We start from the raw sequence: 56,677 nt of genomic DNA on the forward strand, positions 1-56,677 counted from the left end.
CCCGTCGGCCCCGTCGGCCCCGTCGGCCCCGTCGGCCCCGTCGGCCCCGTCGGCCGATTCGAGGACGCCGACTCCGACGGTGTACGCGGCGGCGCGGGCGGCCTCCTCGATGCCCTGGAGGATCGAGGCGTAGCCGTAGTGCGTGGTGTTGGAGGTGAACACGGTCACGGTGCGGCTGCGTCCGCTGGCGAGGGCGAGCGCGGTGGAGTTGCGCCGGAACCCCAGTTCGTCGATGGCGGCGAGTACCCGGTCACGGGTGGACGGCTTGACGCTGGGGTGGTTGTTGATCACCCGGGAGACGGTCTGGTAGGAGACTCCGGCCGCTGTCGCGACATCCCGGATGCTCACTGAGCGTCTTGTGTGACCGGTCACATTCATGCCAGGATTGTGACCGGTCACATGGTGGTCGTCAAGAGACCGTAACCGTCGATTCACGCGGCAGAAGCAGACCGTCGGCCCAGCCGGCAGCGGGAGGGGAAGACGTTGACCGGTACGTCGGATTCGGCGGGCACGGCCCCCGGCACCACCCAGCACGAGTTCGTCTGGGGCCACCGAGCCCTGGAGGCCGAGTTCGCAACCGGTACCGACGGAGCCCTGCGGCTGGTCAGGCTGACCCGCCCCCACTCGCGACCCCTTTCGGGCGGGACGCCCCCCATCGGCGACCCGGCGCCCGAACCCGGCCCGGACGCCCCCCTCCACCTCGTGGAACTCACCGCCCTGGGCCACGGCAGCGGCTGGTCGGGCCCCCGGTTCACCGGAACGGCACTCGGCGCCCGGCTGCGGCACCGGGGCCACACCACCCGGGAAGCCGACGGCTGGACATGTCTGACCGTCGAACTCCACGATCCCCGGACCGGGGTGACCGCCTTCGTCGAGCTGTCCTCGCCCGTCGGAGTGCCCGTGCTGCGCTCCCGCGTCCGCCTCCGCAACGAGGGAGAGGAACCCTTCGTCCTCCAGTCCGTCAGCAGCCTGCTGCTCGGCGCCCTTCCTGCTCCCGGCGGTCTCGACATCCACCGCGCCCGCAACGACTGGCTGGCGGAGTGCCGCTGGCACGCCGAACCGCTGCGCGACACCGTCGCCGACATCCATGTCGACGTCCATCAGCACGACAGCCGGGCGGCGCTGACCCTGACCGGACGCGGCAGCTGGCCCACCGACGGGCACCTTCCGATGGGCGCCCTCACCGAACGCGGCGGCGACCGGGCATGGCTGTGGCAGATCGAATCTCCGGCGGGCTGGCGCTGGGATCTGGGCGAGCGCGACCACGGTGCGTGTCTGGCGCTGAACGGGCCCATGGACGCGGAGCACCAGTGGCGGGTCCGCCTCGCGCCCGGCTCCGAGTTCACCACCGTGCCGGGCGTCCTGGCCCTCGGGTCCGGCCTGGACGACGCCTTCGCCGCCCTGACCTCGTACCGCCGTGCCGTACGCCGCCCGCACCCGGACCACACCGCACTGCCGGTCGTCTTCAACGACTACATGAACACCCTGATGGGCGACCCGACGACGGAGAAACTGCTGCCGCTGATCGACGCCGCCGCCCGGGCCGGGGCGGAGTACTTCTGCATCGACTCCGGCTGGTACGACGACAGCACCGAGGGCTGGTGGGACAGCGTCGGTGAGTGGCTGCCCTCGCCGCGCCGCTTCCCCGACGGCGGAATCCACGCGGTCCTGGACCGGATCAGGGAGCGCGGCATGGTGCCCGGCCTGTGGCTGGAGCCGGAGGTCGTGGGAGTACGCAGCCCGGTCGCGTCCCGACTTCCGCCGGAGGCCTTCTTCCAGCGGGACGGCGTGCGCCTGAGCGAACAGGGCCGCCACCAGCTGGACCTGCGTCATCCGGCCGCCCGGGCGCACCTCGACAAGACGGTGGACCGGATCGTCGGTGACTGGGGGGTCGGTTATCTCAAGCTGGACTACAACATCGTGGTCGATCCCGGGACCTGTGCTCCCGGGGACATCGCGCCGGGAGCCGGGCTGCTCGGCCATGCCCAGGCCTACCTGGACTGGCTCGGCGAGGTGCTGGACCGCCACCCGGCCCTGGTGATCGAGAACTGTGCCTCGGGCGGGATGCGGATGGACGGGGCGACCCTGGCCGTCACCCAGCTCCAGTCCACCAGCGACCAGCAGGACCCGTTGAACTGCCCGCCGATCGCCGCCGCCGCGCCGACGGCGGTCCCGCCCGAGCAGGGCGCCGTCTGGGCCTACCCGCAGCCCGGCTTCGACGACGACCTGATCACCTTCACCCTGGGCGGGGCGCTGCTCGGCCGGATCCATCTGTCGGGCCATCTGGACCGGATGCCGGAGCAGCAGCTCGCGCTCGTACGGGACGCGGTGACCGTGTACAAGACGCTCCGCGGCGATCTCTCGGAGGCCGTCCCGTTCTGGCCGCTCGGTCTGCCGGGGTGGACGGACGAGTGGCTGGCCCTGGGCATGCGGGTGCCCGGTGGCCGCACGTCCTACCTCTCGGTCTGGCGCCGCGGCGGGGAGACGGAACTCCGCTTGCCGGTGGGGCACCTGAAGGGCCGGGAGGTCTCTGCGGAGGTCCTGTATCCGGCCGCTCCGGCCGGCGGCTCGGCGGTGTGGGACGGGGAGGGGCTGCGGGTGTCGCTGCCGCGCACGCCCGCTGTGCTGCTGATCCGTCTGACGTCGGGCGCGTAGGCAGACGGGGGCCCGGTGGGGGCCGGCGGCATCGCGGGTCGTGAAAGGGGGGACTGCGTCCTCGCCGGCCGGTTGTGGGTCACATCCCCCCGACTGCGCCTGATCCCGCGCGTTCGTCGAGGCCCTGCAGTACAGCAGCTCCTGCAAGCCAGGTGGCGTGAGCCGATCTACGCTGATGTGAACCGCTTCGTTCGTCGAGGAGAACCGCAGGTGGTGGCGGTCGGCGCGAGGCAAGCGGGGACACCGTCGCGTCCGGAGTGCATCCGAAGCAGGCTCGGACCCGGAAGTGATCACCAGGGGGCACCGTCGAACGATGGGCCAGGCAGAGATGAAGCATTACGAGCGCCGGACCGCCGGACGCCCGACGAACGGGACCCGGACGCCCGCACCCGGTACCGCCGGCGTGCCCCCTTCCGTCCCGTCACGTTCGGCGTCCCTGCCCGCACCGTCGCGCGGGCAGGGGCGGACGCGGACCGATCACCTGTCAGTTCCTCTCCCTGCTCCCCGGAGTGCGCACCATGAACGTCTCGGTCGTCCTGTTCACCGCCGATCTGCGTCTGCACGACCATCCGCCGTTGCGGGCCGCCCTGGACCACGGCCGCCAGGCCGTCCCGCTGTTCGTGCGCGACCCGGCGGTGGACGGTGCCGGGTTCGCCGTACCCAACCGGCTGGCGTTTCTCGCCGACTGTCTGCGCGACCTCGACACCGGCCTGCGTGAACGGGGCGGCCGGCTGGTCGTACGCAACGGTGACCTCGCCGGCGAGGTGTGCCGGGTCGCCGCCCAGGCGGGCGCCGACGAGGTGCACATGGCCGCCGACGTCAGCGGCCACGCGCGCCGGCGCGAGGAACGGCTGCGCCGTGCCCTGGAGGCGGACGGCGTACGGCTGCACGTGCATGACACGGTGACCGTCGCCGTCGCCCCGGGTGCCGTGGTCCCGACCGCCTCGGACCACTTCGCCGTCTTCACGCCGTACTTCCGGCACTGGTCGCGGCAGCCGCTGCGGGAGCCGCTCGGGGCGCCCCGGACGGTGCGGGTCCCGGACGGTGTCGGATCCGAGCCCCTGCCCTCGCGGAGCGGCCTGCCGGGCCTGTCGGAGGGGCTCGCCACCGGCGGCGAGATCGAGGGCCGCGCGCGGCTCACCGCCTGGCTGCGTGGCGGGCCGGCATCGTACGAGGACCGCCATGACGACCTGGCCGGCGATGCCACCTCCCGGCTCTCCCCGCATCTGCACTTCGGCACCCTCTCCGCCGTCGAACTCGTCCACCGGGCCCGCCGGGCGGGCGGACCGGGCGCCGACGCCTTCGTACGGCAGCTCGCCTGGCGCGACTTCCACCGCCAGGTGCTCGCGGCCCGCCCGGCCGCGGCCGCCTCCGACTACCGCACCCGGCAGGACCGTTGGCGGTCCGGGCCGCAGGCGCGGGAGGACGTCGAGGCGTGGAAGGAGGGCCGTACCGGCTATCCGATCGTCGACGCGGCGATGCGTCAGCTGCGGCACGAGGGCTGGATGCACAATCGGGGGCGCCTGCTGACCGCGAGTTTCCTCACCAAGACGCTGTACGTCGACTGGCGGGTCGGCGCCCGGCACTTCCTGGACCTGCTGGTGGACGGAGACGTGGCCAACAACCAGCTCAACTGGCAGTGGACGGCCGGCACCGGGACGGACACCCGCCCCAACCGGGTTCTCAACCCCGTCACCCAGGCCAAGCGGTACGACCCCGACGGCGTGTACGTGCGACGCTGGGTCCCCGAACTTCGGCCGCTGGCGGGAACGGCGGTGCACGAGCCGTGGAAACTGCGCGGCCTGGACCGCGCCGCCGTCGACTACCCGGACCCCATCGTCGACCTGTCCGACGGGCTCGCCCGGTTCAAGCGGGCGCGCGGCCTCGACTGAGTCACCTCACACACCACCCCGGGCGCGTCCGGTGGCTCCTTCGCTGGAGCGGACGATCTCATCGGCGTACAGCGCCGCAAGGTGTCCATGGCGTCCTTGCAGGGGAGCCGGGGCGTCCCGCGGCGCGATCGGCCGGACCGGCTGTGGTGGCTGCCTTGTGGGAGTGGCGGTCTCACTGGTGCTCCGTGAACGCGTCGCCTTCGTACCGGGCCTCCAGGGTGTCCAGGGCGTCGGTCAGTGACGTGGGCCGGGGCATCGCAGGGTCCGATCGGCCGAGCCAGCCGGGGCCGCTCGGTATCACCAGGGGACTGCGGCGGGCGCCCCTCACACCCCACCGGGCGCGGGCGACGCGCCGGGCCAGCGACAGGCTCGCCGTGGAGCGGGACTGCGCCCACAGGACGACGGCCACCGGTCCGAGCCGGTCCACCGCTGCCGTCAGCGCCTCCGCGGGGACGGCGGCCCCGAACATCCGGGTGGGCAGGCCCCGTTCGCCCAGTCCGGCATGGAGCGCCTCCAGCGGCAGCGTGTGCTGTTCACCGGGCATACAGGCCAGAACCACCGGCCCGGGTGCCGAGGTGCCGCCGGAGCCGGCCACCGCCGGGCGGGCGAAGCGGCGCAGCGTGGTGGAGCACCTGCCAGGACAGCAGGTGCTCCACCTCGACGTAGCGATCCCCGGACGAGGCCCATTTGCGGCCCACGGAGTGCAGCGTCGGCACCATCACCTCCTGCCAGGCGACCACGAGACCGTGGGTGTCGACCGCCGTGGCCAGCTGCTGCTCCACCGCGGGCGCGTCGAGCCGTACGGCGGCGCGGGCGAGCCCCCGGCACTCCTGGCGCACATCGCCCAGGGGAAGCGCGCCCGCCGCGCGAGAGCTGTTGCGGGACGCCGGTTTCGCCGCGGTCGCCGACGCCCGGCCTCCGCCGGAGACCCAGGCCGCCGTCTCCCGCGCGGCGCGGGCCGCCTCCGCGGGCGGCACACCGGTGGACGTGAGCCGGCAGCAGAGGGTGCTGCGGCTCGCCTTCTACGAGGACCTGAGCCAGAGCCAGATCGCCGAGCGCACGGGCTGGCCCCTGGGGACGGGCAAGAGCCACACACGGCGCGGGCTGTACCGGCTGAAGCGCGAGCTCGAAGTCGTCTTCGACGCGGACGCGGTGTGACTGTGCGCGCGGCATCCGCGCGATGACGCTCGACTCGAACATGGACCGCAGTCTCGGCAGCTGGGCCTGTCAGAAGACCGGGACGGTCGCGAGGGAGGATCGTACGGTCGGTTCGCGGACTGGTGCGCCCGCACTCCGTTTTGCGCACTCCACGACCGGAGTCCGCTTCCTGTTCGATTCCCTCTACCGGCGCGCCGACGCCGGAAGGCTGGTTCTGCCGGGGGATCCGCCCCTACACCTTCATCACTCTGGACGCCGGCCGAAGCGGGCGACGGCCGGCATCGCCCAGTCCTTCACCGGCAACGGTGCCCCCGTGGTCCAGCGGAACGACCTGAATGTCGACGACCAACTCTGGAAGATCGTCCGCGCCAGCTGAGCGGAGGCCGCCCGGCTGCGTCATCGGGCTCACCAGGAGGCCCCGGCGCCGCCCTCATGGCCTGAGCCACCTTGTGATCGACGCCGGGTGGGGTGTGCCGAACCGACCCCCCACCAACTCATGGGCAGTGCTTGGGTTTCGGCCAAGGACTTCTCTCGTGGCTGCCAAGAACGGTTCAACACCTGATCATGATTCACCCACGCTCGTCCATGATTCAGCAACCCGAACGGAGGAGCGTCGAGGTGGACGTATGTTCCCCTTCGTGATCTCTGACCCAACACCCCACAGGGCCGTCCGCGCGCAGCGGACGACATCCGTCGCCTCGATCTCCGGCGCGACGTCCCCCGCCCGGCGCTCCCTCCTCCGCGCCGCGCTCACCGGGACCGCGGTCCTCGGCGCCGGCCTGGCCATCGGCGCCGAACCCGCGGCCGCCACACCCCCCACCGCAGCTCGGCGAAAGCGGCCCACCAACGCCAAGGAGGCCCTGCGGGAGCTGAACGAGGGGAACCGCCGCTGGCGAACCTTCCGCCAGCAGCATCCCGACGAGTCTCCCGCCGTCCGGCAGGCGCTGACGACCGGTCAGCACCCCTTCGCCCTCGTGCTCGGCTGCATCGACTCCCGGGTGCCTCCGGAGGTCGTCTTCGACCAGGGACTCGGCGACCTGATGACCATCCGCAGCGCCGGGCAGGTCCTTGACGAGGCCGTGCTCGGCAGCCTCGCGTTCGGCGTGCTCGAACTGGGGATCCCCCTGCTCATGGTGCTCGGCCACCAGTCGTGCGGGGCCGTGAAGGCCACCGTCGAGGCGGACGCGTCGGGCGAGGAACTGCCCGCCCACATCCAGTACCTGGCCGACCAGATCAGCCCGGCCATCGATCGCAGCAAGCAGGGCGACGCGCGCATCGACGCGACGATCGATGCCAACGTACGGCGCATCCGGGCACGGCTCGCGGCGGAACCTGATCTCGCGGCCAAGGTGGATTCGGGTGCCCTGTCCATCGTCGGCGCCCGCTACGAACTGACCACCCAGCGAGTGCACCGCATCAGCTGACCGTCGTACTCCCAGGAGGTGGCCGCGGTGGACAGCCACCGCGGCCACCTCCTCTCCGAATGCCGGCCCCCGACAGACTTGAGGGATGTGCAGGAGAGCCAGGAGTCGGTGCTGTGGTCGCTGTGGAGAAGCAGCGCCGAGAGGTCGTGGTCGGTCCGTCTCCCCGTCTCCTTTTTCAGTACACGAAGAAGCGCAGCTGGTGCCGCTGCCGGCCAGGTCCAGGCAAAGGTGAGCTCGTCGTCGAGGTCCCGCCCGAGGTGCAGGACGGTCACCCGGTCGCCCGCCGAGGCGATCAGCTCGTCCTGCGCCGAGAGCATCTCCTCGTAGGTGTGCTGGTAGCGGCCGTACGTGGGAAGGCTGAGCAGGTCCAGCACTCCGTGCGCCAACTGCGTCAGCACGTTTTCGCGCGACCTCTCGTCGCCGAGCGCCCTCGTCACACACCGCATCCAGAACTCTTCGGTGTCCGGCACGTTCGCCGGGAAGCCGAGGAAGCAGGAGTTGTGCCGGACGTGATCGCCCACCATCTCGCTCACCGTTCGCAGCGTCCGCTTCGCGGTGTGCAACACAGCGGCCTCGGAGAGTCCCGACAGCCGCTGCAGCAACTGCGCCGAGAGCTTGAAGCCCACGGATGTCAGCGCCACGTCGAACTGCCGCGCGGCGGCGTTCCCTCCCCGGCGGAGCCCTTGGGCCAGGGGAGGCGGTGGGTGTGCCGGATGACCAGAGATTCGAGACTGTGCGCCATCCGGGGACGGTCGCAGAGGTGTACGAGTCAGCGCACAGGACTTTTCTCCACGGGCCCGGGCGCACGGCCCGTCACTCCAGCCGTCCTGGAGCCCCCTGGGCGTGCGGCCGGCGCCCGCAGCTGACGCGGACATGAGGCGCGCGTGAAAAACTGGGTATGAGCTTGTCCGGACCGGACGAGAGGCGGAGGACGAAGTGGACTGGGGACGGTTCGCGCAGCAGATGGCGTCGATGGCGCGAGATCTCCTGGCGCAGGACACGGTCGGATCCACACTCGAGCGGATCACGGCATCGGCCATCGAGCTGGTGGAGGGCTGTGACGCGGCCGGCATCCTGGTGCTGCAGGGCAACGAGATGGAGACACTCGCCCCCACCGACCAGCTGGTCATCGACAGCGACGAACTTCAGGTGCGGTTGAGTGAAGGACCGTGCTTCGAGGCAGCCCGCACCGCACAGGGAGAGCGGGTCTTCCGCATCGCCGACCTCACCGGTGAGCAGTTGCGCTGGCCCGCCTACGCCCCGCAGGCCCAGGCGCTCGGGGTGGGCAGCATGATGGGCTTCCTGCTGTTCACCGACGACGAGGACCTTGGCGCGCTGAACCTCTATTCCCGCAAACCCGGCGCGTTCACCGAGGCCAGCGAGCTGGCCGGCTGGCTGCTGGCCTCTCACGCCGCGGTCGCTTTCTCCAGCGCCCGCACGCATGCCCAGATGGAAAGGGCCGTTGCCACCCGCCACGTCATCGGTGAAGCGATGGGCATCATCATGGGCCGCCACCACGTCTCGGAAGAGCAGGCGTTCGATGTGCTGCGCCGCTACTCGCAGGAGAAGAACGTCAAACTCCGCGAGGTTGCCAGACGGGTCTGCGAAGAGGGCAGTCTCCCGTGACCTCGGTGGGCGGCTCCCCCGGCACAACGTCTGAACCAGAGGAACCTGAGCCGGGCCGACCCCATGGGATGTCGAACCGTCCTGTGGACCAAGTCCCCCTTCCCGCTCCGTCCACACCCGAGTTCCTGGTCAGACGGTGGGGAACCGGCGACCCCGGCCGCTGAGGTAGCCGTCGACCTCCTGTTCGTCGAACCGGTGCGCGACAAACGCCTCCCGCGTGCTCTGGGCATGGCGTGCGGTCCGCGACGGGCCCGTACAGAACCCCCCGTCCGGCTCCATCCTGGCGCTAGGAGTGGGGAACCCGTGACCACCAGGCTCAACAGACCCCGCCGTCCTGCCAGGACGTCAGCATGAGCGCCCGCTCAGGCACCGGTCCGGTGCCGTTGGAGTGCATGGCCTTGATCAGGGCGCACTTGCCGTCGGCCTGCCCGGTGGACGAGGAGCGAGGCGTCATCCTCAAGGTGCCCGGGCCGGTGCGGGAGGGATTCGGCGCTCGGGCCGGGCGGGTGCGGGCGGACGTTCCTGAAGCGCGCCGGCTCAATGGGAGGCTCGTCCCGCCGGAGGCGGGGAATCGACGGGGGTGACCCGGCGGTGGCGGCCCGTCGGGGCACCCGCGCCGGGCCGTCCGTCGACCGGCCTGCAAGAAGCGGCCGAGGGTGCCACTCACATAGAGGGAACGTGACGGGGTACCCGAGTCCTCCCGACCGATCAAGCCCGACCAATCAAGGGAGCCGACTCGTGATCATTGCTGCAATTGTCGGAGTGTGTGTGGTCCTGGCCGTGCTGGCCTTCTTCGTCCCGCGTCTCTCGCGTCACCCCGAACGCGGCACGCAACGTTCGCTCGGCGCCGGCGCGCGGGCCGGCGGCAAGGCGCCCGGGGTTCTGGGCAGGCTTTTCAGCAAGCCGTTCCGGTCCAGTTCCCGCGCCGTGGGCCGTAGCGGCTCCGCCGGTCGTCGCACCCGTGGCCGCCTGCCCTTCTGACCTCGGCGAGGCCAGGCCGGATCTGGCCATGACTGTCCAGGACAGGTGAGGTCTCCACGGTGGACGGCGGATCCTGTCCTGGACGGTCGGGGGCGCGCACACCAATACCGAGGACACGTAATCGTGCGGGAGTGGCGGGATGAACGCAGAACAGGCCGACCGGCTGCTGGACGGGCTGACCGTGGACACCAGCAGGCAGGAGCGACCGATCCTGCTGGACGGGACCGGCCGCCCCCTCCGGACCTGGCGCGAGAACCATCCGTACGGCCGCAAGATCGGCCTCAAGGAGTACGAGCGGCTCAAGCGCGTCCTGCAGATCGAGCTGCTCAAGCTCCAGAGGTGGGTCAAGGACACCGGCGCCCGCGTGATCGTCGTGTGTGAAGGGCGCGACGCGGCGGGCAAGGGCGGCACGATCCAACGCCTCACCGAGCGGCTCAACCCCCGCGGCGCACGAGTGGTGGCCCTGGACAAGCCCACCGAGCGGGAGGCGGGTCAGTGGTACTTCCAGCGGTACATCCCACACCTGCCGACGGCGGGAGAGATCGTCTTCTTCGACCGTTCCTGGTACAACCGGGCCGGCGTGGAGCGCGTGATGGGCTACTGCTCGAAGGACCAGTACGAGCTGTTCCTCGAGCAGTGCCCGGCCTTCGAGCGAATGCTCGTCGACGACGGCATCCTGCTGATCAAGTTCTGGTTCTCCGTGTCCCGCGCCGAGCAGCGAACCCGGTTCGCCATCCGGCAGGTCGACCCGGTGCGCCAGTGGAAACTCTCCCCCACCGACGTGGCCTCACTGGACCGGTGGGACGACTACACCGAGGCCAAGGTCGACATGTTCCGCGCCACCGACACCGAAAGCGCCCCCTGGACCGTCGTCAAGAGCAACGACAAGCGTCGCGCCCGACTGGAAACCATGCGCAGTCTGTTGTCGCGGATCGACTACACCAGCAAGGATCCCGAGGCGGTCGGCACCCCCGACAGGCTCATCGTCGGCGCCGCCAACACTCTCCTGGAGCCCGGCGAGGAGGACGCCACTCTTTCGCCCACTCCTCTGGCGCATCGCACCAGCGGGCCCGGCAGCCACCCCGAATCCACCTGACGACCGACCGCCGCAGTCGTCCGCTGTACGGTTCTCCCGGCGGTGAGATCGCGTTCCTCATCCGGCCGGAGGAAACCACAGGAGGAGACGATCTCGATGGGGACCGTTGTGCACGTCCCGCAGACGCGGGACATGATCGGGGAGGAGCTTTCCGGAGACGAGGCACTCACGGCGCTCAGGCACTACGGAGGCCGTCGGCTGTTCCTCGACGCGTTCGCCCGGTTCCGCTACGCCGACGGTTTCACCAGTTCCCGTTCGCTCGCGTTCCAAGTGGTCCTGGGCCTGGTGCCGTTCACCATCGCGCTGGTCGGTGTGGCCACCACCGTGCACACGGAGAGCGTGGGGCGGGTCATCGAACTCACCCTGGGCCAGATCGTGCCGGGCGCCAGCGCGAGTCTGGTCGAGGACGCTCTGGACGCCACCGCGCGCAGCGCCGGTTCCGGAGCCTGGAACGCGGTCGCCATGTGGGTGGGACTGGCCTTCGCCGTACTCAACCTCGCCTCGGCGATGGCACAGGTCGAGCGGGGCGCCAACCGCATCTACGGCATCGAACGCGACCGGCCGTTCCTGGCCAAGTACGGGCGGTCCCTGCTCCTCGCTCTCGCGGCGGGCATGCCGATGGTCCTGGGGTTCCTCGTGCTCGTCGCGGGGGATGCCGTCTGGGACGCGGTGGTGGAGGCATTCGGCCGGCCCCGGGACACGTTCGCCTGGTGCAGGCCCCTGGTAGTGCCGTTGGGCGTGGTACTCGCCTGGGTCGCGTCGGCTGTGATCTTCCGCTGGGCTCCGCGCAGGGACCAGCCGGGGTACACATGGCTCGCGTTCGGCTCGGCGGTCCACCTCGTCCTGTGGATCACGGCAACGTGGCTGCTGGCGTTCTACGTTGCCAAGAGCGGATCATTCGGCGCCGTGTACGGACCGCTGACGGCGTTCGTCGCCCTGCTGCTGTGGGCCAACCTGACCGGCGTGGCGCTCTTCCTGGGCATCGCGTTCGCCGCGCAACTCGAAGCGGCCCGGGCCGGAATCACCGAGGCCGTGCAGCCGGATCCAGGGCCGGGGCCCTGACCCCGGCCGCAGCGTGGGCAGGCCGAGCGCGGGTGCGATGAAGTCGTTCGCCTCGGCGCCCCACGTGGTCGCCCACACCAGGTCGTACAGTTCGGCCAGCTGCAACAGCCCTGTTCCGTGGGCCGAGTTGAGCCACACCCGCAGCGGCTTGACATAGGCGCGGGGCTCGCCGGGAAACCGGGCGATCCAGCCCTCAGGCTTCATCCGGTGGGTCGCGTAGCCCTCGGGACGGCGCTCGGGCTCGGCCGCATACGGGTTCAGCGGGCCGTCCACGTCCAGGTAGAGGAAGGGCCGGGTGCCGGGCATCGAGGGCCTCCTACGTCCTGGCGGGGCCGCGGCGTGATGAGCCTAGCGCTCGCGGAGGCCGGCGATCCCGCGATTTTCCGGGCCCGGAAAGGGAGGGAGACCGGGGTGCTGTCGAGGGCCGGTGACGCCGAGGACTTTCGCCCGGCCGGTGGGGTCGGCGGTCGGAAGCTTCGGGCCCGCGGGACTGCCGGGACGACGAACGTGAGGTGAAACGACGAGTGGCCCGCACGGCCTGCCGGGGTCCGCCTCGGTGGACGCGGTCAGCTGATGCACACCAGCCCGAGCAGACAGAGCTCCGGGGACGAGGACGACGGGGAGGTCGCGGACGGCGAGGGAGTCGCCGTCGATGTGTCCGTCCTGGAAGTGCTGGTGCTGGTGCTGGTGCTGTCGGTGGCCGTGGGTGTGGAAGTGGTCGTCGTCTCCGTAGACGTGTTCGCGGCACCGGACACAGTGGAGGCCGCCTGCGAGCCGGGCGAAGCCGTCGTGGTCGTCGGCGGAGCCGTGACGGTGTTCTGCTGTGTCGCCCGGTGCTTCGCCATGCCCTGGGGCGCCGGGGTCGCTTGGGGAGTGGCGGCGTTCCGTTCGTGCGGCGCGTTCACCGCCGGGAAACGGGCCGCGGACGAGGTGCGCTCGGCGACATCCGTGCCGGTCGGCGTCGACGATGCTGGAGTGGGGTCCGGCATCTGCTCCTCCGCCATCCCCATGACCTCCCTGTCCGGCACGGAGGCCGCCTGAGTTCGGTCGGGGGTCTGGCGGTTCAGCGAGGAGACGGTCAGGCCTCCGCCGACCAGGGCGACCGCGGTGGCGACCAGGGCCCTGCGCTGTGTCTTCCTCCAGCGTTCCCGCTGGCGACGCCGCGCCGCCCGGCCCGCAGGCGCGGGGGACGGGGCGTCCGAGCCGTCGTACGGGTGCTCCGGCGGCGCCTGGCTGAATTCTCCGGCGCCGGAATCCACGTCGTTCCACAAACGGGACGGGACGTGGCGCGCAGCGTCGCCCGTCGCGGCGGCCGGTGCGGGCGTGCCGTCGGGGAGGGGAGCGATGTCCGGGGCGTAGGCGCCACACCCGGGGCACACGAGGGCACCGTTGAGATGCCGACGGCACGTGGAGCAGTAGTCCATCTACGGTCTTCCTGTGTTCACTTTCGCACGGGGGAGCGAGTCGCGAGCAAAGGTAGCGAGGCTTTCGAAAGGGTGTGTGCAGCCTGTGTGACGCTCCTGCACAGATGCGTCCAGGGGCGTTACCGCCGTACGGCACATCCCTGAAGCGGGCGGCGCCGAACGGGTGACCCGTCCGCGTGCGCGGGGAACCGATCGTGCTTCGAGCACGGCCACATGTGCGCCGGGTCGTCTCCTTCGCGCCGTGAAGTGCCGGTGAAAACCCTGTGGAAGTGGTGTCGGTGGGGCCGTTTATGCTGCACCGGACGATCACGCGGGACCAGGGGAGGCGCGGCATGTTGGGCAGGCTGTTCGGCAGGGGGGGGGCGGAGAGACCGGCGGCGGATCCGCACGTCCTTCCCGTCCCGCGCAGGCAGAAGAACGGGATGTACACACTGCGCGCGCTCGGGGACGCGCGGGTGCTCGCGCTGGTGGAGGCGGCCGACGCCGGTGACTGGGAGGCGGTGAAGGCGGCGCTGGCCCCCTTCGATCTCGGCCGCGACCACCAGGTACTCGGTGAGCTGGCCGACCTGGACGGTGTGCAGGACTGGATCGGCCGGGCCGTCGCGGAGGACAAGGAGCACAGGGCGACCGCCCTGCTGATATCCGGGACGCGCCACATCAACTGGGGCTGGGAGGCCCGCACCGCCGAGCGTGCCGTGAACGTTACGCAGGAGCAGTGGCGGGTCTTCCACGAGCGGCTCCGCATCGCCGAGGAACAGCTGCTCGCGGCCGCCGAGTTGCGGCCGGACTGGGTAACGCCGTGGCGCCACCTCCTCACCTCCGGTCGTGGCATGACGCTCGGCCCCGCCGTCAACGAGACCCGCCGCGACGCCGCCCTGCGCCGCGACCCACTGGACCTGGAGACCCACTTGGAGTGGGTGTCGCAGCTTCAGCCCCGCTGGGGCGGCAAGCCCGGCCAGGCCCTGACGTTCGCCCAGGAGGCCTTTGCCGGCGCCCCGCAAGGGCATCGCCTCGGCTGCGTGATCGCCATGGCGCACATCGAGGAGTGGGTCGAGTCGGAGCGTGGCGACTATCTCGAAACCTCCGAGATCCAGGCGCAGTTGAGGGAAGCGGCCGATCACAGCATCCTCCACCCCGCCTACGCGTGGCGCCCGGGCTGGCAGCACGACTTCAACATGTTCGCCATGGCCCTGTCGCTGGCCGGTGAGCGCCACACGATCCGCCGCGTCTTCCAGACGCTGGACGGCGCCTACACCAAGTGGCCATGGACCTACTTCGCGGAGCCCGAGAAGCAGTTCGCCCGCCGGCACCGCCGTGCCTGAGTACCCGCCGGCTCCGGCGCCGCCCGCCCGCCATCCGTCGCCCCTCCGATTCCGGACCGCCCGATGACTCTGCCCGACACCCCCACGGCCCCGGCCGGCGCCGACCGCACCTTCCAGGTGGATCTGCGCGGCCTCGTCGACCTCCTCTCCCACCACCTCTACTCCAGCCCCCGCGTCTATCTGCGCGAACTGATGCAGAACGCGGTGGACGCGCTGACCGCCCGACGCGCCCTCGAACCGACCGCACCCGCCGGCGCCTTCGGTATCCGCCTGCACGCCGACGGTTCGGTGGTCCGCGTCGAGGACGATGGCGTCGGACTCACCGAGGCCGACGTGCACACCTTCCTCGCCACCATCGGCCGCAGCAGCAAGCGCGCCGAGAGGATCGCCGAGCAACGCGGCGACTTCATCGGCCAGTTCGGCATCGGCCTGCTCTCCTGCTTCCTGGTCGCGGACGAGATCCACGTCCTGAGCCGCTCCGCCCGGACCCCTGACGCCCCCGCCGTGGAGTGGCGCGGACGCGGTGACGGCAGTTACACCGTCCGCACCCTGCCCGCCTCCGCCCGCCCCCGGCCCGGCACCACCGTCACGCTGACGCCGCGCGGTGACGCGGGCGAGTGGACCCGCCCGGCGCAGGTGCACGTGCTGGCCCGGCACTTCGGCTCCCTGCTGCGCCACCCGGTGACCTTCGACGACGGCACCGGCGGCCCGGGCGCCTCCGTCAATCCCGAGCCCGCCCCCTGGGCCCGTACGCACCCCACACCGGGAGCCCGCTCCCGTGCGCTGGCCGCGTACGGCGAGGAGGTCTTCGGGTTCAGGCCGCTGGACACCATCGAACTGGACCTGCCGGCCGTGGGCCTCAAGGGCATCGCCTGCGTGTTGCCCGAGCGCTGCTGCCCCTGCTGCGCACCGGCAGCACCGACCGGGCCCGCGAACTGCACCTCGCCGGTTACCGCGGCTGCCGCCGTAACCCCTCGATGGCCCAGGAGGTCGGCCGGCACCTGGAGTTCTGCGCGCTGACGGGCAACGAGGCACGCGGCCTGGAACTGCTCGCCGAGAACCGGAACCTGTTCGACGAGGTGGACTCGCCGCTGGACCTGCTCGGCTTCCTCACCGGCGTGGAGGTCCTCCTCCAGCGCGTCGAGCTCCTCGGCCGTGGCGAACTGCCCGCCGCCGGGTACGCGGGCCGGACCTGGACGGCGGCAGGTCTGCGCGCCGAGGTGCAGGGCCGCGCAGACGACCTGGCCGCCCGCTTCGACGCCCGCAACGGAACCACCGCCCAGTCCGACCGCCGCAGGGCCCGCCTCGACCGTACCCCGCTTCTGGACGCGCTGGAGCTGACCCTGCGCACCCGCGGCCTCGACGAGGTGGCGGCGGCCGCACCGGTCGCCGCACCCGCCGCCGCCGTCCCCGACTCACTGCCCGAACTCATCCTCCGGGCGAGGACGCTGGAGGAGCAGGGGCACCCGGACTCGGGGGCCTGCTGGGCGCGGCTGCGCACGCTCGTCGCCGCCCGCGAGTACGCCCACCCCGACGACCCGGCCGTGGGCCCCCTCGTGCAACTGCGCGCGGACCTGCTGGCCGAGGAGGCGAACCGGGTGGGTGAGAAGGACGAGTTCGCCGACGCCGCCGCCCTCCACGAGGAGGCCGCGGCCCTGTGCGACGACGCCGGAGCGCCCGGGTACGCGGCGCTCGCCCGTGCCTGCGCCCTGTTCGCCACCGCCGAGATCCCGGCCGAGGGCGCGGGCGCAGCCGAGGCGAAGGCCGCCGCGCTGACCGCCGCCCACGCCTCCATGGTCCGCCTGCACGAGGAGACCCCCGGCCTCGCTCCCCATCAGGAGGCCCGCCTGCTGCGGCTGCGGGCGACCGCCCTCGGCCTGCGCCTGCAGACCTCGGGCAGTGAGGAGCACGTCGCGCCGGTCTTCGCCGAGGCGGACCTGCTGCACACCTTCGCCACCCGGCACGACGTCGTCGGTCAGATATCCGGCGCTCTGCTGCTGCGAACCAGCACATACGCCCTCTCCGGTGACCTGCCCGCCGCGGTCACCGAGATCGACGCCCTCCTCGACCGGCTGAGAACGCACGGCCCCGCCTGGCACCTGCCCCGCACCCTGGGACTGCGCGGCCGGCTCCAGCTCGGCCTCAGGGACGCGCAGGCCGCGCATGCCGACCTGACCGAAGGCCTGCGGCTGGCCGCCGACTGGCCGGCCGACGCGGTCGACACCACCCGCCTTCACGGTGATCTGGCCGAGGCCTGCATGCATCTGGGCCGCCCCGACGAGGCCCTGCGGCACCTGACGCGCTCCGCGGAGCTGGAGCTTCGCCGCGGCAGCCGGACGGACGCCTTCTGCGCGTACAGCAACGCGGCTCAGCTCAGCCTCGACCTGGGCCGCGTCGAGGACTGCATCGCTCTGCTCGACTCCCTGCTGGCGGAACCGGACGTCGCCGCCGGAGAGTTGGACGACCGGCTCGTCGCTCAGCTGCGCCTGACCCGCGCCCGCGCACTGCACGCGGGTGAGGACCTCAAGGCAGCCACAGCGGAGTTCGTCGCCCTCGCGGCCGAGTCGGCCGGCTGGGACGACGACCCGGGAAGCCACGCCATGATCGCGGCGGAGACGGCCGTACTCCTCGGTGAGTTCGGCGAGTTCGGCCGGGCCCGCGAGGCCGCGGACCAGGCACTCGCTGCCCATGCCCGGGCCCCGCGCTACGAGCAGCTCGGCAGCTGCCTGCGTGAACTCGCCCGCCTCCAGGCCCAGCAGCAGGGCCCCGACGGCCTGGCCGACGCCCGCGCCTTCCTCGCCGACGCCGGACGGATCGCCGACGAGGCGCGCGCCGCCGCGTACGACGCCCACGGCCGCTCCCTGGACACCGCCCTGGCCTACGAACACGGGCGGGTCAACGCCCACGCCGGCGAGTACGAGGACGCCCTTGCCGCACTGGCGAAGGCCCTCGACCTGCTCGGCGAGCCGGGAAGGGACGCGGACCGCGCCGGCGAGTGGGCCGAGTGCGTCCGCCTCGCGGGTGCCGTGGAGGGCATCTACCTGGAACGCCCCGCCCCCGCTCTCACCCGCCTCGACGCTGCGGTCTCCCGCCTGACCGCCCTGGGCCACACCGAGGAGACCGAACCGCTGGTCTCCCTGGCAGCCCGGCTGCGCGACGAGGAGTGACGCGGCGGTGCCGGGGCGACGACGCGCCCCGGCACCAGGGCCCATCTCCGCCGGCCATCGACGGCGAACCCGTCCTGGCGCCGGCGAAGTGACCGTACGACCTGCGCCGGGCCGACATCTGCCGCGCACGCTCCTGCGTCCGGCGCCGGGAGCACTGCCACCGTGCCCCAGGACGCCGTCGCCGATACCGACGCGTCACGAGGAAGCTGCTCCGGGCCCGGCGCGGCCTTCGCGATGACGGGCGGCAAGTTCCCTGTGTGCAGGGCTTGAGGCGGAGTTGGGTCAGGAAAGGTTCCGTCGGTCGAGGAGAGGCGCGACCTTCTCCGCGTACTCTCCGACCGCCTCCCGCGCGAGGCGCGGTGGGGAGAGTCCGGCACTGCGCAGGCCGGCGGCCTCAAGTCCCCTCAGGACATGGGCGACCGTCACAGATCGAGGACCAGGCGCGGCCCGCATGAGCGGGAGACGCAGATGAGCATGGTGTCGCCCGCCGCCCGCTCGTCCTCGGTCAGCAGTGAGTCGCGGTGGTCGGGTCTGCCGTCGAGCACGTCGGTCTCGCAGGTGCCGCACGTGCCTTCCCGGCAGGAGAAGTCGACCGCAATTCCGGCCTCCTCCACGGTTTCGAGCACCGAGCGGTCCGCCGGCACGGTGAGGGTGAGTCCGGAACGGGCGAGCTCCACCTCGAAGGCCTCGGCCGGGGCGCCGGCCTCGGCGGTCCGGGCCGGAGTGAACCGCTCCACGCCCAGAGCGCCCGGGGGCCAGCCCGCGCACCGCTCCCGCACCGCGTGCAGCAGGGGTTCGGGACCGCAGGCGTGCACCAGGGTGTCCCTCTCGGGCACACCGAGGTGGGCGGCGAGGTCCAGCAGGCCGTACTCGTCCTGGGGACGGACGAGGACACGGTCCCCGTACAGGGCGAGGCGGTCCAGGAACGCCATGGAGGTCCGGGTGCGGCCCCCGTACAGCAGACGCCAGTCGGCTCCCGCCGCCTCGGCGGCCTCGACCATGGGAAGGATGGGCGTGATGCCGACGCCGCCGGCGATGAACAGATGGCGTGCGGCGGGCCGGAGCGGGAAGTTGTTCCGCGGTCCGCGAACCTGCACGGTGGCGCCCTCGTGCAGCCGGTCGTGGACGTACGCCGAGCCGCCACGGCCCTGCGGCTCGCGCAGCACGGCGATCCGCCAGGCCCCGGGTTCGGCCGGGTCTCCGCACAGGGAGTACTGACGGATCAGCTCGCCCTCGTCGCCCTCCAGGATTACGTCGATGTGGGCGCCCGGTGTCCAGACGGGGAGCACTCCGCCGTCGGGGCGGCGCAGGGTGAGGGAGACGACGTCATCGGCGGCGAGGGTGCGGGTCGCGACGACGAGGGTCGTACCGGCCTGCGGCAGTCGGTCGTTCATCGTGGGTTCAGCTCCGGGGTTCAGGCCTGCGTCGGTACGTGCAGCAGCAGTGCGTCGCCCTGGCCGCCGCCCCCGCACAGGGCCGCCGCTCCGCTGCCGCCTCCGCGCCGCCGCAGTTCAGCCGCGAGAGTCAGCACCAGCCGGGCTCCGGTCATGCCGACCGGGTGCCCGAGCGCGATCGCTCCGCCGTTGACGTTCATCTTGTCCAGGGGGATGTCCAGGTCCCGTACGGAAGCCAGGGCCACGCCGGCGAACGCCTCGTTGATCTCGAACAGGTCCAGGTCGGCGGCCTTCAGCCGGCCGTCGCGGGACAGGGCGTCGCGGACCGCGCCGGCCGGCTGGACGAGCAGAGAGGGATCGGGGCCCGCGACCGTGCCGTAGGCGCCGATCTCGGCCAGCGGCGTCAGGCCCTCCCAGCGGGCTCGCTCCGCGCTCATCATGACGACGGCCGCGGCGCCGTCAGAGAGCTGTGAGGAGTTGCCCGCGGTGATGGTGCCCGTGCCGGAGAAGGCCGGCCGCAGACGCCCCAGGCTCTCGGCGGTGCTCCCCGGCCGAACGCCCTCGTCGGTGTCGACCACCATGTCGCCCCGGCGTCCGGCCACGGTGACGGGGGCGATCTCCTCCGACAGCGCACCCGACTCCTGGGCGTGGGCGGCCCGTTGGTGGGACAGCGCGCTGTACTCGTCCTGTTCCTGGCGGGTCAGGGCGAACGGCTGCTGGTAGCGCTCGGTGGCCGCGCCCATGGAGACACCGTCGAACGCGCAGACGAGGGCGTCGCGGTCGAGGGCGTCCTCCGCCGCGCCCGATCCGTACTTCCACCCGGTGCGTGATCCGCGCAGCAGGTGCGGGGCGCCCGACATGGACTCCATGCCCCCCGCGACGACCACCTCGTGGCGGCCGGAGGCGATCATGAGGTCGGCCAGGGCGATGGCGTGCAGACCGGACGGGCAGAGCTTGTTGACGGTGCTCGCGGGGACGGAGAACGGAACGCCCGCGCCGATCGCGGCCTGCCGGGCCGGGTTGGGGCCGGCCCCGGCCTGTACGACGTGACCCATGACGACGGCCTGCACGGCCGCCGGGTCCAGGCGGACGGCGGCCAGGGCCGCGCCGATGGCGTGGGCGCCGAGGTCGACCGCGGACAGGGTGCTCAGGGCGCCCATCAGTTTGCCGATGGGCGTTCTGGTTCCGGCGACGATGACGGATCCGGGCATGACCGGGACCTCCTGGGGTGTGGGACGGGGTCAGACGGCCGCGTCGACGGCACGTTCGGCGATCATGTGGGCTGCCTCGTTGACCGAGTGCAGAACGGTCCGGCCGCCCGGCATGCGCCGCACCCGGCTGACGGACGTGTAGTCGGGGTGGAACCAGAACATCGTGGGCAGGCCGAGCACCGTCGCCAGATAGGTGTTGGTGATGCCGCCGTGGCACACGGCCGCCACCCGCCCGCCGGGATGGGCGTCGAGGATGGTGTCCATGGCCCGCACGGCACGAGCGCGAAAGGCGTCCCGGTCCAGGTCGGGCACGAAGTCCTCGTAGCGTCCCTCGGCGAGCGCGGCCGCCCGGGGATCGTCGGTGCCGATCTGCTCCGGTGGCGTGTAGGGCTGGGACACGTCCGTGTCCCACTCGCGCAGGTCGTCGAGGACGGTGGCGGTCATGCCGGTGATGCGTTCCAGGGGTGCCGCCGTCTCACGGGCCCGCCGGAACGGACTCACGTACAGGGCGTCGAGGTTCTCGTGCGCGAGCCAGGCGGCGAGGCGCTCTGCCTGAGCGGTGCCTTCCGGCGACAGCACCGGGTCGAACACGCCTGCCACGGGGAGGCCGTGCCGGACGAGGAGAAGTTCGGTCATGGACGATCCTTCGTACACGGGAGAGGGGCAGAGAGGGAGGGGAGGGCCGGCTCAGCCGGCGATGGTCCGTTCCGAGCCCCAGTAGGGGCGGCGCATCGCGCGCTTGTCGAGCTTGCCCATCGCGTTGCGCAGCAGCTCGGGAACGAACTCGTAGGACTTCGGGCACTTGTAGGCGGCGAGGCGCTCGCGGCAGAACCGGTCCAGATCGTCGGCCGACCGCTCGTCCCCCGCCGCCACGACCAGCGCCCGCAGCGCCTCGCCGAAGTCCGGGTCGGGCACGCCGATCACCGCGAGCTCGGCGACCGCCGGGTGCTGCCGCAGGACCGCCTCGCTCTCGGCCGGATACAGGTTCACGCCGCCGGAGACCACGACGTCCGAGGCCCGGTCGGTGATGAAGATGTAGCCGTCCGAGTCGACGTAGCCGATGTCTCCGAGCGTGAAGACGCCGGGGGAGAGATAGGCGGCCCTGGTCTTGTCCGGGTCCGCGTGGTAGCGGACGCCCTGGTCGGCGGGTGCCCGGAAGGCCAGCAGCCCGCGTTCGCCCGGCGGCAGTCGCCGGCCGTCGTCGTCGGTGACCAGGACCTCGAACGGGGACCGGACGCGCCCGACCGAGCCCGGGTGCGCCAGCCACTCGGTGCTGCCGATGCGGGCCACGGTTCCCGCTTCACTGGCGCCGTACGACTCGGTCAGCACCGGCCCGAACCAGTCGATCATGGCTCGCTTCACGTCCGGCGGACACGCGGAGCCGGTGTGGGAGACCTGCCGCAGGCTGGAGACGTCGTACCGGGCGCGGACCTCCTCCGGGAGGGCTAGCAGCCGCTGGAAGTGGGTGGGCACCATCACCGTCGAGGAGACCCGCCACCTCTGCACCCGGCTGAGGAACGTCTCCGCGTCGTATCTGCCGATGACGACCACCGGCTGACCGGCTGCCAGATGCCGCAGCGAGGTCAGCGGCGCGTTGTGCTGCAGAGGGCCGCACACCAGGTGCGGTCCCGGCGGGAAGCCGGGCCGGGCGGACATCGCGGCGAGGTAGGCCGAGCTGTCGGCGACCGGGCCGCTCACCCAGCGCACCTCGGTGCCGCGCGCCCGACCGGTGGTTCCCGACGTGTAGACGAGCGGAGGCCGGGCGGGCCGGTCCGTCGGGAGGGCGCGCCCGGCGGGCGCGGAGGCCAGCCAGAGATCCCAGTCGAAGGCGTGCCCGGTCTCCGGGGTTCCGTGCGTCACGACCGGCAGACCCAGTTCCCGGGCCGCGTCGAGCGCGGCACCCGCGCCGACGGGGCCGGCGATGATCCCGGTCACGCCCGCGTCGATGATCTGGTCGACGAGCTCGCCCGAGGTGAGGTTCCGGGACGTGGCCACGGTCCCCACTCCGGCGCGCAGGCCCGCCAGATGGGCCACCAGCGTCGGAATCGCGTTGTCACCCAGGACGGCGATCCGGTCGTCGGGGCCGGGCGCGAACTCCAGCAGCCGGGCCGCCGCCCGTGCCACCTGTCCGGCGAGGCCGGACCAGGACAGCACGCCCAGGTCGTCCGCCAGGGCGGGCTCGTCGGGTGTCTCCTGGGCGCGACGGTCGAGTGGCAGCAGCGACATGGCTCCTCCGGCGGCTCCGCGGGCCTCTCCCGATTCGAGGGGAGAGGAGATGCGGAGACTGTAGCGTTTATCAAGAAAGTACGGAACACTCTGCTCCCAGATGGGGCCGTTCCCGCATGGTTCAGCGGCCAGGAGTGCCACATCGCACTCGCCGTTACTGAACCTGTCATCTGGTAAGTATCCGAGGAGGAGCCATGTCCCAGCCTGATTTGGACGCATGGCGCACACAGGTCTGGCAGTGGCTGGCCACCGTGCTCGAACCGGCGCGGGCGCCGGAGTCCGCCGGAGAGGCCGCCGACCTCGCCGTGTTCCACAACCTGCCCGAGGACGAGGAACGCCTGCTGCTGGAGCGCTGCCGCGCCTACCAGCGGGCCCGTTTCGACGCCGGCTACCAGGCGCTGACCCTCCCCGTGGACAAGGGCGGCGCGGGCCTTACCGCCGCCCACGTGGCCGTCTTCGCCCAGGAGGAGTCGGCCTTCGAGGTACCGCCGTCCACCGAGCTGATCAGTGTCACCGTGCGCCTGGTCGCGATGGCCGTCTCCCTGTTCGGGACGGACGAGCAACTCCACGAGCACGCCCGTGCGTTCCTGCGTACCGACCTGCTGGCCTGCCAGCTCTTCAGCGAGCCAGGCGCCGGATCCGACCTCGCCGCCGTGCGCACCCGCGCCCGGAAGGACGAGCACGGCGAGGCATGGGTGATCGACGGCCAGAAGGTGTGGACCTCGGGCGCCCAGTTCGCCGACTACGGTCTGCTGCTCGCCCGGACCGACCCGGACGTCGTCAAACAGGCCGGCATCACCGCCTTCCTGGTCCCGATGGACGCCCCCGGAGTGGAGGTGCGCCCCATCCGCCAGATGAGCGGCGGCGCCTCCTTCAACGAGGTGTTCCTGAGCGGCGTACGTGTTCCGGACCGGCTCCGGATCGGGCGCCCGGGACAGGGCTGGGAGGTCGCCACCACCACCCTCGCCTTCGAACGGACCGCCTCCGGAAGCGGCAACCGCCGCAAGGGCGGCACCTTCGCGGACGTTCTCACGCTGGCCCGCTCCCTCGGCCGCACCTCCGACCCGCTGGTCCGCCAGCGCCTCGCCGACCTGTACGTACGGGCCGCCCTGCGCGCTGCCACCGTGGACCGCGTCGCCAGGACGAGCGCCGCCGGCGGCCGGCCGGGCCCTGAGGCGTCGCTGACCAAGCTCATGGCCTCCGACCTGCTCACCCGTACCGGCCAGGTCGCCGCCGAGCTGATGGGGGCGCGCGTCAGCGCCGACACCGGTGACCCCGGCACCTTCGCCTGGACCCAGCATCTGCTCGGCGCCCCCGGCTACCGGCTGGCCGGAGGCACCGACCAGATCCAGCGCAACCTGATCGGCGAACGGGTGCTGAAGCTGCCGCCGGAGCCGCGGGTGGACCGGGCTCCCTTCTCACAGCTGCCCGGCAACTGAGCGACCGGGACCGTTTCACCCCGCACACCCCACACACCCCGTACAAAGGAGTGACGACGATGGATCTGGGACTGACAGGCGCGAAGGCCCTGGTGACCGGTGCGAGCCGGGGCATCGGCCGGGCGATCGCCGCGACCCTGGCGGCCGAGGGCTGCGCACTGGCCCTGTGCGCCCGGGGCGAGGAAGGGCTGGCCAAGGCAGTCGCCGAACTGCGGGCAGAGGGAGCCACGGTGTTCCCGGAAGTGGTCGACGTCACCGACCCGGCCGCGCTCGCGGGCTTCGTCAACCGGGCGGCCGGTGAACTCGGCGGACTCGACCTGCTGGTGTCGAACGTGTCGGCGGGCAACGTGAAGGGGCCGGAATCCTGGGAAGCCAGCCTGCGCGGCGACCTGATCCCGTTCGCTGGACTCGTCGAGGCGGCCCTTCCCCACCTGGAGGCCTCCGACCGGGCAGCCGTCGTGGCCATCGGCACCACCAACGCCTCCGACACCGCGCGCCCGGCCGGCGCGAACTCGTACTCCGCGCTCAAGGCGGCCGTCGTCCAGCACGCCTCGGCCCTCGCGCACTCCCTCGCACCGCAGGGCATCCGCGTCAACACCGTCTCGCCCGGCCCGATCGACTTCCCCGGCGGCGCCTGGGAGACCATCCGCACCAGCCGTCCGGAGGTGTACGAGGAGGTGCTCGCCAAGCTGCCGATCGGCCGCTACGGCACCGCGGAGGACGTGGCCGCGGCGGTGGCGTTCCTGCTCGGCCGGACCGGCTCCTTCTGCGTCGGCGTCAACCTCGTGGTGGACGGCGGGCTGCTCACCCGCGTCCAGTACTGAGCCGTGGCGGGCCCGGCCGGCCGCCTGGACGCCGTGCTCGTCTGCGGCGGGCGCTGGCACGACTTCGACCACGCGCGGCTGCGGCTGCTGGAGCTGCTCGGTGAGTATCCGCGGGTGCGCACCACGGTGTACCAGGACTACGACTGCGTGGCCGCCCTCGACCGCGCCGACCTCCTGATCACCTACACCTGTGACGTCCGGCCGCGCGCGGCGCAGCGGGCCGCGCTGGCCCGGTTCGTCGAGCGGGGCGGGCGCTGGCTCGCCCTGCACGGCACCAACTCGGTGATCGAGCTGTCGACGGGCGACGGGCCGCGGGTGTTCACCACGCCACGGCTCCTCGGGGAACTGGCTCAGGTGCTCGGCAGCCAGTTCCTGGCTCACCCGCCGATCGAGCCGTACGAGGTGCTGGTGACCCGGCCCGACCATCCGCTGGTCGCCGGGATCGGGCCGTTCACGGTCACCGACGAGCTGTACGTGTGCGAACTGCACGGCGAGCTGGAGGTGCTGCTGCACGCCGAGTACACGGGGCCGTGCCGCGGTTTCGCCGAGGGCGACACGGTCGCTCTCGGCAGCGCGCCCCGACCGGTGCTGTATCTCAGGCGCCAAGGCCTCGGCGAGGTCTGTTACTTCACCCTCGGCCACTGCCGGGGCCGCTACGACATGCAGGACCTCGGCGTGGACGACACCGGGCGCGTGGACGTGGGCCCGTGGCAGACGCCGGAGTTCCTGACGGTGCTGCGGCGTTGTGTGGAGCGGGCGGTAAGTACGTCGGGGAGGGCCGGCGTCCGGTGAACCGGGCGCCGGCCCTCCCCGGGGCACGGCTCAGCCGTTCGGTAGCACTACCGCCCGGCCGTTGATGTCACCGGCGTGCAGTCGCTCGTACGCCTCAGGTGCCTGTTCCAGCGTGAAGGTCTCGACGTGGGAGGACACGAGACCCTGCCGCGCGAGCTCAAGGACCTCCATGAGCTCCGTCCGGCTGCCCCAGTAGGGGAAGGAGGCCGACACCTCGAACGGTAGCCCGCCGCCGAAACCCACGGCCAGCGTGCCCCCGCCGAGGCCGACGACGGTGACATCACCCTCCACCGCCACCGACGCGGCGGCCGCGGCCAGGGTCGCCTCGGCCCCGACGAAGTCCAGGACGACCTCCGCGCCCGTACCGCCGGTGAGTTCCCGGATCCGCGTGGCCGCCTCGCTGCCGGACAGCAGCGTCTCGTGCGCGCCCACCCTGGCTGCCAGCTCCAGCTTCTCCTTGCTCAGGTCGAGGGCGACGACCCGTGCCGGGGTCAGCGTGCGGAGCAGCTGCACGGCGAGATGCCCCAGACCGCCGACTCCGATCACCACCGCGGTGCTGCCGGGCAGCAGCTTCGGCAGCGACCTGCTGATCGCGTGGTACGGGGTCAGCCCGGCGTCGGTGAGGGGTGCGGCCTGCACGGGGTCGACTCCGTTGAGCGGCACCAGGTGGCGGGGCGAGTCCACCAGCATGTACTCGGCCAGGGCGCCGGGCCGGCCGAGGCCCGGTGGCAGGATGCCGAGCCCGGCGGCGTGCGGACAGCAGTTCTCCTTGCCCTCGGCGCACTTGTGGCAGCGCCCACAGCCCCACGGGCCGTACACCGCCACGGCCTCGCCCTCCGCCAGGGCGCCGACACCGGCGCCCACCGCCGCCACCGTCCCGACACCCTCGTGACCGAGTGTCATCGGCAGCGTGTAGGGGAACTGGTCCTCGGGCCAGCCCATCACCGCCAGATCGGAGTGGCAGAGCCCCGCCGCCGTCACCTTCAGCAGAACCTGGCCCGGGCCGGGTTCGGGCACCGGTACTTCCACGACCTCGGGGGAGTGCCCCACCCGCCGGTACTGAACAGCCTTCATCGTCAGACCTCCTTGCGAGTAGTGATATCCGGCCGAGGCCCTGTCCGGCGGCGCAGCACGGCGGGCAGGGTGATCCGGCCACCCGTGAGGACCAGCGCCACGATGAGGACCGAACCGGTGAACAGGCTCGTGGCCCACTGCGCGCTGGTGGCGAGTCCGAGTCCCGTGACTCCCGTGCCGAGCAGGAGGACCGCGAGGACCGTGCCCCAGGCGTTGAAGCGGCCCGCCCGCAACTGGGTCGCCCCGACGAACGCGGCGGCGTACGCCGACAGCAGATACGGGGTGCCCGCGGTCGGCGACCCGGAGCCGACCGCCGACGCGAAGACGACGCCGGCGAAACCGGAGAGCAGCGCGGAGGCCACCAGGGTCAGAAAGCGCAGCCGGTCGGTGCGCACCCCCTGCAGCCGGGCCGCGTCCGCGTTGAAACCGGTCGCGTACAACCGGCGCCCGGTGGCGGTGTGTTCGAGCAGGAACCAGATGGCGAGGGCGGCGAGCAGCAGATACAGCACCGGGAGGGTGATGCCGCCCGCGTCCAGCTGGGCGATGCTCGCGAACGGCTCGGCGAGCAGTTGCACACCGGTGATCGAGCTGTCGTTGGTGACCATGGTGATCAGGGACTGGATCAGCGCGCCGGTGGCCAGGGTGGCGATGAACGAGTCGACGCGCAGGACCACCACCACGATCCCGTTGACGACCCCGATCAGCAGCGCGGCGGTCATCGCCAGGGCGATGGCCGTGCCGGGCCCGAGTCCGGCGACCAGGAAACGGGCGGTCAGCACGCTGGTGAGCGACATGGTGTAGGCGATCGAGAGGTCGAAGACACGTGCGGCCAGCGGCGGTACGACACTGAGGGCCACCAGGCCCGCCACGGAGTTGCCGTTCAGTACCTGCTTGACCGTGATGGCGGTCGGGAACGTGTCCGGCGCCCACACGGAGAAGAGCACGACGATGACCAGCCATACGTACACGGCACCGATGTTGCGGAACGACAGGGCTGCCGCCGCCCGTCGGACCGCTGTCCCCGGAACGGTCACCGCGGGACTCTCCGGTGCGGACGGCGGGAGCTCCGCCGCCCGGGTCGGGATGGACGTCATGTCAGCCGGTTCCTTCCAGGGCTCATGTCACTCGGTTCCTTCCATGGCGTGCACGAGCGCGGACTCGGTGATGTCCCGGCCACCGATCTCCCGTGCGATGCGTCCGTCCCGTACGACCAGGACGCGGGTGCACAGCGCGAGCAGGTCCTGTGTGTCGGACGAGGACACGATGACGCCCATGCCCTCGTCCGCCTGACGCTCTATCAGGTCGTACAGCTGCAGACGGGTGCCGATGTCCACGCCCGCCGTGGGTTCGCACAGGGTCAGCACCGGAGGGCGCTGGGCCAGACAGCGGGCCATGACGACCTTCTGCTGGTTGCCGCCGCTCAGCGTGGTGATCCGGGCACTGGCTGGACGGCGGCCGGCCGTGACCACGCCGACCCGCCGGATCCAGTCCTCGGCGAGGGTGGACTCGCGTCGTCGCCGCAGCCGCCCGGAACGGCCGCGCAGCCGGTCGAGGAGCGGCAGGGTGAGGTTCTCGCCGACCGAGAAGTCGCCGATCACTCCCTCGCCCGCCCGGTCCGCCGGGACCAGGGGAAGGCCCAGGCTGTCGGCGTCACGTGCCTCGGTCCACCGCTCGTCGCGTTCCGGCAGCCGCACCCTGCCGCTCACCCGCCCGGCATGGGCGCCGCACACCGCGTACGGCACGATCTCGTGGCCGGAGCCGACCAGGCCCGTGATGCCCAGGCGCTCGCCCCTGGCCAGGTCGAAGCTGATCCCCCGAAGCGGCCCGGCCCACAGGTCCCGGACCTCCAGCACGGGGTCGGCGGAGCCGGAGGGGGATGCCGGACTGTGGTGGGTCTGCGTCTCCTCGCCCGCCATCAGCTCCGCCAGCGTGCGCGGAGTGAGGCCGGAGACCGGGCGGGTGGCGATCCGGCGTCCGCCGCGGATCACGGTGACCCGGTCGGCGAGCGCGAAGATCTCGTCCATCCGGTGCGAGACGTACAGCACGCCGGCGCCGGCGTCGCGTACCTCCCGCACGATGTCGAAGAGGCGTGCCACCTCGCCGGGCGGAAGTACGGCGGTGGGCTCGTCGAGCACCAGGACGCCGCGGCGGCCCTGCCAGCCCTGCAGCGCGGCGGCGATGGCCACCACCGTGCGCTGGACGGGGGTCGCCGTCGCCAGGGGCCGGCGTACGTCGATGCCGAGGCCGAACCGTTCGACGAGGGCGCTCGTCCGCTTCTCCATCTCCGGCCAGCAAATGTTGCCGAACGCGGTGCGGGCGAAGCCGTGGCTGAGGGCGAGGTTGTCGATGGCGCTCAACTCGCCCACCAGACCCAGCTCCTGGTGGACGAAGCGGAGCCGGTCGTGGCGGGAAGCCGTGACCTGGCCGAGGTCGAAGTGCTCGCCGTCGACTTCGGCCACCGCACCCGGCTCCGCGTGGTGATAGCCGGCGAGGATCTTGATGAGGGTCGACTTGCCGGAACCGTTGGGCCCGATCAGGGCGTGGATCTCGCCGGGCGCCACTTCGAGATCGACGTCCGTCAGGGCCTGGGTGCCGCCGAATCTCTTCGACAGGGCGGCCACCCGCAGTACCGGGCCGGTCAACTCAGTCCCCACAGCGCCTTGAACTGCGCCTGGTAGTCCTCGACGATCGGGAAGTCGCCGTCGGCCGAGGGCAGGTTGTCCTTGGTGACGAGCATGTTGGGCAGGGCCGCCTGCTGGTCCACATCCATGGGCTGGCCGGTGAAGTGCCGGGCCAGCGCGTCGGCCTGGAGCCACGCCGTCTCGTGGGAGTTCAGCGCCATCGCGCCGTCGGTGAGACCGCTCTGGATGTACTGGTAGTTCTGCGCGTCACCGACGTTGACGACGATGTGCTTGCCGGTGACGCCGGCGGTCTTCAGCGCGGCCGGCACGCCCACGTTGAGCAGGCCCAGGGAGAACACGACATGGGTCACCTTCGGGTGCGACCGGAGGTACGACACCACGCGGTCCGGCATGTCCTTGCCCACCGAGGTGATCGGCACGTCGACGTTGTCCAGCCCGCAGCCGTCGCACCACTCCTCGTACTTGGCGGCGAAGGAGTCCTTGACGGGTTTGAGGATCGTGTAGGCCGGCAGATCGAAGTAGACGGTGTTGGCCTTGGCGTCGCTGTTCGACACCACCCATGAGGCGACCATCTGCCCCTGGACGGCGACGTCGTCCGGTCCGTTCTTGAGCAGGGAGATGCCGTCGCCCAGCACGTCGTCGGCGTTCGACTGGATGACGGGGATGCCGGCGGCCTTGAGCTGGGCGAGCTGCTTGGCGTAGACGGCACGGGGGAAGCCGGAGGCGATGACGGCGTCCGGCTTGTCGCGCAGGGCCTGCTCGTACGCCGCCTGGACGGACTCCGGGGTGCCCTGGGTGGCGATCTGCTTCACCTGCCAGCCGAGTTCTCCGGCGGCCTCGGTGAAGAAGTCGGCGAGGTCCTTGCAGGACTGGACGCCGCAGAGGATGAAGTCGATCTTCTTGCCCTTGGGGATCGCCTTGCCGACGGGCTGTGTCACGGAGATCGTGGCCGGGCGCTCGGAGTACTTCGCCAGGGCCTCGCGGGCCGCCGTCAGTCCGGGGGAGCCGGGCGCCGCCGCCTGCGTCGGGTCGGCGGCGGGAGTGGTGCCGCCGCCGCACGCCGACAGGGCGAGCAGGGAGGTGGCGGGGACGATCGCGGTGAGGGCGCGGCGGACCGCGCGACGGGGTCTGGAACTCATCGTTGAGTACTCCCGAGGTGTGTCGCCTGTTGCCGTGACCCGCGTCGCTCGCGCGTCCGCTGCGGTCGGCTCCGGTCAGGCGGATCGATTCTGTGTCGCCCCGGGGCGGTGAAGCCGCGGTGCTGGGCCGGGACCGGCAGAGATCGTCCCGGGACGGAGAAACTTATGAGGCACTACAGCCTCAAGTGGGTCGGAGTGTGACATGGCCCGGCGGGCTTGGGGAGAGGGTCGCCGCAAGAAATTCCGGGTTCACGGTCGAATCGCGTGGTGACCTCGGAAGAAGCGGGCTCATTCGTCGACGGGAGTGTTGCTACCGGCCGCGACAGGTAACTACACTCCATATAAAGTTTCTGCCGGAGGAGAGATGATGGACGAAACATCGGAGCCGGCCTCCGCGCGGTGCCCCGGGCCCAGCGTCCAGGACTACCTCGACCAGGACAGCCGCCCCGTTCCCCCCGCCCTGAGGTACGAGCGGAACGACCACCTCGGCAGCGAGGACATCGACCACGCCCGCTTCACCTCCCGTGAGTGGGCCGAACGCGAGATGCGGCAGGTCTGGCGGCGCGTCTGGCAGTTCGCCTGCCTGGAGAGCGAGATTCCCGAGGTCGGCGACCACGAGGTCTACGAGATCGGCGACGACTCCCTCATCGTCGTGCGCACGGCCCCCGAGGAGATCCGCGCCTACGTCAACGTGTGCCTGCACCGCGGACGCAAACTCCGCACGAGCGGCGGCAACGTCGGCGAGTTCCGCTGTTCGTTCCACGGCTTCGCCTGGAACCTCGACGGCTCGATGCAGACCCCGCCCTGCGCCTGGGACTTCCCGCACGTCACTCCGGAGAAGTTCGCCCTTCCCGAGGCCCGGGTGGCCACCTGGCGCGGCTTCGTCTTCATCAACATGGACCCGTACGCCGAGTCCTTCGACAACTACCGCGGAACCTTCGACGACTACTACATCTGGCCGCTGGAGAACCGCTACAAGTCACTGCACATCGGCAAGGTGCTGCCCTGCAACTGGAAGATCGCCCAGGACGCGTTCATCGAGTCCTTCCATGTGATCGCCACCCACCCGCAGATGCTGCCGTGGCTCGCCGACGCCAACTCGCAGTACGACGTCATGGCGGACCAGCCCAACTGGAACCGGATGATCAACATCCAGGGCGCGCCCAGCCCTCACGTGGCCGACTCCGTGACGGAGGAGGACGTCCTGGAGACCTTCTACGGCTCGCGCGCGTTCTACGCCGCCGCCCAGGGCCGTGACCTGGTGATGCGGGAGGGCGACGAACTGCCGGCGATCCCGCCCGGCGGCACCGCCCGCCAGGTCCTCGCGGAGCGGATGCGCGCGCAACTGGCGGCCACCTCGCAGCAGGACTTCTCGAAGACTCCCGACACCGAACTGCTTGATGCCATCAACTACTTGCTGTTCCCCAACTTCAACCCCTGGGGCGGCGCCAAGTCGAACATCATCTACCGGTTCCGGCCCAACGGGCTCGACCCCGACTCCTGCACCGCCGAGATCATCTTCATGTCGTCCCCGAAGCAGCCCGGCGAGACACCGCCCCCGGCGAAGATCCGCTGGGTGCCCGAGGACATGCTCTTCGCCGACATCCCCGAACTGGGTGTCCTCGGCCCCGTCTTCGACCAGGACTGCGAGAACCTCCCCTACGTCCAGCAGGGCCTGAAGGCGATGCGCAAGCCGGGCATCACCCTGGCCAACTACCAGGAGAGCCGCATCCGCCACTTCAACCGGACGCTCGACCAGTGGATGGACAAGTGACCCACCGGGTGGCGGTCAGACCCTCCGGCGTCGAGCTCGAAGTCCGCGACGACGAGGACGTGTTCACCGCCGCCCAGCGGCTCGGCTACCGCTGGCCCACCGTCTGCGGCGGCAGGGGCACCTGCCGTACCTGCTTCGTCCAGGTGGAGGAGGGCGCCGAGAACTGTTCCCCCGTGGGCCCGCTGGAACGCGAGGGCATCGAGTCCCTGCGCAGGCCGGTGGACGGCCTGACCCGGCTCGCCTGCCGGCTCCGGGTCGAGGGCCCGGTGACCGTGACCAAGCGCGGCGTACGCCGCCGAGCGCAGGAGTGAGGCCCCCATGTCCAAACAAGTGATTCACCCACTCACCGGGCATGTGTACCGGCTCACCGAGGACGGACTGGTCGAGGTGACCGACCCCGGGACAGGGGCCCAGGGCGTCTTCGACTTCCAGGCCCGGTGGCAGTCGGGCGAACTGCGCCACGCCGACCTCCAGATGGCCGGCTGGGTCGGCCGCCTCGCCCAGCGGCGTACGCCTCCGCAGCCGGAGCAGTGAACCCGTGACGCCCCGAACCACCCGGGTGGTCTGTCTGGTGCGCCGACCCGACGGAGAACCGCTCCCCGGTGACTTCGCCGTCGAGGAACATCCGCTGCCGCCCCTGGGGGAGGGGCAACTGCTCGTCCGCAACCTTTACATGAGCGTCGACCCGTCCATGCGCGGGCGCCTGGAGAGCACCGAGAAGCACTACACGCACAACTTCGCCCCCGGCTCGCCGCTCGACGGCCGTGCCCTCGGTGTCGTCGAGGAGAGCCGCTGCGCCTCGGTGCCGCCCGGTGCCTTCGTCCGTCACCAGCTGGGCTGGCGGGAGCGGGCCGTGCTGGATGCCCCGGACACCGACGGGGCGGACCGGATCGACCCGCGACTCGCCCCGCTGCCCACCTGGTTGGGCCTTCTCGGCCAGACCGGGTTCACCGCGTACGTCGGCCTGACCCGGATCGCGGAGCTGCGCCCCGGCGACACCGTCCTCGTCTCGGCGGCGGCCGGCGCCGTCGGCACCGCCGCCGGCCAGTTCGCGCGCCTGCTGGGCGCGGACCGCGTCGTCGGGACCGCCGGAGGGCCGGACAAGTGCGCCCTGCTGATGAAGGAGTTCGGCTACGACGACGCCGCCGACTACCGCGCCGAACCGGTGCGCGACGCACTGGTCCGCCTGGCACCCGACGGCATCGACGTGTACTTCGACAACGTCGGCGGCGCGCAACTCGCCGCTGCCCTGCACGCGCTGCGCACCGGTGGCCGGGTCGCCCTGTGCGGCATGATGTCGCAGTTCGGCGGCGACCGGCGGTCCGCGGACATCAACCAGTTGATCCAGGCGGTCCTCAAGCGGCTGACGCTGCGCGGCTTCATCGTCCGCGACCACGACGACCTGCGGCCGGAGTTCGAGCGGCGGGTCGCGGGCTGGCTCGCCGAGGGCCGGATCACCGCACGCGAGACGGTCGTCGACGGCCTGGAGAACGCGGCGGGGGCGCTGCTGTCCCTGCTCGGGGGCGGCAATGTCGGCAAGATGCTGGTGCGGCTGGACGAAGCCCGCTGAAACGCTTGAGCGGCGCCCCCGACCGGGGGCGCCGCTTCAAGCCTTTCAGCGTGTTCTCACCGCATGGGACGTGACCCGGCGACGCTGTGGGCCGTCAGGGAGACCCCGACCCGGGTCAGCCCCGCCACGGCCGCCCGGAAGTCCTTGATGTGCGGGGTGGTGAAGTGCTCGTCGAGGGCCTGCTGGGAGGTCCAGTGCTCGTACACCCGGATACGCCTTACGTCGGAGGGGTCGGCGGTCATCGCGTAGTCCAGGCAGCCGGGTTCCTCCTCGCGGGTACGCCGGCCCAGCTCGACGAGGGCCTCCAGCATCGTGCTCCGGTCGCCGGGCTGGTAGTCCATCCAGCCGGCGACGATGATTTCCTCAGCCACGGGAGTCACGGCTTCCTTTCGCGGTCGTGACCGCGGGCCCGCCGCTGATGGGGAGGCAGCGACGGGCCCGCGGGGTACTCAACTTCCGAGCGGTGCCGGGACACTGTCCACGGTGACCGTGCCCCGCTCGCCGTCGACCGTGATCACCATGCCGTCCCGCAGCCGTCGTGTCCCGCCCTCGACGGAGATCACGGCCGGGATGCCCAGCTCACGGCAGACCACCACGGCGTGGCTGTTGAGCGCGCCCACGTCCACGACGGCCGCTCCGGCGACCAGGAACAGCGGGGTCCAGGCCGCGTCCGTGATCGGCGCGACCAGCACCTCGCCGGGCTCCAGCGCCTCGCACGAGGCCGGGTCGGTGACCACCCGCACCCTGCCGGTGTACGTGCCGTGACTGCCGCCCACACCGGCGAGCACATCGCCCTCGACCGCCGCCGGGGTACGTTCCTCGGCGCGCCGCGGCCAGGTGTCGATCTCGGTCTGCGTGTCGTCGGCGACGAAGAACGGCGGCTCCAGTTCGCGCAGTCCCGCGTATTCGTCGAGCCGTTGAGCGATGACGGGGCCGAAGGACTCCGGGGCGGCGACATAGTCGTCGAGTTCGGTGTCCAGCAGCATCATCACGTCCTCGGGCCGGGCGAAGAGCCCCGCCTCGACGCCGCGGCGGCCGAGCTCCCGTACGGCCATACGGATCTCGTTGACGACGGTGACGCAGTTCGCCTTGGTGCGCTCGCGGGCCGGGATCCACACCTGGGAGGCGTGCATGCCGGCGTCGAACACGGGCTGCGTCTCCTCGGGCAGCGCGGCCCGGATCTCCCGAGCCGTCCGCTCGCGCCCCTCGGTGAGCCGCGTCCGGCGGGCGGCCGGGGAGTCGTCGTCGGGGCTGTGCCGGATCCGGTCGACCAGGGCCAGTGCCTGGACGGGCGCCGCCTCCCAGGACAGCGCGTGGATGTCCCACTCGTTGGGGCCGCGGTCGCCGGACTCCGCCAGGAACTCCTCGAAGGAGTCGCGGAACGCCTTCACGTCCCCGGTCGCGGTGCCGAGCGCCTGCTCCACCGCGGCCGTATCCCGGTCGAAGAGCGCGGTCAGCTCGGCCGAGGCCGCCACCTGCCGGGACAGCGTCCACAGCCCGGTCGATGGGGAGGCGGAGTCGACGTCGCCGAGCCCGCCGATCAGGTCGAGCATGGCGCCGGGGCGGTCCACGCTCGCGCACAGCGGGCCGAGGATCGCCGGTCCGACGGACGCGGGCAGCGACGACTCGACGTGCCGCTGGAACGTCGTCTCCACCTCGTCCAGCAGCGACCGGGCGTGCGCCACCAGTTGGGCATCGGACAGCTGCGTCAGGTCGGGCCGCGAGCGGCGCAGGGCGCGCAGCCGGTCCCGGTCGGCGTCGGCCTCGGGGAAGCCGGGCTGGCCGAGCATCCGCCCGAGCGTCGCTCCCGCCTTGCCGGTCAGCTCCGCGTCCTGGTCGTCCGGGTGCGCCACGTACACCGGCGTGTCGGAACGCTGCCCGACGAAGGCCGCGTCGATCTGGTCCGCGGTCTGGCCCATACGGATGCCGAACAGCCGCATGTGGGACAGGTTGAGGTAGAAGTGGCCGCCGAACATGCCGACGAAGGGCGGTCGGGGGCCGGCCACCTCCTCCTCGCGGTAGATGCCGAAGCCGACGAAGCCGTGCCGCCAGCCCTGCAGGCCCCGCCCCCAGACCAGGGTCCAGCCCAGCGGGCTGGCCGGCTCCGGCAGGGTCTCGCCCGCGTTGGCCCGGGTGTAGTGCGGCAGCCGCTCACTGCGCTGCCAGTCCGTGATCCAGCTCTTCATGACCGAGGTCTCCCGCCGTCCGTACCCGCGCCTGCCCGTCCCGCGCCTACCACTGCGCCGTGCCGCCGTCGACGCTGATCAGCGTGCCGGTGATACCTGCTCCGGCGTCGCTCGCGAGCAGCGAGGCGACCGCCGCGACCTGCTCCACTGTGGTGATCTGCTTGGTGGCGGCATGCTCGGCGAACCGGCCCAGCCACTCCTCGTACGAGATGCCCTCGGCCTCCGCCGCGGCGGGACCCGCGGCCCGCATCAGGTCGGTGTCGACGGCGCCGGGGCAGATGGCGTTGCAGGTGATGCCCTGGGTGCCGTACTCGAAGGCGGTCGCCTTGGTCAGGCCGTGGATGGCGTGCTTGTTGGTGATGTAGTGGCTGATCGCGGGTTTGTTGGCCTGCTTGCCCTCCACCGAGGAGATGTTGATGACGCGGCCCCAGCCGCCCGCCAGCATCTTCGCCAGCGCCCGGCGGGTGCCGTAGAAGTAGCCGTTGATGTTCAGGTTGAGGGCGTCGTGCCACGCCTCGTCGCTGAGCTGGTGGATCGGGGCGAAGCCGGAGCTGCCGCCGACGTTGTTGACCCAGATGTCGAGTCTGCCGAAGCGATCGGCGGCGAAGTCGGCGAGGCCCTCGATGTCCTCCTGGCTGTTGGCGTCGCAGGGGTGGAAGACGGCCCGGTCCCCGGCGCCCATCTCCTCCAGTGCCTGCTTGCCCTTGACCTCGGATCGGCCGCTGACCACGACTGTCGCGCCGTCGGCCAGGAATGCCTCGGCGATGGCGCGGCCGATGCTGCGCGTGCTGCCCGTGATCACCGCGACACGTCCGTCGAGGCTGCCCGTAGCCACCATGGTGTTCTCCCGCGATTGTTGTTGGTTGCTCACCTGGCGGCTCTGGGAGCTGCTGTGGCGCCTCTGTCCAGGTGCTGGTGAATGGTGCGGTGGAAGTGCTGGAGCCCGGGCTCGTTGCGTCCGAAGACGAAGTCGGTCCCGTCGAGGGCCTTGAGACCCTGCTGGACTCCGTAGGTGGTCGCGTAGTCCTCGTCACGGACCACCTCGTGGAACCACTCGCCGAACCGGTCGGCGGCCTGGCGTTCCTCGTCGGTGACCGCAGGTTCCCGCAACAGGATGATCTGCTGGGTCACCGACTCGGTCGCCGTGCGGGGGAGCACCAGGGAGACGGCGATCTTCTGCCGCCAGCCGCCGGCGATCGCGAGGCCCGGGTAGAGCCAGTAGATGGGCCCGACGCAGTCCCCGGGGTCACGCTGGTCCGGCGGCAGGTCGACCGCCTGCGCGATGGGGCGCAGGGCCGGTGCGATGCGCTGGTGGGGTCCCCAGGTGTCGTGGGCCATCATGTTGGAGAGGTTCGTCTCGAACACCGTCTTCGGGTGCAGCGAGGCGAAGTGGTACGTCTCCAGATACCCGTCGAGGGTGACCTTCCAGTTGGGACTGGTCAGCTCGCCGGTGGAGTAGTGGTGGCACTCCGCCAGCCGCAGGCCCTCCAGCAGCGGCAGCAGGTCGCCCAGCCAGCCGTCCAGGTCGGGCTCGGCCGCCGGGTCCAGCGAGACGAAGACGATCCCCGCGCGTTCTCCGGCCGGGAGCCGGACAAGGCTGCGGCCCTCGCGCGGAACCTCACCGAAGGTCTTCTCGGCGTACACGCCCCGCAGCTCGCCGGCCAGGTCGTACGACCAGGAGTGGTACGGGCAGGTGAGCCGCTTCGACACCCCGCAGCCGGGTTCGAGGAGCTTGGCCCCACGGTGCCGGCACGCGTTGATCATCGCGTGTACGGCGCCCTGCCGGTCGCGGGTGATCAGCACGGGGATGCCGAGCACGTCGATCGCCTTGTAGGTGTTCGGCCCGGGCAGCTCACAGGACATGGCGAGCGGCAGCGGGACGCTCCGGTGGACGGCGTCCGTCTCGCGCTGCCAGCGGTCGGCGTCGAGGTAGTTGGCCACGGGTTCCGTCCACTGGCCGTCCGCTTCGTGCGTGGTGTTGGCGCGGTAGTGCGACATCACCCGCTCGACAAGCTCGGCGGCCTCCCGCCGCATCGTCTCGGATGCCGCGTCGGTGGACCGGTCCCGGCTGATCCACGACGAGTACTCGGGGGCGGAGGGGACGGAGGGAGCGGAAGCTGCCGCGACCGGCGACCTGCCCTCGGTGCCTGCTTCCCGGATCTCCGGCGAACTGGTCTGGACCACGATGTCCTCACAATCCTCCCAGCCGCGAGCCGGTGACCGGCTTCTGAACGCGACAGCTGGGTTGTGTCCGAAACGACAACAGGACTTAGTGTGCTCTGTCAATAGAAAGTGTCGAAGTCGCCGCCCGGTGTCCCGTGGGGGTGGGTGTGATGGTCATGACCCGGCCGTTCGAGGTGGGTGTGGTGGTGCGGGACCTGAAGCTGATGGAGCGCTTCTACTGCGACGTCATAGGCTGTCGGGCCGATCACCGCTCACGCGTACCCAGGTCGATCGGACGTCCGGCCGGGCTCGGCGGCGAGGTGATGGTGGTGTGGCTGCGGGTGCCGTCCGGAGGGTGCCTCAAGTTGGTCCTTCCCCGGTCGGGCCGGGTGTCGGCCCCGGTGTCCGTGCATGCGGCGCCCTTGTCGGCCGGGCGTCCGGGGCTGGCGTATCTCACGTTCCATCTCGACGACTTGGACCCTGTGGTGGCGGCACTGCCGGCCGCGGGCGCCCGGCCCCTGTCGGACCCGGTCGTCGTCCTGGCGCGAGGCCGGCGGATCAGCTTCTGGGCGGATCCGGAGGGCAACGTCGTGGAGTTGGTGGACGTGCGCGGAGGCAACCCGGGTCCAGGGCATAGTAATTAGAGACGCTGTTCAGTAAGGTGCCCCGTGCTGGTTACTGTAGACCGGCACAAGTAAGTCTGATTGCTTGGCAACCTCCCTCGGACGAAGGGGCGGACGATGGCTCAACGAGCGTCAACGGCGTCGAAGAAATCCCCGCAGGTCAGCCCGCTGGTCGGCAAGGACCTGCACGAGCGCATGGTGCGCATCCGGCTGTTCGAGACCGAGGCGGGCAAACTCATGGAGGCGGGCAAACTGCCAGGCTTCCTGCACCTGTATGTCGGCCAGGAAGCCGTCGCCGCCGGCGTCATGACAGCCCTGCGCGACGACGACCAGATCACCTCCACCCACCGCGGCCACGGACACGCCGTCGCCAAGGGGGTCGGATTCCGCGAGATGTACGCCGAGCTGTACGGCCGGGTCACCGGCGCCTGCCTCGGCCGCGGCGGCAGCATGCACATCAACGACCTCACCCGCGGCATGCTCGGCGCCAACGGCATCGTCGGGGCCGGCGTCCCGATCGCCGTGGGCGCCGCCTTCGCCGCCCGCTACAAGGGCGAGGACAGCGTCGCCGTCACCTTCTTCGGAGACGGCGCCACCAACATCGGCGCCTGGCACGAAGGCGCCAACATGGCCGCGATCCTCGGCCTGCCGGTGGTCTTCGTCTGCGAGAACAACGGCTACGCGGAGTTCACCCCGCAGTCCGGACACATGCTGCTCACCGACGTCGCCGACCGGGCCGCCGCCTACGGCATGCCCAGTGTGATCGTCGACGGCATGGACGCGGTCGCCGTCCACCGCGCCGCCACCGAAGCCGTCGAGCGGGCCCGGTCCGGCGCGGGCCCGATGATGATCGAGGCCAAGACCTACCGCTTCTTCGACCACCAGGGCGTCAAGGGCCTGCGGCACCCCTACCGCTCGGACGAGGAGGTCGCCGAGTGGAAGACCCGCGACCCCATCGACCTGATCGAGGCCCGTGCGGTCGCCGACGGCACCGCGACCCGTGCGGAGCTGGACGACGTATGGCAGCGCACCCGCGACGAGATCGCCGAGGCCATCGCGTACGCCGAGGCGAGCCCGCTGCCCGACCCCGCCGACCTGCTGCTCAACGTCTACTCGGGATGACAGCCATGACCACCACCACCGAAGCGCCGGCCGTCGGCACGCGCAAACTCACCTACGTCAAGGCCTTCAACGAGGGACTCGCGCAGGCCATGCGCGAGGACGAGAACGTCTTCGTCGCCGGGGAGGACGTCGCCGGATACGGCGGCGTGTTCCGCATGTTCGACAACCTGCTCGACGAGTTCGGCCCCCGCCGCATGATCGACACCCCGATCTCCGAGGCCGCCCTGGTCGGCCTCGGCGTGGGAGCCGCAGCGCGGGGTCTGCGCCCTGTCGTCGACCTGATGTTCATGGACTTCATCGGCGTCTGCCTCGACCAGATCGTCAACCAGGCCGCCAAGATGAAGTACATGTTCGGCGGCGCCCTGTCCGTGCCGCTCACCATCACCACCGCCTCCGGCGCCGGCCTCGGCGCCGCCGCGCAGCACAGCCAGAGCCTGGAGGCCTGGCTGGCCCACGTGCCCGGTCTCAAGGTGGTGATGCCGAGCGACGCGTACACGGCCAAGGGCCTGACCGTCTCGGCCATCCGGGACGACAACCCGGTCGTCATCATGCTCAACAAGGTCCTGCTCGGCAGCGCCGGCGAGGTGCCCGAGGAGATCTTCGGCATCCCGCTGGGCCAGGCGCACACCGCGCGGCACGGATCCGACGTCACGGTGATCGCCCTCGGCCGCATGGTGGGGGAGGCACTCGCTGCGGCCGACGAACTCGCCGCCGAGGGCGTGCAGATCGAGGTGATCGACCCCCGGACCGTGCAGCCGCTGGACACCGAGACGATGTTCGCCTCCGTCCGCCGCACCAACCGGGTGCTCGTGGTGCACGAGGCCGTCACCTTCGGCGGGCTCGGTGCGGAGATCGCCGCCCAGATCCAGGACGTCGTCTTCGACTACCTGGACGCGCCGGTCCTGCGCATCGGCGCCCCCTTCTCCCCGGTTCCCTTCTCCCCGGTCCTGGAGAAGGCGTACGTGCCCGACCGCGCCCGCATCGCCCAGGGCTGCCGGCGCCTCCTCGAAAGGTCGTGACCGACGTGGCGGTCGAGGTTCTGCTGCCGAAGATCGGCCTGACCATGCAGGAAGGCACGATCGATGAATGGCTCGTCCCCACCGGCTCCGCCGTGGCGGAGGGCGACGCACTGCTGAGGCTGGCCACCGACAAGGTCGACGTGGACGTCGAGGCGGAGGCCGGGGGACTGTTCCACCCCGTGGTTCCGGCGGGGGCGACCGTGCCCGCCGGGGCCCTCATCGGCTGGCTGCTGGCCGAAGGCGAGCAGCCACCGGACCCGGGGGGTACGCCGATGCCCGCCGGGTCCGGGTCTAGCTCGGGTACGGCCGCGTTGCCTTCCCTGGGCGGCGGCGCGGGTGCGGGCGCGGTGCTGGTCCCGACCGGCGGCGGTGCGGGTGCGGGCGCCCTGACCGCCGGCACCGGCACCGGTACGGCTCCCGGCGCCGACGGTGCGGGCGCGGCGCGCTCCGCCAACGGCGCCGGTGGCCGTCTGCTGTCCTCGCCCAACGCCCGGCGCGTCGCCGTGGCCGCCGACGTCGACCTCACGGCGGTTCGCGGCACCGGACCGGGTGGCCGGATCGTCTCCGAGGACGTGGAGGAGTTCCTCGCGGCCCTCCCCGGTGACCTCGTCACGCCGGTCCCGCCGGGCGACACCTCCTCCTCGCCGCTGGTCCGCAAACTGGCGAAGGAGCGGGGCATCGACCTCTCCGGCGTCAGCGGCACCGGGCCGGGCGGCCGCATCCGCCGGTCCGACCTCGACGCCCTCACACCGGCGCCTGTTCGCCGTAGCGCGGTCCCTCAGCCCGGCGACGTTCTCCCGCTCACCGGCATGCGCGGCACCATCGCCCGCCGGATGCACGCCAGCCTCCAGGAGATGGCCCAGCTGACGCACGGCTACGAGGTGCGGATGGACGCCGTGGTGTCCCTGCGGGACCGGCTCAAGGAGGAGTGGGCCGACAGCGAGCTGCCGGTGCCCAGCCTCAACGACTTCCTGCTGAAGGCCGCTGCCCTGGCCCTGCGGGAGCATCCCCTGCTCAACGCGACGGTGCGGGAGGACGGCATCCACCTGCTCGACGGTGTCCACCTGGGCTTCGCGGTGGCCGTGCCGGGCGGCCTCATGGTCCCCGTGATCGAGGACGCGGTGGCGCTGCCGCTGCCTGAGATCGCCCGCCGGTCGAAGGCCCTGGCCCAAGCCGCGCGCGAGGGGCGGATCTCTCCCGCACAGCTGGAAGGGGCCACCTTCACCGTCACCTCGCTCGGCGGATACGGCGTCGACTTCTTCACCCCCGTGGTCAACCCCGGCAACGTCGGGATCCTCGGGGTGGGCAGGCTCAGGGACGGCGTCGAGTGGGTGGACGACCGCCCGGTGCGGACGCGGGTGCTCACGCTGAGCCTCACCTTCGACCACCGTGCCGTCGACGGGGCGCCCGCCGCCGAATATCTGCGCACGGTCGGTGAGTTGCTGAGCAAGCCCCTCCGCCTGCTGGTGTGATCCGGGATCTACGAGGCCGGTGTGGCCGGGTCGGCGATCCGCTGCGCGAGTTCGCCGACCTCGCGGACGAAGGAGCGGTGCCCCAGCGACCGGTAGACGTCGTCGCCCCGGACCTGCGAGATCGCCGCGGTCTCCAGCAGCGCGAGCAGGCCCAGGCCGATCACCGCCGCCTCGGCGTCGGTGACGGACACGCGGGCCTTGCGGATCAACCGCACCAGTTCTTCCAGCAACTCCGTACGGCTCTCCTGGCGCAGCGCCTCCGCGTCCTGGCTCATGCCGGCCGACGACACGAAGAACACGGTGGCGGCGGACCGGTGCTCACCCATCCAGGCCAGCAGCGTGGTGACCGCCGCTCCGAGGTCCGAGCCGGGATCGTGCGCCTCCGTGATCGTCTGCAACTGCTCGCGCAGCGCGGCGGCGAACGCCCGCATGGCCTCCGCCAGGACCTGGTCCTTGGAGGAGAAGTGGTAGTACACCGCTGCCGAGGTCATCTCGGCACGAGCGGCGATGTCGGCCACCGTCACCTCGTCCGGCGGCTGTGTGGCGAACAACTCCGTGGCCGCCTCGATCACCCACTGCTTGCGCGAGGGGCGGTGAGCGGCGCGGGTTCCGGATGTCGTCATGCTGTCAAGTATGCCGGGATCTTGGTGCTCCAGAGGCCAATGTGCAGGGGGAATTACGCGGACGGACCGTAGGACTTACTGGATACACTGGTCAGTACGCAGGCCCCGCGGACGCGGGTTCACGCCAGTCGGCAGGGAGCATGATGGCCACCACGAAGAACGGCAAGCAGCCCGCCCACCGACCCTCGCGGCGGCAGCACATCATCACCGCCGCGGTGCGGGTGTTCGGCCGCAGCGGCTTCGCGGAGACCAGCATCCAGGACATCGCCGACGAGGCCCAGGTGGTGCCCACGGCCGTCTACTACCACTTCGACGGCAAGGAAGAGCTGCTCGAACTCGCCATGCGCAGGGTCTTCGACCAGCTGAACGCGGTCGTGGAGGCGGCCCGGCCGGAGTCCGAGCCCGGTGACGCGGAGGGCCTGGTCCGCGTCATCGACGCCGTGTGGGAGTGGGTGGAGCAGAACCCCGACGAGGCCAGGCTGTACCAGGTCCAGGTCGCATCGGCCAACGGCAGCGTCAAGGTGCTGCGGGACGAGTTCGAGCAGCGGCACATCCAGCGTGGCTACGACTATCTGCCCGAGGGCACCACGCGCAGCCCCCGGGCGGCGAAGGCCCGGCATGCGTCACAGGCGCTCGCGGTCCGCACGCTGATCAGTACGACGATGCTGGTCACCGCGTTGCGGGCGGAGGGTGGACCGCTGTCCCGACTGCCCTCACTATCCGTGCTGGAGGCGGTCAGGGCACTGGCGCTGCGCATCGTTGCCGCCGAGCAGAAGCCGACGCAGACCGCGGAGCCGGTGAAAGCGGCCGCGTCCCCGAGCTGAGGCGGTTCACCAGGGCAGCGGCCTGCGGTCGGCGAACAGCCCGCCCGTCGTCCCCTCGCCCTCGGGAAGGGTGGCCAGCCAGACCGGGGTGTCCGCACCCTTCTCCGGCCCGCGCGGGGCGGACGGGCCGCCCATGCCGCTGCGGGTCCAGCCGGGGTCGGCGGCGTTGACCAGGACGCCCGTGCCGGCCAGTTCGGCCGCGAGCATCCGGGTCAGGGCGTTGAGCGCCGCCTTGGAGATCCGGTAGGCCGGGTGCCGCCCGGAGTCCATCAGTGACAGCGAACCGTACGAGCTGGTGACGTTCACGACCCGGCCGTAGCCGGCTTCCACCATCCCCGGGACGACGGCCTCCACCACACGCCAGGCGCCGGTGAGGTTCGTGTCCAGGGTCGCGCGCGGGATGTCCTCGTCGATGTACGGGGGCCGCAACTCCCCGTCCAGGGACACTCCCGCGTTGTTCACCAGGACGTCGATCCCGCCGGTCAGCTCCCGTGCCTCCCGGACCGCTTCGCCGACGCTCCTCGCGGAGGTCACGTCCAGGGCCAGCGGCAGTGCCGCCGGGCCGATGGCGCGGCACGCCTCCTCGACGGCCTCCAGTTTCCGCGCCCCGACCAGGACCCGTAGTCCCCGGTCCGCGAGTTGTCGGCCGATCTCCAGGCCGATTCCGCGTGCCCCGCCGGTCACCAGCGCGGTTCTCACCGTGTCCGTGCCGCATGGCTTGCCCGCCGCCTTTCACACCGTGAGGACCGAGCACGCGCTGATGCCCGGCGCCCCGTACACATGGGTGAAGCCCACCCGGGGAGCGCCCGGCACCTGCACACCGGGCGCGCGGCCCTGCAACTGTCGTACGACCTCATGGAACTGCCGCAGCCCGGAGGCGCCGACCGGCTCCCCGCCGGCCAGGCAGCCGCCGTCGGTGTTGACCGGTGTCCGGCCCGTGGGATCGGTGGCCCCGGCGGCCAGCAGCTCCTCCTGCTCGCCGTGGCCGCACAGCCCGGTCTCCGCCAGGTGGATCAGCTCCGAGCCGCTGTCGGTGTCCTGCAACTGGGCGACCTGAACATCGGCCGGCCGTACCCCCGCCGTGCGGAAGGCCGCCTCCGCGGCGTCGACGCTGGGGCTGTGGTGGGGGCCTGGCGGCAGCCAGGGCGAGAACACCTCGAACGAACCGAACCGCCTGGTCCGGAAGGCCAACGACGCCAGTCTGACCGGTCGTTCACACAGGTCGAACGCGCGGTCGCCGAGCGCCAGCACCAGAGCCGCCGCGCCCTGCCCTGGCGAACAGAACATGTACTGGGTGAGCGGGGGACTGACCTCGGCGGAGTCGAGGATCTCCTGCTCCGTCAGTTCCCTGCGCCGCCAGGCCAGGGGATGGTGCGAGCCGTTACGGAAGGCCCGCGCGGCGACCATCGCCAGGGCGCGCTCAGAGATCCCGTGCTCGTACAGGTACCGCTGGGTCTTCAGCGCGAAGAACTGCGTGGTGAGCATCATGCCGGTCTCGGCGTACCAGTCGCCCAGGCCGTAGCGGGCCGCGGAGACGTGGAACGCGCCCCGCTCGTGCTTGTCGAAGCCCACCGCCAGTCCCAGGGAGGCCTCGCCCGCGCGCAGCGCGTTGGCCACCGCGAGCACGGTGGAGGCGCCGGTGGCGCAGCCGTTCTGCACGTTGACGAACGGCACTCCGGTCAGGCCCAGCCGGCCCACCAGGGTGTCGGGCTTGCCGGACACGTCGGAGCCGCCGGCCGCGTAGCCGATGTCCTCCCAGGCGACGCCTGCGTCGGCCAGCGCCTCGCGCACCGCACGTCCGGCCATGTCCATTCCGGTGACGCTCTCGTCGCGGCCGAAGGGATGCATACCGCATCCGACCACGTACACGTCGTCGGGCCGGCTCATCGCTCCCCGTCCCGCTCCGGGCGGAACGCGAAGGTCACGACCTCGGTTCCGTCCTCGTCCCGGTACGCGGGCACCGTGGTGAGCCGGACCGGCAGACCGATCCCGATCTCCGCGCGGGGAACCTCCAGCAGCGCCTCGACCAGCACCTCACCGAGGTCCACATAGCCGACGTGGTACGGCCGGTGGCCGCCGGCCGGCGGCCGGTACGGTGGTTTCGGCGGGAACGCCTGGAACGTCCACGACCACACGCGCCCGCTCACCGGCAGCACGTACGCGGACATGGTCCCGGCCGAACACCGGGGGCATGATTCCTGCCGGGGGAAGACCACAGTGCCGCACCCGGAGCAGCGGGCGCCCGCGAGACGCGGTGGATCCCCGCCGTCGAACCCTTCGTCGTCGTACCGGTTCTCGAACAACGTTTCGTCGATGAGTCTGGTGCTCATTTCTCGTCCCTTTTCCCACCTCACCAGGCCAGCAGCCCGGCCAGCCGTTCCCGGTGGTGTGCGGCTCCTCCCAGCAGGACCGCGTCGGACTGGGCGCGCCGGAAGTACAGGTGCGCGTCGTGCTCCCAGGTGAAGCCCATGCCGCCGTGGAGCTGTACGCACTCGGCGGCCACGGCGACGAAGGCCTCGCCGCACCAGGCCTGTGCCACCGCCGCCGCCTCGGCCAGCGCCTGCGGCGAGCCGTCGGTGCGGACCGCGCGCAGTACGGCCGACCGAGCGGCCTCGACCTGGAGCAGCATGTCGGCGCAGGCGTGCTTGACGGCCTGGAAGCCACCGATCGCCCTGCCGAACTGGGTACGGTCGCGCACATGGGCCAGCGTCATGTCCAACGCGGCCTGCGCTCCGCCCAGTTGCTCGGCGGCCAGCGCCACCAGGGCCATGTCCAGGGCGCGGGAGACGATGTCCGCCCCCTCGCCGCCGGCGGTCAGTGTCCGGGCCCGGGCACCGCGGAAGGTGACCACCGCCTGGCCCCGGCTGAGATCCAGGGTGGGCACCCGGCGCACCGTGACCCCCGGCTCGCGCGGGTCGACAAGGAAGAGGTCCACGCCGTCGGCCCCGGCCGCGGCCACCACCAGCGCGCCGGCGTCGGCGCCGTCCAGGACGAACGGGGCGGTGCCGTCCAGCAGCGGGACGCTGCCCTGCCAGGAGACGGCCACCGGCACGGCGTCGGACCGCCAGGTCCCGTCGGGCGCGACCACCGCCAGGGCGTGCACGGTGCCCCCGGCCAGCTCGGCCAGCGCCTTGTCGGCCGTACCGCAGGCGGCCAGCACCTGCCCGGCCAGGACGGTGGAGGACAGCAGCGGTACCGGTGCCAGTGTCCTGCCCAGCTCCTCGCAGACCACGGCGATCTCGGCGAGGCCGCCGATGCCTCCCGCCGACTCGGGCAGGCCGAGGGCCGCGAGGCCGACCTGGCGGCCGAGGGCGTCCCACAGGCCGGCGTCGATGCCGGGGGCCTCCTCGGACAGCCGGCGTACCGCGGCGGTCCCGCCGGCGTCCGCGCACACCGACCGTACGGTCTCGCGCAGGTCCTCCAGCTCGGTGTCCGACAGGGCCGTGCCGTCGGTGACGGTGCTTGTCATCGCGCGCTCCCGCTGTTGTCGTACCGCTCCCGCAGGGCACTGTGCGCGGCCGCCATCCGGGCCACCGGTACGCGGTGCGCGGAACAGGAGACGTAGTCGAGGCCGAGGTCGTCGCAGAACGCGATCGACTCGGGGTCCCCGCCGTGTTCACCGCACACGCCCAGTTTGATGCCGGGCCGTACGCTCCGCGCCCGCTCGGCCGCCAGGGCGATCAGGGCGCCCACCCCGTGGGGGTCGAGCCGGGCGAACGGGCTGGCGGTGAGGAACCCGCGCTCCTGGTACTCGGCGAGCACCTGGCGCTCGACGTCGTCCCGGGAGAACCCGTAGGTGAGCTGGGTGAGGTCGTTGGTGCCGAAGGAGAAGAACTCGGCGTGCTCGGCGAGTTCGCCGGCCAGCAGCGCGGCCCGCGGGGTCTCGATCATCGTGCCGAGCCGGTACGGGACCTCCACCCCGGTGCGGGCGGCGACCGCGTCGGCGGCACCGCGTACGTACGCGGCCGCGGCGGCCAGTTCCTCCGGCAGGCTGACGAGCGGGATCATCACCTCCAGCTCCGGCCGGATCCCGGTGGCGGCGACCTCGGCCCAGGCGGTGAAGAGCGCCTCGGCCTGCGCCGGGTAGAGCCGCTCGTGCAGCAGCGCCAGCCGCACCCCGCGCAGCCCGAGCATCGGGTTCGCCTCGCGCAGCGCGGCGGCCCGGTGTTCCTCGGCCGCGTCCTGGGCCTCGCCGGGGGCGGGCAGGAACTCGTGCAGCGGGGCGTCCAGCAGGCGCACGGTCACCGGGCGGTTCCCCACGGCGGCCAGCAGTGCGCGGAAGTCCTCGTGCTGGGCGTGCTCCAGCGCCGACAGCGCCTCGTCGCGCGCGGTCGCGTCGGCGGCCAGGAGGACCCGGCGGATCAGCGGCAGCCGCTCGCCGAGGAACTGGTGTTCCGTACGGCACAGCCCGACACCCTCCGCGCCCAGGGCGAGGGCCGTCTCCACCTCGGCGGCCGTGTCGGCGTTGACCCGCACACCCAGTCGGCGCACCCCGTCCGCCCACGTCAGCAGAGTGGACAGCTCGGGAGGCGGTCCGGCCACGCTGACGCTCAGCGTTCCCGCGTAGACGGCGCCGGTACGGCCGTCCAGCGAGACCGGGTCACCCTCGCGCACCACTCGCTCCCCGAAGCGGACCGTCCCCGCGGCCGGGTCCACGCGCAGTCCCTCGGCGCCGCACACGGCGGGCTTGCCGGCGCCCCTCGCCACCACGGCGGCGTGCGAGGCGATACCGCCGCTGCCGGTCAGCACGGCGGCGGAGGCCAGCATCCCGGGGACGTCCGCCGGGGTCGTCTCGGCGGCCACGAGCACGACCCGCGTACCGTCCGTGGCCAGTTCGAGGGCACGTCCGCTGGACAGCACGACCGCTCCGGTCGCCGCCCCCGGGGAGGCGGGCAGCCCCTTCACCAGGAGCTCCTCCCCGCCGGTCAGCCGGAGTTGGGGGTGCAGCAGTTCCTGCACCTGCGCGGGGGTGATCCGCCGTACGGCCTCCTGGCGGTCTATCGCTCCGTCCCGGGCCAGGTCCGCGGCCAGACACACCGAGGCCCGAAGCGGCGGGCGGAGTTGCGACGAGGCGGCGAGCAGGGAGATCTCGTCGTCGCGCACCTCGAAGTCGACCGACACCGGAGCGCGCAGATGACGCTCCAGGGTGAGCAGGGAGTGCTCCAGCAGAGCCGTGCCGCCCGCGAGCCGGTCCAGCGGTTCACCGGTGTGCGGCGGCGGGGCGCTGCGGCGCACACCCCGGAAGAAGGAGCCCTGGGGGGAAAGGCGCCCCGTCTCGGGATCGCGGCTGACGGCCGTGCCGTGGCCCGAGTGGTCCGCCGGGCCGATACGCAGGGCCTGCACATGCAGGGCGAGGGTCAGATCGGCGGGGAGCCGCTGGGACCGGCGGGATCTTCTCGCACGCGGCGAGTCCCACCGGGAGAGGAGGGCCCGTGCGGCCAGCGCGAGCTGCTGCGCCGGGTCGTCGGGGAAGGGCCGGGAGCCGTGTGCCGCCACCAGGGACAGGAGCGCCTCCACGCGTTCCCGCGGTCCGGGTATGTCCAGGAGGGCGTCGTCGAGCACCGCGGCGGGCACGTCGAGAGCGTACTCGGCGATCATGCGCACGGTGGTGGCCCACACGTCGTGCAGCGCGTCGGAGCGCCCGATGACGGCGCACAGGTCGTCGGCACCGGCGGGGGTGACGCCGAGACAGGCCAGTTCGGGCGGCAGGCCCGCGATCTCGGTGGGCGCGCTGGCCGACAGGCGCAGCAGCAGCGGCCGGGCCGGGTCGCCGATGTGCCGCCCCGACAGTTGTTCGACCAGTTCCACGGCGGCCCCTGCGGTGTCGGTCTCGCACAGCGACGCGGCGGCGCCGGCGGGCACGGTGAGCCCCGGCACGACCGGCAGCCCGAGGGCCACCAGCCGGTCCATCGCCGCGCCGTGCGCGCCCAACTCGTCGGCGTCGAGGCCCCGGATCCGTCCCTGCCCGTAGGGCACCAGGATCCGGCCGGGGGCCGCGGAGGCCGCCTCGGACTGGGCGAGCGGGCCCGCCTCGCGGTCGGTGACGCTCAACCCCGGCTCCTCTTGATGAGCTCCTCTTCGCGGGCCTCGTCCTCGGCCCGGCTGATCCCCAGTACGAGCAGCAGTTCCTGGTGCAGTCGCATCCACACGGTGTGGTATGAGTCGCACAGCGGCGAGGCCAGCCAGGCCGGCGCGCCGTCGTCAAAGCGGTCGAGGGCTTCCTCCAGGGCGGTCAGGTACTGCCCGCTGCCCGCGAGCACCTGGTGCAGTCGGCGCAGTACGGGCTGAATGGCCTCGTGCACGTCCTCCAGCGACTCGCGCACTCCCGCGTCGTAGACGTCGTCGGTGTGGTCGTTGGCCGAGCCGTCGGGGCGGCACTGCCATGCCGTGCACACATCGCGGATCTTGCGGTTGACCGGCAGGAACGCCTCGTAGGCCGCGGTGATCCGCTCCTCCTGCTCGGAGCCGGCGGGCACCCGCAGGAGCTGCGCGGCGGCGGCCTTGGCACGCTCGGTCGGCAGGACCACCGGCCCCTTCACCATCGCCAGCCCGGCGTCGACCAGCGGACGGTGCTCGGACTCCGGCCGGCCGCGCCACATACCCCGCAGAACGAGGTCGACGACGGCCTCGGTGAGGAACTCGTCGAGTGCGTCCGGAAGGTCCACGGCAGCAGATTGCATCGCCACACCATTTCCCCGGTTCTGTGGTGACCGGTTCCTCGGATCTGTGTTGCCCGGAGGTTACGCCCAGGCAGGCCTGTTAGTGAAGAGGGACTCAAGAAACACTTTCCGATTCCCTGGCCCCGGCCCGGCTGTCGTCCGACTTCGGACGGGCCCGCGCGGTGAGGAACGCCGCCATACGGTCCTGGGCCTCCCGGCCGCCTGCCAGGGCGGCGATCGACTCCGCCTCCTCGGCGAGGTGCCGGCGCAGCTCGTCGCCGTCGCCGACGCGCAGCAGGCCCTTCGCGGCGCGCAGCGCGCCGGTGGCGCCCGCGGCCAGGTCGGCAGCGGTCCGGTGTGCCACGTCGTCCAGTTCCGCGTCGTCCACGGACCGGGAGACCAGGCCCCACCGTTCGGCGTCGTCGCCGGTCAGGACCCGATTGGTGAGGATCAGGTCCGCTGCCCTGCGGGGGCCCACCAGGCGCGGCAGGAACCATGAGGCCCCGCAGTCCGGCGTGAGCCCGATCGCCGTGTACGCCAGCCGGAACCGCGCGGACCGGGCCGCCAGGGCGATGTCGCCCGCCAGGGCGAGTCCGATCCCGCCGCCCGCGACCGCGCCGCGTACGGCCGTCACCAGCGGCACGGGCAGGTCGTGCAGGGCTTGTACCGCGGTGTGCGCGGCGCTTGCCACGGCGTACACATAGGCGCCGGTCTCCGTGCCGCGGCCGGCGAATGCGCGCAGGTCACCGCCCACGCAGAAGCCGGTACCCGTCGACCGCAGCAGGACCGCGCCGCCCGGGTCCGCGGCCACTTCGAGTGCGGTGTCCCGCAGGGCCTCGGCCGTTCTCAGGTCCAGGGCGTTCTTCCGCTCCGGATCGTCCAGCCTCAGCTCGACGACTCCGTCGTGGTGGCGGACGATCCGGACCGGCTCGGTGCTCGCGGGGAGGCTCATGGGTGTTTCTCCTGTCGTCCTGCCGTCGCCGGACGCTTTTCGTCCCGGGTGCTTCTCGGCAAGATACTGAAGACGCTATACAGTTTCTAGGACGCGACGGGACCCGATGCCCGTACGCCCGTCGGCGGGAGGTCCCGTGCCCATCCAGTTCGATGTCGATCCGACTGTCGCCCAACTAGCCGCCTCGACGGCCGAGTTCGTACGCCAGGTGGTCATTCCGGCCGAGCGTGAGTGCGGCGGGTCCGTGCACGACGCCCCCGAGGCGGTGCGGGAAACCCTGCAGAAAGCCGCCCGTCACGCCGGTGTGTTCGCTCCGCACGTACCGACACGGTGGGGCGGACACGGGCTCGACCTGCGCGGACAGGCGGTGGTGTTCGAAGCGGCGGGCTACTCGCTCCTCGGACCGCTGGCGCTGAACTGCGCCGCCCCGGACGAGGGCAACATGCACCTGCTGGAGAAGGTGGCCACCGAGGAACAGAAGCAGAGGTATCTGCGTCCGCTGGCCACGGGTGAGACACGGTCCTGCTTCGCCATGACCGAACCCGCCCCGGGAGCGGGCGCCGATCCCCGCTCCCTGCGGACCACCGCGACCCGGGTGCCCGGAGGCTGGCGCATCGACGGACGCAAGTGGTTCATCACCGGCGCCCATGGAGCCGGCTTCGCCATCGTCATGGCCCGTACCTCCGGCAGCCCCGGTGACCCGGGCGGCGCCACCATGTTCCTGGTCGACGCCGGCACTCCCGGTATGCGCATCGTCCGGGACATCGAGACCCTCGACGAGTCGCTCTTCGCCGGGCACAGCGAGATCGTCTTCGAGGAGTGCGTGGTGGGGGAGGAGCAGGTGCTCGGCGCGGTGGACCACGGCTTCGAGGGCGCGCAGGTCCGGCTCGGTCCCGCCCGCATGACCCACTGCATGCGCTGGCTGGGAGCGGCCCGCCGCGCCCAGGACGTCGCGCTGGAACGGGCGGGGAGCCGGATGGCGTTCGGCTCGGCGCTGGGCGACCTCGGGATGGTCCAGCAGATGCTGGCCGACTCCGAGATCGACATCGAGGCGAGCCGCGCCCTGATCCTGCGTACCGCCTGGGAGTTGGACACCGGTTCCGCCGCGGCCTCGCAGCTCACGTCGGTGTCCAAGACCTTCGTGGCGGAGGCGGTGAACCGGGTGGTCGACCGGGCTGTGCAGATCTGCGGAGCTCTCGGCATCTCGGCCGCCGACGCCCCGCTGGCCCGCCTGTACCGGGAGGTGCGGCCGTTCCGGATCTACGACGGCCCGTCGGAGACACACCGTTTCGCCATTGCGCGCCGCGCGGTGCGGCCCTACCGACAGCCGCGCACGGGCGCCGCCGACGGCTGATGCCGACTGCCGTCGAGTGTTGCCTCCTGAGCGGATCCTCTTCACCCCCAGCCGCCGACGGTGGTGCATGCAACAGGACGCACCCGCCATCGCATCAGTGCATAGGGTGGACCCAGGTGCCGCTGCCCGCGGGCACCTTCTCACCGCAGGCCGTGACCCTGCGGCCGAACGGTGGAATCGCCGCCGTGGGCGGCAACGACGACGCGCCTGTCGGTATGACCTGGACGCCCGCCGGGGGCCTGCGATCGCTCGGCCTGCCGGAGAACGATCCGCAACTCCCGCTCGACGTCAGCTCTGTGGTGTCCTCCGGCACGCATCTGACCGTCGGCGGCTGGCACTACCTGTCCAGCGGCGATGGCGACTCCTTCAGGAGCGGCGCCATCCTGACCAGGTAGCACGGCAGGCGGCTCAGGAACGGCCACGGTGGTATCAGCCGGCCGATCTGCGGCAGTGCAGGAAGAGGTGGGGCTCGGGCCCGGCGCCGCGGTGGTCCGGGTCGAAGACGGTGCTGTGCCGGGACAGCACCGTCAGCCCCGCCGCCTCCGCCACGCCGATGAAGTCCTCCTCGGCGAAGCTCGTGGCGCGGACCGGCCGGCCCATGAAGACCACCTCCATGTCCTCGACGTCGGCGGGCACGGTGGCCAGTACCAGATGTCCGCCGGGTTTCAGGGCCAGGGCCAGGCGCCGTGTGAGAGCCGCCTGCTCGGCGCGGGTCATCTGCAGCAGCGAGAAGAACACGCACACGCCGTCGAACGAGTCCGCATCGAGCGGGAGATCCCGGATGTCGCCGCAGCGGAAGTCGGCCTCGGGGACCTGACGGGTGGCGAGTTCGACCATGACGGGGGAGACGTCGACGCCCAGCACCGAGTGCCCTGCCTCTATGAGCGCGGACGCGGTGGGCCGTCCGGTGCCGCTGCCCACGTCCAGCGTGCGCGCGGCGGGCGGCAGCCGCTCGATCAGCCACTCCAGCGCGGACAGATGTGCGGGGGCATGGGCGAACGCCTTCTCGTAGTCGGGGCCCAGCGCGTCGAACAGCACGGCGGCGGGCGGCCGTTGGTTGTCCTGCCTCATGTCGGTGTCCCCTCGTTCGCCGGTCTGCATCGTCGCACCACGGGGCGCGTGTCACAACGGTCGCCCGGTGTGCGTCCCGACGGGCGGGGCAGGGAAGAATGGGGGCCGTACCCAAAGGTCGACCCTTGCGGAGGAGCGGGAAATGCAGGACGCGCGAGCGGGGCAGGTCGCCGGGCCCGAGGACCTCATCGATGTGGCCCGCCTGGTCACGGCGTACTACGCACTGCACCCCGACCCCGCCGATCCCGGGCAACGGGTGGCGTTCGGCACCTCGGGGCACCGGGGCTCGTCCCTCACGTCGGCGTTCAACGACGACCACATCGCGGCCACCAGCCAGGCCATCTGCGAGTACCGCGCCGCCCAGGGCACCGACGGGCCGCTCTTCCTCGGCGCGGACACCCACGCCCTGTCCGAGCCCGCGCGGATCACGGCACTGGAGGTGTTCGCCGCCAACGACGTGACCGTCCTCATCGACCAGGCCGACGGCTACACGCCCACCCCGGCGGTCTCGCACGCCATCCTCGCCCACAACCGAGGCCGTACGTCCGGCCTCGCCGACGGCGTGGTGGTCACCCCCTCGCACAACCCGCCCGCCGACGGCGGCTTCAAGTACAACCCGCCGAGCGGCGGCCCCGCCGGGTCCGAGGCGACCTCCTGGATCCAGGACCGCGCCAACGAGATCATCACCGGCGGCCTGAAGGACGTACGGCGCATCCCCTACGCCCGTGCCCTGGCCGCGCCCGGCACCGGCCGCCACGACTTCCTCGGCGCCTATGTGGCCGACCTGCCCGATGTACTGGACCTGGAGGCGATCCGGGCAGCCGGGGTGCGCATCGGCGCCGACCCGCTGGGAGGCGCCTCCGTCGCGTACTGGGGCCGTATCGCCGAACAGCACAGGCTCGACCTGACGGTGGTGAACCCGCTCGCCGACCCCACCTGGCGTTTCATGACGCTGGACTGGGACGGCAAGATCCGCATGGACTGCTCCTCGCCCTACGCCATGGCCTCGCTCATCGAGCAGCGCGACAGGTTCGACATCGCCACCGGCAACGACGCCGACGCCGACCGGCACGGCATCGTCACGCCGGACGGGGGTCTGATGAACCCCAACCACTATCTGGCCGTGGCGATCTCGTACCTGTTCTCGCACCGGGACCAGTGGCCGGCGGGCGCAGGCATCGGCAAGACCCTGGTGTCGTCCAGCATGATCGACCGGGTCGCCGCGGACGTCGGCCGGCCACTGGTCGAAGTGCCCGTCGGATTCAAGTGGTTCGTGGACGGACTGTCCGACGGAACGCTCGGCTTCGGCGGCGAGGAGTCGGCGGGCGCTTCCTTCCTGCGCCGCGACGGCTCGGTGTGGACCACCGACAAGGACGGCATCATCCTGGCCCTGCTCGCCTCCGAGATCACGGCCGTCACCGACAGGACGCCCTCGGAGCACTACGCGCAACTCACCGACCGATTCGGCGCCCCCGCCTACGCGCGCATCGACGCCCCGGCCTCCCGCGAGGAGAAGGCACTGCTCGCCAGGCTGTCCCCGCGCCAGGTCACCGCCGACACTCTCGCCGGCGACCCGGTCACCACGGTGCTCACCGAGGCCCCCGGCAACGGCGCGGCCCTCGGCGGCATCAAGGTCGCCACCGCCAACGCCTGGTTCGCGGCCCGCCCTTCGGGCACCGAGGACGTCTACAAGATCTACGGGGAGTCGTTCCTCGGCCCGGACCATCTGAGCCAGGTCCAGGAGGAGGCCAGGTCGGTGGTGCTGGCGGCGCTGGGCACCTGAGGCGGACGAGACCTGGGTACGGCGCTGACCGCCGCCGGAGCCGCGAACGGCGGCGGCGCGCTGACCCGGGATGTTCCCCCTCGACTTGGCGGCGACTGCTTCCAGGAGGGCGACAACGACCGCGACGGGAACCGACGTACGTAGCCGTGGACAGTCGAGCGGACACGGAAAAAGTGGGACGGTTCGAGGAATGCAGGTCGGTGGCCGGGGTATAGGCGTGCGAGCCGGACGATGGACCGGCGAAGACGAGATCGATCGACCGGGAGGGGCACCTCATGACGACGACCACCGTGCAGACGACCGAACAGAGGGTGGACGTCCCGGACATCGCGGACCCTTCCAAGGTCGCGCCGAAGGACGCACGGGAGTTGTCGAAGCTGTTCTTCGACCAGCTCACGGTGGTGGAGGAGGGCACGCTCGAATACCAGTACGCGCGCAACACGCTGATCGAGATGAACATGTCCCTCGTCCGCTACGCGGCCGGACGGTTCCGCAGCCGCGGTCAGGATGAGATGGAGGACATCGTCCAGGTCGGCATGATCGGCCTGATCAAGGCGATCGACCGGTTCGAACTGTCCCGTGAGGTGGAGTTCGCCTCCTTCGCCGTTCCCTACATCGTCGGCGAGATCAAGCGGTTCTTCCGCGACACGTCCTGGGCCGTACACGTGCCCCGGCGTCTGCAGGAAGCCCGCGTCCAGCTGGCGCGCGCCAACGAGGAACTGCACAGCAGGCTGGGCCGGACACCGACGATCAGCGAACTGTCCGAGCTGATGAGCCTTCCGGAGGAAGAGGTCGTGGAGGCTCAACTGGCCTCCAACGGATACAGGTCGGCCTCCCTGGACGCGGCGATCAGCGGCAGCGAGGACGGCGAGGCCGCGCTGGCGGACTTCATCGGCGACGAGGACGCGGCCCTTGGACTGGTCGAGGACTTCCA

General features: G+C 71.7%; 48 protein-coding genes and 6 pseudogenes (1 of these 54 only partly in view). 28 read left to right on the top strand and 26 right to left on the bottom strand.

Annotated elements, in window-relative coordinates; genetic code table 11:
- Positions 1-378 (bottom strand): annotated as a pseudogene (locus RB628_RS02115) (LacI family DNA-binding transcriptional regulator); the annotation flags it as partial.
- Between the two features lie 105 nt (positions 379-483).
- On the opposite strand from RB628_RS02115, the gene RB628_RS02120 reads away from it, so the two are divergent.
- Both RB628_RS02120 and RB628_RS02125 read left to right on the top strand, forming a co-directional pair.
- A complete protein-coding gene (locus RB628_RS02120) occupies positions 484-2,655 on the top strand; it encodes a glycoside hydrolase family 36 protein (protein ID WP_318318506.1) in 2,172 nt (723 codons plus the stop codon).
- A gap of 518 nt (positions 2,656-3,173) precedes the next feature.
- A complete protein-coding gene (locus RB628_RS02125) occupies positions 3,174-4,547 on the top strand; it encodes a deoxyribodipyrimidine photo-lyase (protein ID WP_318318507.1) in 1,374 nt (457 codons plus the stop codon).
- Positions 4,548-4,719: 172 nt separating this feature from the next.
- Here RB628_RS02125 and RB628_RS02130 read toward each other — a convergent pair.
- Positions 4,720-5,545: pseudogene (locus tag RB628_RS02130) on the bottom strand (B12-binding domain-containing protein); the annotation flags it as partial.
- On the opposite strand from RB628_RS02130, the pseudogene RB628_RS02135 reads away from it, so the two are divergent.
- Together RB628_RS02135 and RB628_RS02140 are read left to right on the top strand one after the other, a co-directional pair.
- Positions 5,544-5,705: pseudogene (locus RB628_RS02135) on the top strand (sigma factor-like helix-turn-helix DNA-binding protein); the annotation flags it as partial. The pseudogenes RB628_RS02130 and RB628_RS02135 sit on opposite strands and share 2 nt — an antisense overlap.
- 638 nt (positions 5,706-6,343) lie before the next feature.
- The gene (locus tag RB628_RS02140) at positions 6,344-7,129 is read left to right on the top strand and encodes a carbonic anhydrase (RefSeq protein ID WP_412180582.1); all 786 of its coding nucleotides are present in this window, start codon (positions 6,344-6,346) and stop codon (positions 7,127-7,129) included.
- A gap of 227 nt (positions 7,130-7,356) precedes the next feature.
- Here the strand turns inward: RB628_RS02140 and RB628_RS02145 are convergent.
- A pseudogene (locus RB628_RS02145) lies at positions 7,357-7,871 on the bottom strand (hypothetical protein); the annotation flags it as partial.
- A gap of 221 nt (positions 7,872-8,092) precedes the next feature.
- Between RB628_RS02145 and RB628_RS02150 the strand changes: the two are divergent.
- Positions 8,093-8,755, top strand: coding sequence for a GAF and ANTAR domain-containing protein (locus tag RB628_RS02150; RefSeq protein ID WP_318318582.1), 663 nt, complete (start codon positions 8,093-8,095; stop codon positions 8,753-8,755).
- 316 nt (positions 8,756-9,071) lie between these two features.
- Here the strand turns inward: RB628_RS02150 and RB628_RS02155 are convergent, their stop codons facing one another.
- Positions 9,072-9,209: a hypothetical protein gene (locus tag RB628_RS02155; protein WP_318318508.1), complete on the bottom strand. Its 138-nt coding sequence runs from the start codon at positions 9,207-9,209 to the stop codon at positions 9,072-9,074.
- Positions 9,210-9,493: 284 nt separating this feature from the next.
- On the opposite strand from RB628_RS02155, the gene RB628_RS02160 reads away from it, so the two are divergent.
- The 3 genes from RB628_RS02160 (at position 9,494) to RB628_RS02170 (ending at position 11,894) form a co-directional block, all read left to right on the top strand.
- On the top strand, positions 9,494-9,736 hold the full coding sequence (locus RB628_RS02160; protein WP_318318509.1) for a DUF6411 family protein: 243 nt from the start codon (positions 9,494-9,496) through the stop codon (positions 9,734-9,736).
- 139 nt (positions 9,737-9,875) lie between these two features.
- The gene (ppk2, locus tag RB628_RS02165) at positions 9,876-10,832 is read left to right on the top strand and encodes a polyphosphate kinase 2 (RefSeq protein WP_318318510.1); all 957 of its coding nucleotides are present in this window, start codon (positions 9,876-9,878) and stop codon (positions 10,830-10,832) included.
- Between the two features lie 96 nt (positions 10,833-10,928).
- Positions 10,929-11,894, top strand: a complete 966-nt coding sequence (locus RB628_RS02170; RefSeq protein WP_318318511.1) for a YihY/virulence factor BrkB family protein — start codon at positions 10,929-10,931, stop codon at positions 11,892-11,894.
- 9 nt (positions 11,895-11,903) lie between these two features.
- Here RB628_RS02170 and RB628_RS02175 read toward each other — a convergent pair.
- Positions 11,904-12,200: pseudogene (locus RB628_RS02175) on the bottom strand (hypothetical protein); the annotation flags it as partial.
- Between the two features lie 267 nt (positions 12,201-12,467).
- Here RB628_RS02175 and RB628_RS02180 point away from each other — a divergent pair.
- From RB628_RS02180 to RB628_RS02195, 4 genes and pseudogenes are all read left to right on the top strand, one after another.
- Positions 12,468-12,935, top strand: a complete 468-nt coding sequence (locus tag RB628_RS02180) for a hypothetical protein (RefSeq protein WP_318318512.1) — start codon at positions 12,468-12,470, stop codon at positions 12,933-12,935.
- Between the two features lie 715 nt (positions 12,936-13,650).
- Entirely contained in the window at positions 13,651-14,640 is a 990-nt protein-coding gene (locus RB628_RS02185) for a hypothetical protein (protein WP_318318513.1), read from the top strand.
- Between the two features lie 63 nt (positions 14,641-14,703).
- Positions 14,704-15,528 (top strand): annotated as a pseudogene (locus tag RB628_RS02190) (ATP-binding protein); the annotation flags it as partial.
- Positions 15,529-15,617: 89 nt separating this feature from the next.
- Positions 15,618-17,807, top strand: coding sequence for a hypothetical protein (locus tag RB628_RS02195; protein ID WP_318318514.1), 2,190 nt, complete (start codon positions 15,618-15,620; stop codon positions 17,805-17,807).
- A 422-nt stretch (positions 17,808-18,229) separates the two neighbouring features.
- Here RB628_RS02195 and RB628_RS02200 read toward each other — a convergent pair whose 3' ends face one another.
- From RB628_RS02200 to RB628_RS02215, 4 genes are read right to left on the bottom strand one after another with little or no spacing between them, the layout of a single operon-like run.
- On the bottom strand, positions 18,230-19,201 hold the full coding sequence (locus tag RB628_RS02200) for a PDR/VanB family oxidoreductase (protein WP_318318515.1): 972 nt from the start codon (positions 19,199-19,201) through the stop codon (positions 18,230-18,232).
- Between the two features lie 20 nt (positions 19,202-19,221).
- Positions 19,222-20,412, bottom strand: coding sequence for an acetyl-CoA C-acyltransferase (locus RB628_RS02205; RefSeq protein WP_318318516.1), 1,191 nt, complete (start codon positions 20,410-20,412; stop codon positions 19,222-19,224).
- A 30-nt stretch (positions 20,413-20,442) separates the two neighbouring features.
- Positions 20,443-21,048 (bottom strand): histidine phosphatase family protein, encoded by a 606-nt coding sequence (locus RB628_RS02210; protein ID WP_318318517.1) that lies wholly within the window; start codon positions 21,046-21,048, stop codon positions 20,443-20,445.
- Between the two features lie 51 nt (positions 21,049-21,099).
- Positions 21,100-22,638 (bottom strand): AMP-binding protein, encoded by a 1,539-nt coding sequence (locus RB628_RS02215; RefSeq protein ID WP_318318518.1) that lies wholly within the window; start codon positions 22,636-22,638, stop codon positions 21,100-21,102.
- Positions 22,639-22,832: 194 nt separating this feature from the next.
- Between RB628_RS02215 and RB628_RS02220 the strand changes: the two genes are divergently transcribed.
- The 3 genes from RB628_RS02220 to RB628_RS02230 are packed head-to-tail and all read left to right on the top strand — an operon-like array spanning position 22,833 to position 25,693.
- Entirely contained in the window at positions 22,833-24,077 is a 1,245-nt protein-coding gene (locus RB628_RS02220) for an acyl-CoA dehydrogenase family protein (RefSeq protein ID WP_318318519.1), read from the top strand.
- Between the two features lie 59 nt (positions 24,078-24,136).
- Positions 24,137-24,901 (top strand): SDR family NAD(P)-dependent oxidoreductase, encoded by a 765-nt coding sequence (locus RB628_RS02225; RefSeq protein WP_318318520.1) that lies wholly within the window; start codon positions 24,137-24,139, stop codon positions 24,899-24,901.
- 3 nt (positions 24,902-24,904) lie between these two features.
- The gene (locus tag RB628_RS02230; protein ID WP_318318521.1) at positions 24,905-25,693 is read left to right on the top strand and encodes a ThuA domain-containing protein; all 789 of its coding nucleotides are present in this window, start codon (positions 24,905-24,907) and stop codon (positions 25,691-25,693) included.
- Positions 25,694-25,723: 30 nt separating this feature from the next.
- Here RB628_RS02230 and RB628_RS02235 read toward each other — a convergent pair whose 3' ends face one another.
- Genes RB628_RS02235 through RB628_RS02250 form a run of 4 tightly spaced genes read right to left on the bottom strand, consistent with a single transcriptional unit; the run spans position 25,724 to position 30,548 of the window.
- Positions 25,724-26,767: an NAD(P)-dependent alcohol dehydrogenase gene (locus tag RB628_RS02235; RefSeq protein WP_318318522.1), complete on the bottom strand. Its 1,044-nt coding sequence runs from the start codon at positions 26,765-26,767 to the stop codon at positions 25,724-25,726.
- Between the two features lie 2 nt (positions 26,768-26,769).
- Complete coding sequence (locus RB628_RS02240; protein WP_318318523.1) at positions 26,770-27,861, bottom strand: ABC transporter permease; 1,092 nt, start codon at positions 27,859-27,861, stop codon at positions 26,770-26,772.
- Between the two features lie 27 nt (positions 27,862-27,888).
- Positions 27,889-29,409, bottom strand: coding sequence for a sugar ABC transporter ATP-binding protein (locus RB628_RS02245; protein WP_318318524.1), 1,521 nt, complete (start codon positions 29,407-29,409; stop codon positions 27,889-27,891).
- A complete protein-coding gene (locus RB628_RS02250) occupies positions 29,406-30,548 on the bottom strand; it encodes a sugar ABC transporter substrate-binding protein (RefSeq protein ID WP_318318525.1) in 1,143 nt (380 codons plus the stop codon). The genes RB628_RS02245 and RB628_RS02250 overlap by 4 nt, the downstream gene beginning before the upstream one ends.
- 367 nt (positions 30,549-30,915) lie before the next feature.
- On the opposite strand from RB628_RS02250, the gene RB628_RS02255 reads away from it, so the two are divergent.
- Genes RB628_RS02255 through RB628_RS02270 form a run of 4 tightly spaced genes read left to right on the top strand, consistent with a single transcriptional unit; the run spans position 30,916 to position 33,892 of the window.
- The gene (locus tag RB628_RS02255; protein ID WP_318318526.1) at positions 30,916-32,322 is read left to right on the top strand and encodes an aromatic ring-hydroxylating dioxygenase subunit alpha; all 1,407 of its coding nucleotides are present in this window, start codon (positions 30,916-30,918) and stop codon (positions 32,320-32,322) included.
- A complete protein-coding gene (locus tag RB628_RS02260; RefSeq protein WP_318318527.1) occupies positions 32,307-32,633 on the top strand; it encodes a 2Fe-2S iron-sulfur cluster binding domain-containing protein in 327 nt (108 codons plus the stop codon). Before RB628_RS02255 ends, RB628_RS02260 begins: the two co-directional genes overlap by 16 nt.
- A gap of 7 nt (positions 32,634-32,640) precedes the next feature.
- Positions 32,641-32,856, top strand: a complete 216-nt coding sequence (locus tag RB628_RS02265) for a transposase (RefSeq protein WP_189149160.1) — start codon at positions 32,641-32,643, stop codon at positions 32,854-32,856.
- Positions 32,857-32,860: 4 nt separating this feature from the next.
- Positions 32,861-33,892: an NADP-dependent oxidoreductase gene (locus RB628_RS02270; protein ID WP_318318528.1), complete on the top strand. Its 1,032-nt coding sequence runs from the start codon at positions 32,861-32,863 to the stop codon at positions 33,890-33,892.
- Between the two features lie 56 nt (positions 33,893-33,948).
- Here the strand turns inward: RB628_RS02270 and RB628_RS02275 are convergent, their stop codons facing one another.
- The 4 genes from RB628_RS02275 to RB628_RS02290 form a co-directional block, all read right to left on the bottom strand.
- A complete protein-coding gene (locus RB628_RS02275) occupies positions 33,949-34,263 on the bottom strand; it encodes a putative quinol monooxygenase (protein WP_318318529.1) in 315 nt (104 codons plus the stop codon).
- Positions 34,264-34,341: 78 nt separating this feature from the next.
- Positions 34,342-36,078 (bottom strand): PEP-utilizing enzyme, encoded by a 1,737-nt coding sequence (locus RB628_RS02280; RefSeq protein WP_318318530.1) that lies wholly within the window; start codon positions 36,076-36,078, stop codon positions 34,342-34,344.
- Between the two features lie 46 nt (positions 36,079-36,124).
- Entirely contained in the window at positions 36,125-36,916 is a 792-nt protein-coding gene (locus RB628_RS02285; protein WP_318318531.1) for an SDR family NAD(P)-dependent oxidoreductase, read from the bottom strand.
- Positions 36,917-36,945: 29 nt separating this feature from the next.
- Entirely contained in the window at positions 36,946-38,262 is a 1,317-nt protein-coding gene (locus RB628_RS02290) for an aromatic ring-hydroxylating dioxygenase subunit alpha (protein ID WP_318318532.1), read from the bottom strand.
- A 155-nt stretch (positions 38,263-38,417) separates the two neighbouring features.
- Between RB628_RS02290 and RB628_RS02295 the strand changes: the two genes are divergently transcribed.
- From RB628_RS02295 to RB628_RS02310, 4 genes are all read left to right on the top strand, one after another.
- Complete coding sequence (locus tag RB628_RS02295) at positions 38,418-38,885, top strand: VOC family protein (RefSeq protein WP_318318533.1); 468 nt, start codon at positions 38,418-38,420, stop codon at positions 38,883-38,885.
- Positions 38,886-38,981: 96 nt separating this feature from the next.
- Positions 38,982-39,986 carry a thiamine pyrophosphate-dependent dehydrogenase E1 component subunit alpha gene (locus tag RB628_RS02300; RefSeq protein ID WP_318318534.1) on the top strand — a complete coding sequence of 335 codons (1,005 nt, stop codon included), beginning with the start codon at positions 38,982-38,984 and terminating at the stop codon, positions 39,984-39,986.
- Positions 39,987-39,991: 5 nt separating this feature from the next.
- A complete protein-coding gene (locus RB628_RS02305; protein WP_318318535.1) occupies positions 39,992-41,005 on the top strand; it encodes an alpha-ketoacid dehydrogenase subunit beta in 1,014 nt (337 codons plus the stop codon).
- Positions 41,002-42,477, top strand: coding sequence for a dihydrolipoamide acetyltransferase family protein (locus tag RB628_RS02310; RefSeq protein WP_318318536.1), 1,476 nt, complete (start codon positions 41,002-41,004; stop codon positions 42,475-42,477). The genes RB628_RS02305 and RB628_RS02310 overlap by 4 nt, the downstream gene beginning before the upstream one ends.
- Before the next feature lie 8 nt (positions 42,478-42,485).
- Here the strand turns inward: RB628_RS02310 and RB628_RS02315 are convergent, their stop codons facing one another.
- Positions 42,486-43,100, bottom strand: a complete 615-nt coding sequence (locus RB628_RS02315; RefSeq protein WP_318318537.1) for a helix-turn-helix domain-containing protein — start codon at positions 43,098-43,100, stop codon at positions 42,486-42,488.
- 140 nt (positions 43,101-43,240) lie between these two features.
- On the opposite strand from RB628_RS02315, the gene RB628_RS02320 reads away from it, so the two are divergent.
- Entirely contained in the window at positions 43,241-43,924 is a 684-nt protein-coding gene (locus tag RB628_RS02320) for a TetR/AcrR family transcriptional regulator (RefSeq protein ID WP_318318538.1), read from the top strand.
- Positions 43,925-43,930: 6 nt separating this feature from the next.
- Here RB628_RS02320 and RB628_RS02325 read toward each other — a convergent pair whose 3' ends face one another.
- From RB628_RS02325 to RB628_RS02355, 7 genes are all read right to left on the bottom strand, one after another.
- Positions 43,931-44,623, bottom strand: coding sequence for an SDR family NAD(P)-dependent oxidoreductase (locus RB628_RS02325; RefSeq protein WP_318318539.1), 693 nt, complete (start codon positions 44,621-44,623; stop codon positions 43,931-43,933).
- A 33-nt stretch (positions 44,624-44,656) separates the two neighbouring features.
- Positions 44,657-45,811, bottom strand: a complete 1,155-nt coding sequence (locus RB628_RS02330) for a thiolase family protein (RefSeq protein ID WP_318318540.1) — start codon at positions 45,809-45,811, stop codon at positions 44,657-44,659.
- Positions 45,808-46,254 (bottom strand): Zn-ribbon domain-containing OB-fold protein, encoded by a 447-nt coding sequence (locus RB628_RS02335; RefSeq protein WP_318318541.1) that lies wholly within the window; start codon positions 46,252-46,254, stop codon positions 45,808-45,810. The genes RB628_RS02330 and RB628_RS02335 overlap by 4 nt, the downstream gene beginning before the upstream one ends.
- A 20-nt stretch (positions 46,255-46,274) precedes the next feature.
- Entirely contained in the window at positions 46,275-47,393 is a 1,119-nt protein-coding gene (locus RB628_RS02340; RefSeq protein WP_318318542.1) for an acyl-CoA dehydrogenase family protein, read from the bottom strand.
- Positions 47,390-49,975 (bottom strand): putative PEP-binding protein, encoded by a 2,586-nt coding sequence (locus RB628_RS02345; RefSeq protein ID WP_318318543.1) that lies wholly within the window; start codon positions 49,973-49,975, stop codon positions 47,390-47,392. Before RB628_RS02345 ends, RB628_RS02340 begins: the two co-directional genes overlap by 4 nt.
- Positions 49,972-50,604 carry a hypothetical protein gene (locus RB628_RS02350; RefSeq protein ID WP_318318544.1) on the bottom strand — a complete coding sequence of 211 codons (633 nt, stop codon included), beginning with the start codon at positions 50,602-50,604 and terminating at the stop codon, positions 49,972-49,974. Before RB628_RS02350 ends, RB628_RS02345 begins: the two co-directional genes overlap by 4 nt.
- Positions 50,605-50,698: 94 nt before the next feature.
- Positions 50,699-51,535 (bottom strand): enoyl-CoA hydratase/isomerase family protein, encoded by an 837-nt coding sequence (locus RB628_RS02355; RefSeq protein ID WP_318318545.1) that lies wholly within the window; start codon positions 51,533-51,535, stop codon positions 50,699-50,701.
- A gap of 136 nt (positions 51,536-51,671) precedes the next feature.
- On the opposite strand from RB628_RS02355, the gene RB628_RS02360 reads away from it, so the two are divergent.
- The gene (locus RB628_RS02360; RefSeq protein ID WP_318318546.1) at positions 51,672-52,889 is read left to right on the top strand and encodes an acyl-CoA dehydrogenase family protein; all 1,218 of its coding nucleotides are present in this window, start codon (positions 51,672-51,674) and stop codon (positions 52,887-52,889) included.
- A 116-nt stretch (positions 52,890-53,005) separates the two neighbouring features.
- On the top strand, positions 53,006-53,284 hold the full coding sequence (locus RB628_RS02365; protein ID WP_318318547.1) for a hypothetical protein: 279 nt from the start codon (positions 53,006-53,008) through the stop codon (positions 53,282-53,284).
- Between the two features lie 34 nt (positions 53,285-53,318).
- On the opposite strand, the gene RB628_RS02370 is transcribed toward RB628_RS02365, so the two are convergent.
- Positions 53,319-53,960, bottom strand: a complete 642-nt coding sequence (locus tag RB628_RS02370) for a class I SAM-dependent methyltransferase (RefSeq protein WP_318318548.1) — start codon at positions 53,958-53,960, stop codon at positions 53,319-53,321.
- 142 nt (positions 53,961-54,102) lie between these two features.
- Between RB628_RS02370 and pgm the strand changes: the two genes are divergently transcribed.
- Complete coding sequence (pgm, locus tag RB628_RS02375) at positions 54,103-55,743, top strand: phosphoglucomutase (alpha-D-glucose-1,6-bisphosphate-dependent) (protein WP_318318549.1); 1,641 nt, start codon at positions 54,103-54,105, stop codon at positions 55,741-55,743.
- 275 nt (positions 55,744-56,018) lie between these two features.
- Positions 56,019-56,677, top strand: the 5' portion of a protein-coding gene (locus RB628_RS02380; protein WP_318318550.1) for an RNA polymerase sigma factor SigF. 184 nt of this gene lie beyond the right edge of the window; only the first 659 of its 843 coding nucleotides appear in the window; its start codon is at positions 56,019-56,021; its stop codon lies off the right edge, out of view.

The sequence above is a fragment of the Streptomyces sp. ADMS genome, from assembly GCF_033441795.1.
In the GTDB taxonomy this organism is placed as follows: domain Bacteria; phylum Actinomycetota; class Actinomycetes; order Streptomycetales; family Streptomycetaceae; genus Streptomyces.

What these genes read in the sequence shown, in the direction of transcription:
- RB628_RS02295 (WP_318318533.1), top strand. Translation starts at nt 38,418, where the DNA reads ATGACCCGGCCGTTCGAGGTGGGTGTGGTGGTGCGGGACCTGAAGCTG.
- RB628_RS02320 (WP_318318538.1), top strand. Translation starts at nt 43,241, where the DNA reads ATGATGGCCACCACGAAGAACGGCAAGCAGCCCGCCCACCGACCCTCG.
- RB628_RS02280 (WP_318318530.1), bottom strand. Translation starts at nt 36,078, where the DNA reads ATGAAGAGCTGGATCACGGACTGGCAGCGCAGTGAGCGGCTGCCGCAC.
- RB628_RS02170 (WP_318318511.1), top strand. Translation starts at nt 10,929, where the DNA reads ATGGGGACCGTTGTGCACGTCCCGCAGACGCGGGACATGATCGGGGAG.
- RB628_RS02150 (WP_318318582.1), top strand. Translation starts at nt 8,093, where the DNA reads ATGGCGTCGATGGCGCGAGATCTCCTGGCGCAGGACACGGTCGGATCC.
- RB628_RS02285 (WP_318318531.1), bottom strand. Translation starts at nt 36,916, where the DNA reads ATGGTGGCTACGGGCAGCCTCGACGGACGTGTCGCGGTGATCACGGGC.
- RB628_RS02225 (WP_318318520.1), top strand. Translation starts at nt 24,137, where the DNA reads ATGGATCTGGGACTGACAGGCGCGAAGGCCCTGGTGACCGGTGCGAGC.
- RB628_RS02185 (WP_318318513.1), top strand. Translation starts at nt 13,651, where the DNA reads ATGTTGGGCAGGCTGTTCGGCAGGGGGGGGGCGGAGAGACCGGCGGCG.
- RB628_RS02255 (WP_318318526.1), top strand. Translation starts at nt 30,916, where the DNA reads ATGGACGAAACATCGGAGCCGGCCTCCGCGCGGTGCCCCGGGCCCAGC.
- RB628_RS02335 (WP_318318541.1), bottom strand. Translation starts at nt 46,254, where the DNA reads ATGAGCACCAGACTCATCGACGAAACGTTGTTCGAGAACCGGTACGAC.
- RB628_RS02250 (WP_318318525.1), bottom strand. Translation starts at nt 30,548, where the DNA reads ATGAGTTCCAGACCCCGTCGCGCGGTCCGCCGCGCCCTCACCGCGATC.
- pgm (WP_318318549.1), top strand. Translation starts at nt 54,103, where the DNA reads ATGCAGGACGCGCGAGCGGGGCAGGTCGCCGGGCCCGAGGACCTCATC.
- RB628_RS02350 (WP_318318544.1), bottom strand. Translation starts at nt 50,604, where the DNA reads ATGCAATCTGCTGCCGTGGACCTTCCGGACGCACTCGACGAGTTCCTC.
- RB628_RS02240 (WP_318318523.1), bottom strand. Translation starts at nt 27,861, where the DNA reads ATGACGTCCATCCCGACCCGGGCGGCGGAGCTCCCGCCGTCCGCACCG.
- RB628_RS02370 (WP_318318548.1), bottom strand. Translation starts at nt 53,960, where the DNA reads ATGAGGCAGGACAACCAACGGCCGCCCGCCGCCGTGCTGTTCGACGCG.
- RB628_RS02265 (WP_189149160.1), top strand. Translation starts at nt 32,641, where the DNA reads ATGTCCAAACAAGTGATTCACCCACTCACCGGGCATGTGTACCGGCTC.
- RB628_RS02210 (WP_318318517.1), bottom strand. Translation starts at nt 21,048, where the DNA reads ATGACCGAACTTCTCCTCGTCCGGCACGGCCTCCCCGTGGCAGGCGTG.
- RB628_RS02330 (WP_318318540.1), bottom strand. Translation starts at nt 45,811, where the DNA reads ATGAGCCGGCCCGACGACGTGTACGTGGTCGGATGCGGTATGCATCCC.
- ppk2 (WP_318318510.1), top strand. Translation starts at nt 9,876, where the DNA reads ATGAACGCAGAACAGGCCGACCGGCTGCTGGACGGGCTGACCGTGGAC.
- RB628_RS02315 (WP_318318537.1), bottom strand. Translation starts at nt 43,100, where the DNA reads ATGACGACATCCGGAACCCGCGCCGCTCACCGCCCCTCGCGCAAGCAG.
- RB628_RS02180 (WP_318318512.1), top strand. Translation starts at nt 12,468, where the DNA reads ATGCACACCAGCCCGAGCAGACAGAGCTCCGGGGACGAGGACGACGGG.
- RB628_RS02355 (WP_318318545.1), bottom strand. Translation starts at nt 51,535, where the DNA reads ATGAGCCTCCCCGCGAGCACCGAGCCGGTCCGGATCGTCCGCCACCAC.
- RB628_RS02215 (WP_318318518.1), bottom strand. Translation starts at nt 22,638, where the DNA reads ATGTCGCTGCTGCCACTCGACCGTCGCGCCCAGGAGACACCCGACGAG.
- RB628_RS02300 (WP_318318534.1), top strand. Translation starts at nt 38,982, where the DNA reads ATGGCTCAACGAGCGTCAACGGCGTCGAAGAAATCCCCGCAGGTCAGC.
- RB628_RS02340 (WP_318318542.1), bottom strand. Translation starts at nt 47,393, where the DNA reads ATGACAAGCACCGTCACCGACGGCACGGCCCTGTCGGACACCGAGCTG.
- RB628_RS02305 (WP_318318535.1), top strand. Translation starts at nt 39,992, where the DNA reads ATGACCACCACCACCGAAGCGCCGGCCGTCGGCACGCGCAAACTCACC.
- RB628_RS02155 (WP_318318508.1), bottom strand. Translation starts at nt 9,209, where the DNA reads ATGACGCCTCGCTCCTCGTCCACCGGGCAGGCCGACGGCAAGTGCGCC.
- RB628_RS02125 (WP_318318507.1), top strand. Translation starts at nt 3,174, where the DNA reads ATGAACGTCTCGGTCGTCCTGTTCACCGCCGATCTGCGTCTGCACGAC.
- RB628_RS02200 (WP_318318515.1), bottom strand. Translation starts at nt 19,201, where the DNA reads ATGAACGACCGACTGCCGCAGGCCGGTACGACCCTCGTCGTCGCGACC.
- RB628_RS02235 (WP_318318522.1), bottom strand. Translation starts at nt 26,767, where the DNA reads ATGAAGGCTGTTCAGTACCGGCGGGTGGGGCACTCCCCCGAGGTCGTG.
- RB628_RS02195 (WP_318318514.1), top strand. Translation starts at nt 15,618, where the DNA reads ATGGCCCAGGAGGTCGGCCGGCACCTGGAGTTCTGCGCGCTGACGGGC.
- RB628_RS02220 (WP_318318519.1), top strand. Translation starts at nt 22,833, where the DNA reads ATGTCCCAGCCTGATTTGGACGCATGGCGCACACAGGTCTGGCAGTGG.
- RB628_RS02205 (WP_318318516.1), bottom strand. Translation starts at nt 20,412, where the DNA reads ATGCCCGGATCCGTCATCGTCGCCGGAACCAGAACGCCCATCGGCAAA.